Below are 57,671 nucleotides of genomic sequence, written 5' to 3'. Positions count from 1 at the left end.
CCTCCCCCGGCCGCCACGCGCTGACGCCCGGGCCGGTGCGCAGCACGACGCCCGCGAGGTCGGAGCCGATGACGTGGTACGGCAGGTCGTGCCGCTTGCCCAGCGGCGACCGGCGGCCGTAGCGCTCCAGGAAGGCGAAGGTCGGCACCGGCTCGAAGATCGAGGACCACACGGTGTTGTAGTTCACCGAGGACGCCATGACCGCGACGAGCGCCTCACCAGGACCCAACGCCGGCACCGCCACCTCGTCCAGGTGGATCGACTTGCGCGGGTCCTTGTCGACCGACGCCATTCCCTCGAACATGTCGGCTTCGCTCTTGTGCAGCGTCGCCGCCCGGTAGCTCTCCGGCAGGCGGAGCGCGGCGAAGTCTCCGGCAGTCGCCTGACCGGAGGTGATGGCGTCAACGATTTCCTTCACTGGATGCCTCTTCGGTCGGTCAGAACGATGGTCGGACAGGTCGAACGGATCAGGCGGGCCGGACGGTTCAGGCGCCGCCCGCGCCGCGCTCGCGCAGGTAGTCCGCCAGCGCGGGCACCGTGTCCAGGGCGGACAGGTCGTCGTCCATCTCGACGACGACCCCGTAGCGGCTCTCGACGGCCTGGATCAGCCGGACGAAGCCCAGCGACGTCAGGCCGAGCAGCCCGAGCGGCTCGGGCTCCTCCGCCAACGCCTCCGCGGCGCTGATCTGGCCGTCGCTGGCCTCGACGACCAGCTCGGCCAGCTCACGGTGGAGTTCGGGGTGCGGTTGCGAGTGCAGTTCCTGGGCGGTCACTCGGGCTCCTCCTGTCGCAGTTCGTCGACGGCGCTGACCACCCCGTCGATGGTCGGGGTGTCGAAGAAGGCGTCGAAGGGCACCTCGACGCCCAGGCGCTCCCGGATGCGGGCGATGATCTGCATGATCGTCAACGAGTGCCCGCCGAGGTCGAAGAGGGTGACGCCGGGGGCGAAGTCGTCCACCCGCAGCACTTCCGCCCAGATGCCGGTCACGACAGCGGTCAGGTCCGCGTCCTCCCCGGCCGCCGGGCCGCCACCCTCGACGGCGGCACCTGGCGCGGCAACGACGCCCGGCTCGGCAGCGGCGCCCGGCGCGGGCAGGGCGGCCCGGTCGAGCTTGCCGTTGAAGGTGCGGGGCAGCTCGTCCAGCAGGCGGAAGTCCCGCGGGATCATGTACCGCGGCAGGCGGTCGGCGACGTAGGCCCGTACCGCCGCGACGTCGCCGGAGGCGTCCGCCCCAACCGTGGCGACGAGATACGCCGCCAGCTCCCCGTCCCGTACCGCCACCGCCGCCTGCGCGACGCCGGGCGCATCCAGCAGCGTCCGCTCGATCTCGCCCAGCTCGATCCGGTGCCCGCGCAGCTTGATCTGGTCGTCGGCCCTGCCGAGGAAGTCGAACTGCCCGTCGGCGCCCAGCCGCACCAGGTCGCCGCTGCGGTAGAGGCGCCGGCCGGCCGGGTCGGTCACGAAGCGCTCGGCGGTCAGTTCCGGCCGCCCCCGGTAGCCGCGGGCCAGCCCGGCGCCGCCGATGCACAGCTCCCCCGGTACCCCGGCCGGAACCGGGCGCAGCCGGGCGTCCAGGACCTGCAGCGTGGTGTTGGCGAGCGGACCCCCGATGGTCACCCGGTCCGGGTCGGCCGGGATCTCGGCCGCGGTGGACCAGACGGTGGTCTCGGTCGGCCCGTAGACGTTGACCATGCGGTCGACGAGCGGGCGCAGCCGCCGCGCCAGCGGGAGCGGCAGCGCCTCGCCGCCGCACAGCGCGGTGACGGGGGCGCCGGTCCACCCGGCGTCGAGCAGCAGCTGCCAGCTGGACGGGGTGGCCTGGACGTGGGTGATCCCGGCGTCGGCGACGAGCCGGGCCAGCGCGGCGCCCTCGCGTACGGCCGCGTCGGCGGCGACCACGACCCGGCCGCCGGTGGTGAGCGGCGCGAACAGTTCGAGGCCGCTGATGTCGAAGGACAGGGTGGTCAGGTTGAGCCAGCGGTCGGCGGGGTCGGAGCCGACCAGCTCGCCGATGGCGGCGACGATGTTGGCCAGCGCGGCGTGGCCGACCTCGACGCCCTTGGGGCGGCCGGTGGAGCCCGAGGTGTAGATGACGTACGCGAGGCCGTCCGGGTCGGTGGCGGCGGGCGGCGTCTCGGGCTCGGCGGCGAAGGCGGCCAGACCGTCGAGTGCCAGCAGCTCGACGGACTGCTCGCCGAGCCCGGCCATGGCCTCGGCGTGGCCGAGTACCAGCTTGGTCCCGGCATCGGCGGCGATGAATCCGAGCCGCGCCGCCGGGGCTGTCGGGTCCAGCGGCAGGTAGGCGGCGCCGGCGGCGAGAACGCCGAGCAGGCCTGCGACGAGTTCGACGTTCCGGTGGGCGCAGAGCCCCACGACGTCGCCGGAGCCGACGCCGCGCCGCCGCAGCCCGTGGCCGATCCGGTGTGCGGCGGCGACCAGGTCGCGGTACGTGCGGCTGCCGCCGTCGCCGGACACCGCGACCGCGTCGGGGGCGGCGTAGGCGGCCGCCCTGACCAGGTCGAGCACGGTGGTGGCGGGGCGCGGCCGTGCGGTGTCGTTGATCCGTTCGAGCAGTGCCAGCTCCGCGGGCAGCAGCAGGTCCAGGTCGCCGAGCGGCCGGTCGGGCTCGGCGAGACCGGCGGCGAGCAGGGTGCGCAGGTGCCCGATGACCCGCTCGGCGTCGGCGGCCGGCAGCAGCCGGGTCGGTACGTGGACGCGCCCGGTCAGCCCGTCGGGGGTGTCGATGAAGTGCAGGTGCATCGCGGCGCGGACGGTCGCGGTGGCGAACAGCCGCTCGACCGGGGACGCGTCCTGGCCAGGCGAGTCGGTGCGGAGCCGTATGTAGCTGGTCGAGACGGGCGCCATGGCCAGGCGGGGCGGCAGCCCTGCCACGGCCCGGCCGAACGGCACCTCGCGGTGGCCGTAGACCTCGCGGGCCTCGGCCCGCACGTCGCGCACCAGCCGGCCGAACGGCCGCTCCAGGTCGGCGCCGAGCGTGACGGGCAGCTCGTTGACCCACATGCCCATCTCGCCCGCCGTCTCCGGGCGCCGGGTGGAGACGTCCACGGCGACCGAGCCCGCGGTGTTGCCGTACCGGGCGAGCAGCGCGTGCACGCCCGCGAGCAGCACCTCGAACCGGGTCGCCCCGAGCGCCGCCGCGCCCGCGGTCAGGGCGGCGTCCAGCTCCGCGTCCCAGGCGAGGTCGATGTGGGTGGCGTCCTCGGCGGCGGTGGGCGTGGCCGCGAGCCCGGGCAGCAGCACCTCGGCGGGCGGGGTGGGCCGGGCGGCCCAGAACTCGCGGGCCGCCGGCAGGACCGCGGCGACGCGCTCGGCCTGCGCCCGCGCGAACCCGGCGAAGCGGTCCAGCGATCCCGGCCCGAGCGGCTGCCCGGCCACCGCGGCGCCGAGGTCGGCGACGAGCATGTCCCGGCCGAGCCCGTCGAGTACCAGGTGGTGCGCGACGACCATCACGACCGTACGGCCGTCGTCGACCTTCAGTGCCGTGCAGCGGGCGAACGGACCGACCGGGCCTGCGGAGTCGGCGAAGTCGAATCCGGTGGCGAGTTCGGCGGCCAGGACGGTCCGCAGCTCGTCCGCGCCGACCTCGCGGTGGACGACCGGGGCCGCCTCGCCGGCGAGGAGCAGCGGTTCGCCCGCCGACTCGGCCACGGCCGCGGCGAGCAGCGGGTGCCGGTCGGTCAGCGCGGCCCACGCCTTGTCGAGCGCGGCGGGCTCCACCGCGTCGGGCGCGGTCACCACCGCGGGCACCAGATACGCCGCCGCGGCCCCGATGGCCCGCTCGGCGAACCACAGACCCTGCTGAGCGGGGGTCATCGGGATGCCGGTCACTGCTTCGGCCATGGACTCGCCGCCTCCTCTCCTGACGCTGCTGATGCACTGGACGTGGCTGAAGCGCTGGACGTGGCTGAAGTTCGGGAAGCCGCCGATGCAGCCGCGGGCTCCCGCGCGGGGTCGAAGAGCGCCCGCAGCCGGCTCTTGACGACCTTGCCGCCCGCGTTGCGCGGCAGTTCGTCGACGCGGACGATCCGGCTGGGCTGCTCGTGGCCGGCCAGCCGGGTGGCCAGGAAGCGGCGCACCTCGGCGAGCCGCAGCTCGCGGGTGGTGACGAGCGCGGCGGCGGGGGCCAGGCCGAGCACCGGGTCGGGCAGCCCGAAGACCGACGCCTCGACGATCTCGGGGTGCTCGTGCAGGGCCGCCTCGACGGCGATGGTGGAGACCTTGTCGGCGCCGCTCTTGATCACGTCGCTCTCGCGGTCGACGAGGAAGAGGTAGCCGTCGGCGTCGAGGTAGCCGATGTCGCCCATCCGGGTCCAGCCGGCCCTGAAGACCTGCGAGGTGGCGGAGTCGTCGTCGAGGTACGAGCGCGGGGCGCCCGCGCTGCGCATCCACACCTCGCCGGTCACCCCGGCGGGGCACGCCAGCCCGGCCTCGTCGCACACCCGCAGCGCGCCCCCGGCGACCGCGAGGCCGAGGGCCGCGGGGCGCTCCGGGCTGAAGATCATGCTGGTCTGGGTCGGCGCGGCCTCGGTCGAGGTGTAGTAGTTCACGATCGTGGCGGCCGGCAGCGCCGCCGCGAGCCCGGCGGCCACGGTCGGCGGCAGGGCGGCGGCGGTCGAGCCGAACAGCACGACGCTGGAGGTGTCGTGGCGGTCCAGCGCCCCCGAGGCCAGCAGTTCGATCGCCATCGCGGGGACGACGAAGACGCTTCCCACCGCCTGCTGCTCGATCAGCCGGGCGAAGTGCTCGGGGCCGAACCGCGCGGTCACCAGCATCCCGGCCTGCGCGGTGAGCGCGTTGAAGAGCATGGTCTGCCCGGCGTTGGTGCCGATCGGGAAGGCGTGCAGGAACTGCCGGGAGTGGGCCAGGGTGCGCAGCGGCGGGTTCAGCCGGGCGCCGTGGGTGAGGTTGGCGTGCGCCGCGACGACGCCCTTGGGCCGGCCGGTCGTCCCCGAGGTGTAGAGGATCTGCGCCGGATCGCCGGGCCGCGGCCCGTCCACGGGTGCCGCCGCGGGCAGGCCTTCGACGTCGCCGGGACCCCAGCGCAGCCGGACCCGGGCGGCGAAGCGCCCGGCGTCCTGCCCGTGCAGCAGGGCGGTGGCGCCGCTGTGCTCCAGCATGTACGCCACTTCGTCGGGCGCGGCCCTGGTGGACATCGGTACGGCGACCGCGCCGGCGGCGAGCACACCGGTGTACGAGCAGACGTAGGCGATCCAGTCCCGGGCGCCGTACAGCAGCCCGACCCGGTCGCCGGTGCGTACGCCGGCCGCCCGCAGCCCGGCGGCGACCGCCTGCGTCCTGGCCTGCCAGGTGCCCAGGTCGAGCGTGCCGCCGCCCTGGTGCACGGCGATGTGCGCGGGCTCGGCGTCCGCACGCGCGGCGAGCAGCCGCGGCACGGTCAGGGCCACCGGTGGAAGGCGTCGCGTGCTCATCGCACCCCCTGCTCGGCGGGCACGGCCCGTTCGGCCGCGCCCTCGTGTGCCCCGCCCGCCGCCACCCGCTCCCGTACGGCCTCCGCGCCCACCTCGTCGTCGGGCCGGGCGTCGGGGACCTCGTCGTCGAAGCGTGCCGTCCGCGGGAGCCGCATCGCCGTCAGTGCCACGGCCGCGATGGCGATCGCGAGCAGCAGGTAGAGCAGGGCGATGCCGCGGCCGGGGCCGACGCCGAGGACCCGGCCGAAGGAGCCGGACAGCGCCCCGCCGGGCTCCATCAGCGGCTGGAGCATGTGCGAGCCGATCGGCCCCAGCACCGCCCAGCCGATCGGCAGGGTGGACCAGGCGATCACGGTGTTGACGGCGAAGACCCGGCCGTGGAACCGCTGCGGGACCTTGACCTGCACGATCGTCGTGTAGACGCCGTTGAGCAGGACCAGCGCCAGCGACATGCCGAACGAGCCGGCCGCGATCACCCACACCGTGGGCCGCAGGCCCACCACGACGCAGAAGGCGGCCAGCAGCAGCGAGCAGCACAGCACCGTGTGGAGCCGCCGGTGCCGCGGCCCGCCCCACATGGTCATCGCCAGGCCGCCGAGGAGCGCCCCGACCCCGCCGGCGACCGAGACCTCGGCGACCTGGTGCAGGTCGGCGAACGCCAGGACCAGCGGTGTGATCATCAGGAACAGCGGCGACAGGAAGACGTTGAGGACCATGAAGTAGAGCAGCATGGACCGGAAGCCCCGGTGCCCCCAGGAGAAGCGGACGCCTTCGCGTATCTCGGTGCCCAGCGACTCCTTGCGGCGCCAGGCCAGCGTCCGCGGGAAGCGGACGAGCAGCACGATGGCGACGGCGACGGCGTAGCTGGCGACGTCGACGACGAGGATGCCGCCCAGCCCGATCACCGCGAGCAGCGCCACCGACAGCAGCGGCATCAGGGCGGTGGCGCCGCCGCCGACCATCTGGACGACACCGTTGGCGTGCCCCAGGTACTGCTTGGGGACCAGTTGCGGGATGGCCGAGCTGTAGGCGAGCCGCTGGAAGGTCAGCGCCACCGAGAGCATCGCGAGCAGCGGGTAGATGTGCCAGGTCTGCAGGGAGCCGGTCCACAGCAGGATGCCGAGCAGCAGCTGGGTGCCGCCGGCGCCGATGTCGCCGCAGAGCATGACGCGCCGTCTGCTGTGCCGGTCGACGATGGCCCCGGCGATCGGCATCGCCAGCAGGCTGGGCACGAGCCCGGTCACCGCCAGCAGTGCGAAGTTCAGCACGGACCCGGTCCGCTCCAGCACCCACAGCGGCAGGGCCACGTCGGTGAGGGTCGAGCCGAGCAGCGAGATGAGCTGGGCGAAGGCGACGACCAGGAAGCGGCCCATGCTGGGCTGCGGCCCGGTGGGCGCGACCGGGCGGGCCGAGCGGGACGTGCCGTGCAGCCACCAGGTGGCCCTTTCGCCGCGCGCGGGCCTGGCCAGCGGCTGCGTCCGCTCGGCCGTCACCGCGGGGTCGACGCCGGTGACGATCTCGGCGAGCTCGCCGGCCCGCCACTTGAGGTAGAAGTGCCCGGCCTCGTCGAGCACCACCAGGGCGGTGCGGTCGGTGAGGAAGTGCCATTCGGTGAAGCGCTCGGCGTGGAATTCGGTCGCCGGGTCCCGGTCGCCCACCACGCTGATGATCGGTGCGCGCAGCCGCTGCGTGCCGGAGTGCATCAGCTCGGTGTAGTACGCCTCCGCGTTGTCGGAGTCCTGGCGCATCGTGCGGATGAGGTGGCGGGCCTGGTCTGGTTCCAGGTCGTTCATGTCGACGCCGAGGCCGGTGAGCCAGTTGGTGTACAGCGTGTCGGAGCGCAGCGGCTCCATCCTGGCCGCCCTGGACAGCGCCGACCAGACGCGGTTGCGGGGGCGGGCGAAGGGGAAGATCGCGCCGATGTAGACGGCGTCGACCTCCCGGCCGCTGCGCTCCAGGCGGCGGGCGATCTCGATGATGAGCGCGGAGCCCACACCGCAGTGGCCGTAGAGCGCGAGCGGCCCCTCGGCCTTCGCCAGGATCTCCGTGCAGCAGCGTTCGGCGAGCTCCTCCAGGGGAAGTGCCGCCTCGTCCAGGCCGACGTCGTGGCCGGGGATGGCGATGGAGAACAGCCGGTGCCCGGCGGGCATGGCGTCGGCGAGCGGCTGGTAGACCACGGCGCTGCCGCCGCCGTAGGGCGCGCACACCAGGGTGCGCACCCGCTGCGCCGCCGGCAGGGGGCGGGTCAGCTCGTGCACCAGGTCGCGGGGGCCGCGCTGGTCGAGGGGTACGTCGACGAGTCCGGCGAGTTCGCGGACGGTGCGGTGCGCGAAGACGTCCATCACGGTGACGCCCGCGCCGACCGCCCGGCGCAGCGCCGCGACGACCTGGACGGCGAGCAGGGAGTGGCCGCCGAGGTCGAAGAAGTCGTCGTCGAGGCCGACCCGCGGCACCCCGAGCAGGCCGGTCCACAGGTCGGCGAGGAGGATCTCGGTGTCCGTGACGGGTTCCGCGTAGGCGGCCGCGACGGCGCGGACCCGCACGGGGGCGGGCAGCCGGCGGCGGTCCAGCTTGCCGTTGGTGCTCAGCGGCAGTTCCGGCAGCTCGTCGAAGGTGGCGGGCACCATGTAGTCGGGGAGCCGCCGCCGCAGGGCGGTGCGCAGCGCGGTGGCGTCGGGCGTGGCATCCGGCATGGCATCGGGCGTGGCATCGGGCGTGGTTCCGGCCACCAGGTACGCCGCCAGCCGCCGGTCGCCCGGGGTGTCCTCGCGTACGGCGACGGCCGCGTCGCGTACTCCCGGCTGCTCGCGCAGCGCGGCCTCGATCTCGCCGAGTTCGATGCGCAGGCCGCGCAGTTTGACCTGGCTGTCGATGCGCCCGAGGAATTCCAGCGTCCCGTCGGGGCGCCATCTGGCCAGGTCGCCGGTGCGGTAGCGGCGCTGCCCGTCGGGTCCGGCGGCGAACTTCTCCGCCGTCAGCTCGGGCCTGCGCAGATACCCGTGGGCGAGCCCGACCCCGGCCAGGTACAGCTCGCCGGGCACGCCCACCGGGAGCGGCCGGCCCTGCTCGTCGAGCACGTCGGCGCGCATGTTGTCGATGGGGGCGCCGATGGGCACCCGGGCGCGGCCGGCCAGTTCCCGGGCGGTGCAGCGGTGGGCGGTCACGTCGATGGCGGCCTCGGTCGGGCCGTACAGGTTGTGCAGTTCCGCGCCGGGCAGCGCGGCCAGGGTGCGCAGCGCCAGGTCGACGGGGAGTTCCTCGCCGCTGCAGATCACCCGCCGCAGGGTGCCGCAGCGCTCGCCGCCGTCCTCGGCGAGGAAGACGGCGAGCATGGACGGGACGAAGTGCGCGGTGGTGACGCCCTCGGCGGCGATCAGGTCGCGCAGGTATCCGGCGTCCTTGTGCCCGTCGGGGCGGGCCAGCACCAGCCTGGCCCCGGCCAGCAGCGGCCAGAAGAACTCCCAGACGGACACGTCGAATCCGGCGGGGGTCTTCTGCAGGACGGTGTCGGCCGCGGTCAGGCCGAAGCGGCGTTGCATCCAGTGCAGCCGGTTGACGACACCGCGGTGGCCGTTGACGGCTCCCTTGGGCTGCCCGGTCGATCCCGAGGTGTAGATGACGTACGCGGGGTCGCCGGGTCCTGCCGCGCCACCCCCGGGCTCGTCGGCTGCCTCGGCCAGGAGCGCGGGGTCGTCGAGGGCGAGCACCGGGCACGCGGCCGGCGGCAGGGCGTCGCAGGCCGTTCCCGAGGTCAGTACGGCGACGGGTTCCGCGTCGGCGAGCATGAAGGCGAGCCGGTCCGCGGGGTGGTCGGGGTCGAGCGGCAGGTACGCCGCGCCCGAGACGAGCACGCCGAGCAGGGCGGCGACGAGGTCGGGGCCGCGGTGCGCGCACACGGCGACGATCCGGCCGGGTCGCGCGCCCTCGCGGCGCAGCCGGCCTGCGACCCGGTGGGCGCGCTCGGCCAGTTCGCCGTACGTCAGGGTGCTGCCCTCGAAGCAGACCGCGGGCGCGTCGGGGGTGGCGGCGGCCCTGGCCAGCACCAGGCCGTGCAGGGTGGCGTCCTCGGGGAAGTCGGCGGCGGTGTCGTTCCAGGCGGCGGGCGCGGCGCCGGCGGCGGACGCGAAGAGCGCGCTCAGCGGCCGGTCCGGGTCGCGGGCGGCCTCGCCGGCGAAGCGCGCGAAGGTCCCGGCGATGCGCTGGACGGTGTCGCCGTCGAAGAGGTCGCGGTTGTAGATGAGGGCGCCGGACAGCGTGTCCCCGGCCATCAGGTCGAGTTCGAGGTCGAAGCGGGTCGCCACCACCTCGACGACGAAGGGCTCGACCTCGATCCCGGCGGCGGGCGGGCGCCCTGCGGCTGCCGCGGTGCGCATCGACAGGGCGGCCTGGAAGACCGCCGACCGTGAGGTGTCGCGGTCCACGTCCAGTTCGGTGACCAGCTGCTCGAACGGCAGCTCCTGGTGGGCGTAACCGTCCAGGACCGTGTCGCGGACGCGGGCGACCAGTTCGGCGAAGGTCGGGTCGCCGGCGGTGTCCACCCGGGTGATCAGCATGCTGACGAACATGCCGATCAGCGGTTCCAGCTCCGGGTGCGTACGGCCTGCCTGCGGTGAGCCGACGGCGAAGTCGTCCTGCCGGGCGTAGCGGGACAGCACCGCCGCGTAGGCGGCGAGCACCGCCATGTAGAGGGTCGCGCCCCGGTCGAGGGCCGACTGCCGCAGGGCCGCGGTCGACGCCTCGTCCAGGTGGACGCCGACCGGGGCGCCGCGGAAGCTGGGCCGCGCCGGCCGGGGCAGGTCGGTGGGCAGGTCCAGCGGGGGCAGCCCGGCGAGCCGGTCCCGCCAGTAGGCGACGTCGCGCTCCTGGGCGCCGTCGGCGAGCCGCCGCCCCTGGCTTTCGCGCTGCCAGAGCGCGTAGTCGCCGTACTGCCTGCGCAGCGGCGGGGCCTGCGGGCCGTCCGCGGCGAGCAGGGCGAGCAGTTCGCCGACGAGCAGTTCCGCCGACCAGCCGTCGCAGACGATGTGGTGCACCGTCAGGGCCAGTACCTGGTCGCCTGGTTCCAGGGTGTAGAGGGCCGCGCGCAGCAGCGGGCCGCGGGCCAGGTCGAACGGCTCGGCCAGGCGGGCGGTGACCGCCGCGCGCACCCAGGCCTCGCGGGCCGCCGGGTCCGCGCCGGCCGCGTCCGCCGTTTCCAGCGGGATCCGCACCGCCTCGTCGATGTGCAGTTCGGGCCGGCCGTCGTCGGTGGCCGCGAAGCGCATCCGCAGGCTCTCGTGCCGGGCCGCGACCGCGTCGAGCGCGGCGGCCAGCCCGGCCGCGTCCAGGCCGCCGCGCAGCCGCAGCACCACGGGGACGGTGTACGCGGCGGTGCCCGGCGCGTACTGCTCCATGAACCACAGCCGCTCCTGCGCCGGCGACAGCGGCACCGGGGTGCCGGCCGGCCGGGCCGGGATGACGTCGGCGGGGGCGGCGGCGGGAGCGGCGGCCTGCCGCAGCCGGGCGGCCAGCAGGGACTTCTTGGCGGCGGAGAGCTCTCCCGAGGTGGTGGTCATCGTGCCGCCGTCCGCGCGGCCAGCTCCGCCGCCGCCTCGTCGTCGGTCAGGGTCTCGATCTCCGCGAGCAGGGCGGCTTCGACGGCCAGCGCGAAGCCCTCCACGGTGGGCTGCTCGAACACCAGCCGGACCGGCAGGTCGAGCCCGACGGCCGCGCGCAGCCGGCCGATCGCCCGTACCGCGAGCAGCGAGTGCCCGCCGAGCACGAAGAAGTCGTCGAGGGCGCCCACCTGCCCGATCCCGAGCAGTTCGGCGAAGATCGCGGCGACCAGCTGCTCGGCGTCGGTACGCGGCGCCAGAAAGGCGGCCCGCACGTCGTCGCCTGCGGCGGGCGCGGGAAGCGCACCCAGGTCGACCTTGCCGTTCGCGGTCAGCGGCAGCGCGGGCAGCACCACGACGACGCCGGGCACCAGCAGCGCGGGCAGCCGCTCCGCGGCGTGGGCGCGTACGTCCTCCGCGGTGGCGGTGCCGGTGACGTAGCCGACCAGGGTCTGCGCGACGGCGGTGACCACGGCCTGGCCCACCCCCGGGTGCGCGGTCAGGACGGCCTCGACCTCGCCGGGCTCGATCCGTACGCCGCGGACCTTGAGCTGCCGGTCGAGCCGGCCGAGGAACTCCAGCACCGGTTCGTCCCGGCGCCAGCGCGCCCGGTCGCCGGTGCGGTACATCCGGCCGCCGCCGAACGGGTCGGGGCGGAACCGCTCGGCGGTCAGGTCGGGCCTGCCCAGGTAGCCGTCGGCCAGCCCGGCGCCGGCCAGGCACAGTTCGCCGACCGCGCCGCGCGGCACCAGCCGGCCCGCCGGGTCGAGCAGGTACGCGCGGACCCCGCCGATCGGGCGGCCGATGGGCGGCCTGCGGCCGTCCTGCCCGCCCGTCAGGTCGACCGCGGTGGCGATGACCGTCGCCTCGGTCGGCCCGTAGGTGTTGGCCAGCCTGATCCGGTCGCCGTGGCGGTCCCGCCAGCGGGCGACCGCGGCCGCGTCGACCTGCTCGCCGCCGAGGATCACCAGCCGCAGCGCGGCCGGCCAGTCGGGACCGAGGTCGAGCAGCGCCTGCCAGTACGCGGTGGGCAGGTCGAGCACGGTGATCGCCGGGTCGGCGGCCAGCACGTCCGGCAGCGACCGCGTCCCGCCGGGCAGCAGCACCAGGGTGCCGCCGGCCGCCAGGGTGGGCCAGACCTCCTCGGCGTGGGTGTCGAAGCCCAGCTCCGCGAACTGCACCACCCGGTCGGCGGGCGTCAGTTCGTAGGCCCCGGTCATCCACGCCACGCGGTCCCGCAGCGCGGCCTGCCCGACCAGGACCGGCTTCGGGGTGCCCGTCGAGCCCGAGGTGAACAGGACGTACGCGGCGCCGGGCGCCCGCACGGGTGCCTGCGCGCCGGACCTGATCCCGTCGGCGGTGACGACCGCGGCGACCCCGGACTGCTCGACCATCACGTCCCGGCGGTGCCCGGGCAGTGCGGTGTCGAGCGGTACGTATCCGGCGCCGCTGCGCCAGGCCGCGAGCAGGGCGGCGATCTGGTCGGGGCCGCGCGGCACACCGACCCCCACCAGGTGCCCGGGCTCGACGCCCGCGGCACGCAGCGCGTCGGCGAGTTCGCCGGCCCGCTCCCACAGCTGCCGGTAGCTGACCTGCTCGGTGCCGCTGAGCAGCGCGACCGCGTCGGGCGCGGCGGCGACCGCCCGCTCGACGGCGGCGGCCGGCGTCGAGCCGCCGGGAAGGGCGGGGCCGGTACCGATCGCGAGCAGTTCGGCCTCGGCGGCCTTGTCGACCAGCGGCATCTGCCGTACGGGGGCGTCCAGGTCGGCGAGGACGGCGCGCAGCACGGCGGTGAAGCGGTCGGCCATCGCCTCGGCGGTGGCCGGGTCGAAGACGTCGGCTCCCGCGGTGAGCAGGATCTCCATCCTGGCCTGCCCGGACCGCGCGTTGATCGCGGTCGGGCTGATGAACACGTCCATCGCCACGTCGGTCAGGGTGCGCCGCGACCCGTCGCCGAAGCCCTCGGCCGTGACGCCCTCGAAGCCGTCGGCCCCGTCGAAGCCGGTCGCCGAGACGTCCATGGTGGAGTGCAGCGTCATGGTCGCCTGGAAGAAGGGGTTGTGGCTCGGGTCGCGGGCCAGCCCCAGGTCGGCGACGAGCTGCTCGAAGGGCACCTCCTGGTGCGCGAAGGCGCCCAGGCAGGCCGTACGGGTGCGGCGCACCAGGTCGCGTACGGTGACGTCGCCCGACAGGTCGGCGCGCAGGACCAGCATCCTGACGAAGTAGCCGAAGACCGACTCGGCCGCCACGTCGTCCCGGCCTGCCACCGCGGTGGCGACGCAGAGGTCCTCCTGCCCGCTGAGCTGGGACAGCGTCAGCTGGTAGGCCGTCATCAGCACCATGAACGGAGTGCAGCGCAGCTCCCGCGCGACCTGCTGCACCCGCGTCCAGGTGTCGTCGTCGAAGGCCCGCTCGGCGCACACCCCCGCCGAGGTGCGCCGCGCCGGGCGGGGCCGGTCGAGCGGCAGCTCCAGCGTGGGCGGCTGGTCCAGGGCCGCCCGCCAGTACGCCAGCGACGCCTCGTCGTCGCCCTGGCGGGCGCGGGCGTGGTCCAGGTAGCGCATGCCCGGCGGGGCGGGGTCGATGCCGCGGTAGGCGTCCGCGGCCTGCCGGTAGAGGAGGTTCAGCGACCAGCCGTCGCCGACGGTGTGGTGGGTGACCGCGCACAGGACGTGCTCGGTCGCACTCAGCCGCAGCAGGCCGATACGGATCAGATGCCCCGCGGCCAGGTCGAACGGCCGGACGATCAGCTCCTCGACGGCCCGCCGCGCCTCGTCCAGGTCCGCCACGTCCGCGCGGTGCACCGGTGTGGCCCGCGGCGCGAGCACCTCCTGCACCGGTTCGCCGTCGTACTCCGCGAACCGGGTGCGCAGGCTCTCGTGCCGGGCGATGACGGTGTCGAAGGCGCGGACCAGCCGGTCGGTGTCGAGGTCGCCGCGCAGCAGGACGGAGGCGGAGATGTTGTACGCGGCGTCCTGCGGGTCGAGCCGGTTGAGGAACCACAGCCGCCGCTGGGCGGCGGTCAGCGGACCGCGGTCATGCTCGGACATATACGGCTCCCGGTGTCCCGGCGTTCTCGGAGCGGCCGGCCGCCGTCAGGCGGTCGAGCAGCGGCAGCAGGCCGGGGGCCTGCCAGTCCTCGACGACGGCCACGGCCCCGGCCGCCTCGAACCGCCGCAGGTAGTCCGGGTCGTGGACGGTGGGGACGGCGACGACCCGGCTGCCCGCCGCGCGGGCGGCCAGCGCGCCGGTGACGGAGTCCTCGAAGACCAGCTGGCTCTGCGGCGGCACGCCGAGCAGGTCCGCGGTGGCGAGGTAGACGTCGGGCGCCGGCTTGAGCCGCGGCACGTCGCGTGCGGCCACCACCCGGGCCTCCCCGAACACCGCGAGCAGCCCGGCCCTGCGCAGGATGGCCAGCGCCGTCGCCCGCTCGGTCGCGGTGCCCACGGCCACCGGGACACCCACAGCGCACAGCCGGTCGAGGACCGCGCCGACCCCGGCCCGCGGGACGATCTCGTCGACGGCGCCGACGAGGTCGTCGAAGCACCGCTGCTTGGCGGCGACCGTCTCGGCGGGCGGCACCGCGGCCGGCGACAGCGCCGCGATCTCCTGCGCCACCTGGGGGTCGGGGCCGCCGATGAAGTGCGGCAGCCGGTGCATGGCCTGGTCGCGGGTGAGTACGACGCCGGCCTGCCGGGCGGCCGCCAGCCACGCTTCGTGGTGGAGGTTCTCCAGGTCGACCAGGGTGCCGTCGAGGTCGAAGGCCACGGCCGACACGGTTGCGGGCGCCGGTATCGAGGCGGACGCCGGCATCGGGGCGGACGCCGGTATCGGGGCGGTCATCGGGCGGCCCCCGCGGCGGGTTCGCGCCGCGCCAGCCGGACGACGGCCATCTCCGGGTCGTCGTAGGCGATCCCGGCCTCGTACCGGGGGGTGACCAGTGACAGGAAGTAGCCCAGGTCGTCGATCATGCCGATGCCGTCGCCCGCGTCCCTGCGCACCTGCTTGGACATCACCAGCAGCGCCGAGTCGGCGATCCGCAGGCTGTCCATGATCAGCGCCGACAGGTCGATGGGGGTGAGCATGCGCCACAGGTCGAGGTGCACCGCGCTGTCGAAGGAGCCGTCCGCGTACGGCGTGCGGACGCCGAACAGGTGCGGGTTGTCCGGTCCGAAGTCGGCGCCGTGGTCGATGGTCGCGGTCGCGCCGGCCGGCGCCGCAGCCGCGACGTCGAAGCCGATCCACAGGCTGCGCGCGGCGTCCGGCAGGCCGACGGCCTTGTGCACGCGGTCGGCGGCGACCCGGCCAGGGTGGTCGCGGAGGAATTCGCGGCAGTCTTCGTAGAAGGGCAGCGTCCTGGCGACCCGGCGGTGGTTGTCCGACGGGTGGGTGAAGAACTCGATGTCGTAGTGCCGGTACTTGTCGACCAGGTAGGGCAGGACCGGCTTGGTCTTCTCCCACTCCGTCGTCCAGTCCCTGAAGTGCGGTGCGTGGTAGCACAGGGCCGCGGGGTCGTAGCGGAAGCAGCTGCTGTCGCGGCCGAAGTGCCGGTAGATGCGGTAGGTGAAGTCGGTGTCCTCGTAACCCCACTGCACGAACGACTCGTCGAAGCCGCCGATCTGCTCGTACAGCGCGCGGGACAGCGAGAGGTTGTGCGTGAAACCGAACATCCAGCCGGTCCGCCGGTAGACGTCGAAGACGCCGGGGTCGCTCTGCGGCAGGTCGCGGTGGTCGCCCTCCATCGGCAGCAGGTCGCGCTCGTCCGGTGGCGCCTGGCGAAGCGCCGCGAAGGTTCCCCAGGTGGGTTCGATGCGGCGGCCGTAGACCACTTCGGGGCCGGTGTCGCCGGGCGCCCGCAGGTGCCGCTCGACCAGGTCGGGGGCGGCGAGCGAGTCGGCGTCCATCAGCAGCAGGCGGTCGCCCGTGGCCGCGGCGGCCCCGGAGTTGCGGGCGGCCGAGCGGCCGCGGTTTGCCTCGTGGCGTACGTAGCGCAGATTCAGGCCGGCCTCGTGGCGGCGTACCACCGCGTGCACGTCCTGCACGGAGGCGTCGTCGACCACGACCACCTCGAAGCGGTCCCGGCCGGCGCTCTGCCGGGCCAGCGACCCGAGGGTCAGATCCAGGCAGTCGGCCTGGTTGTAGGTGGGGATGATGACGGACAGCACGCTAGGCCCCCAGGCGAGCGTCGGTGGATGGCGCCGGGCCGGCGGCCGCGGCGAGCCCGCCCGGCCGGCCGCTGCCCTGCAGGATGACCGCCTGCCGCTCCCAGCCGGCGCGGGAGTCGGGGCGGGTCGGAGCGTCGTGGCACAGCACGTACCAGTGCGGCGTCATGGTCAGGTTTCCGTCGAGCCGGCCGAGCAGCGCGGTGTGCAGCTGCTCGGGTGTCGTCCGCGGTGCCGTCACCAGGTAGCCGACCAGCCGGGACGGGCCGTTTTCCGGGTGGTCGACGAAGACCTCGCAGGCGACGGTCTCCGGCAGGCCGGCGAGCATCGCGCGGACGGCGTCCAGGTCGATCCGGCAGTGATCGACCACTACCTTGTGCTCGGGTTCGGCGAGCGGGCCGACGCCCACCAGCTCGGCGACCCGGTCGCGCGTGAGGTCACCGGTCTCGAACAGCTCGATCAGTACGATTTCCAGCCCGGCCAGCAGCTTGCGGGCGCTCGCCGCGTCCAGCAACCGGCTGTCGCTGAACAGCTCGATGACCGCGCGCGAACGCAGCGCCTTGACGTGGAAGTACAGCTTCAGCTGCTCCTTGTCGCGGCCTTCGAGGTCGGACAGCTGGGTGGACTCGGTCAGCTCGCGCAGTTCGGCGGCTCCCAGTGCGGGCGGCAGCCCCGCGGTGCCGGGCTCGGGCGCCACGTTCACGGTGCTCAGCAGGCCGACGGCGACCCCGCGCGCGGACGTCGTCTCGGCCACCAGCCGGGCGACGTCCCTCGGGTCGCTCTGGCCGCGCAGGTACGCCAGCGCCGACGCCTGGTGCGCGGCCTTGACGGTACGGGCCAGCGAGTCGGCGTCCAGCCGGACCAGGGCGGGGGCGCCCTGGTAGAAGGTCCCCACAGAGGCGGAGTCCGCGGCGGTGAAGCGGTTGCCCGCGGCGAGGACCAGCGGCACGGCGTCGGTGCCGGTCCTGATGCCGATGGCTGTCGACAGCGCAGCCAGGACGGCTGCGGCCGGGCTGACCCGCAGCCGCACCGCGACCGCCCGCGCGGCCGCGGCCAGCGCCGTCGACTGGAGCCCGACGCCGGGGAAGAGCGGGGTCTCCCCCGCCGTCGGCAGGTTGGGGAAGGCGGTCTGCGGTGCGCTCTCCAGCATCCGGCGCCAGTACGCCAGCGACGCGTCGTTGGCCTTGCGGGCCGGGGCCGACCCCTCGTACGCGGCCCGGGCGCGCGACTGCCAGCCGGCCGATGCCGGCTTCGCGTGCCCGTCCCGCAGCAGGTCCAGGAACTCGCCGCGCAGCACCGTGCATCCCCAGGCGTCGACCGCGAGGTGCGAGAACACGAACACGACCTGCCGCGGCCGGCCTTCGGCGACGATGACGCTCGCCCTTAGTGGCCACTCACTACCGTGCGCGAACGGCTGGTGCCACAGCCGCTGCTCGTCCTGCTCGGCGATCCTGCGGACCCGGCCGGGAACGGTCCCGACGATCTCCACCGGCAGTTCACCCGCCCCGTCGCACAGCTGCCGGGGCTCGCCGTCCGCCCCGACGGGGAAGCGGGTGCGCAGCACCTCGTGGCGCGCGACCAGGGCGTGCAGTGCGCCGAGCACCCGTTCGCGGGTGACGTCGGGCTGAAGGTGAACCCGCAGCCGGAGGCTGATGTAGTGGTTGTCGGGCGCCAGCGCCTCCAGGATGTCCCAGACGAAGCGCTGGCCCCACGTCAGCTCGGCGCTTCCGCCGTCCAGGCCGGCGAACTCCAGCGGCAGCGCCTCACGCGTCAGCGCGGGAGCCGCGGCGGCGGCCGGTGCGCGGCCCGTCATGACGCATCGGGCGTCGGTTCCGCGCTGTCGCGGGTGAAGAGCATGAACCAGTCGCCGACGCCGACCAGGTCGCGGACGTCCGGGTCGGCGACGGTCTGCTCGCGTGCCGCCAGCACGTAGCCGTGCCGTTCGAGCACCGGGCCGAAGTCCAGGCGGAGGTAGTCGTTCTCCAGGCTCAGCAGTTTGTCGCCCTCGTTGGGCACGATCATCAGGGCGGGCACGTCGTTGCGCGCCAGCAGCCCGATCCACGCCTCGATCGCGGACAGCGGCATCTCGGAGAAGCTGTGGATGTTGACCGCCAGGTCGGGCCGCCCCGCCGCGAGCCCGGCCTCCATCTCGTCGAGCCGCAGGACGGTCGCCTTGTGGTCGGCCTTGCGGTAGCGAAGGTAGTGATCACTCAGGAACGTCGACTCCGGTATCGCGTCGACGCACAGGTACCGCGACAGGCCCGGCACGCACTCCACCATGCGGTGCGCGAGCCGGCCGTAGCCGGCGCCGACGTCGACGACGGTGAAGTCGGTCCTGGACAGCAACCCCCAGTGCCGGTCGAGGAAGTACATCTCGTTGACCGAGTCGAGCAGGTCCCTGCTCGCCGTCGGCAGCTCCTCGAAGTCGAACGTCCAGCAGCCGAAGGCGCCGTCCTCCGCGGTCCGCTCCAGGAGCTTGTGGCTGTCGAGGGCTCGGACGTACTGCGCGAGGAGGAAGAACTTCAGCCGGGCGTTGTCGCCGACCTGGCGCAGCTGCCACACGTACGCGTTGTCGCCGCGGAAGTACTTGAGGTTCAGGTCGCGCAGGCGGCGGCTGCGCCGCCAGAAACTGCCCGGCTTGAAGGGGGAGTCCAGCCGGCGGTAGGCGGCGCGCAGCTCCTGGAGGTCGGGGTCGCGGTCGTCGAGGACGGCGGCGAGCCCGGGCGGCAGCGGCCGGGTGTCGTCGTGGCGCCCGTGGCCCGCGTGGATGCGGAAGCTGCTCAGTTCGGTGGAGGTCCGCGTCAGGGTCAGCCCGAACAGGCCGACGAGGTAGCGGACGGTCAGGAAGATCCTGGAGGTGTAGTGGTTCACTGCGCTCACCCGTCGACAGCGGCTCGGTAGCGGCAGGCGTCGCCGCCGCCCAGGACACGGACGGCCATGTGGCCGAGCGCCACGTGCAGGTCCTCGGTGAGGCCGTAGTCCGCCTGCCCGAAGACGACGTACCGGTCCGTCAGCGGTGCCAGCTCGCCGGGGTCGCCGATCGCGGCCAGCACCGTCATGCCGAGGTCGCGGGCGACCTCGGCGGCCCGCACCAGGTTCGGCGAGCGCGCGCTGACGCTGAGCAGCAGCAGGACGTCGCCCGGCCTGGCCCAGCCCGGCAGCTGGCGGGAGAAGATCTCGTCGTAGGAGTAGTCGTTGGCTATCGCCGTGACCCGGGCGATGTTCTCGGTCAGGGCCACGGCCTGAGGCGCGGTGCCGCCCGGCGCGGCCGAGGCGGCCATGAGGTCGCTGGCGATGTGGATGGCGGCGGTGCTGCTGCCGCCGTTCCCGGCCACGAGGACCCGGCGGCCCTCCCGCATCGCAAGGACCAGCGCCTCCAGCACGGCGGCCATCGAGCCGGCCTCCATCTGGGCGAGCGCGAGGGTCAGGTCGTCGACGTAGCTCTTGACCACGGCCTCGGCCTCCGCCGACACCGACCCCGGCTCCTGCCCCGGCCCCGCCTGCGGGATCGACACCGGCCCCGTGCCCGGATCGACACCGCCCCCCATGGGAGCGCTCCCATCAAGCATCCGCTTCCCCGTTCGCAGATCCTCACTCACTGAAGAATCGGGATCCTGTCAGGGGATATGGCGCACCGTCAACCCGCTTTGGGAGCAAGATTTTACGGATCCTTGGGAGCATTTCACGCGCCGGAAACCGCCCCTTTGCAGGTCAGACCACATGGCCGGAAAGAAGGACACAGGCGGCCCCGACCAGGTGGGACGAACCCCGGGGTTCGTGTCCGCACGGATCGGGAACGGCGCCGGCCGTGCCCCGCGGACCACTCCCGGACGCCGGATCCGCTACCCTGTTCCACGTCGGGAGCCTGGCTCTGCGCCCCCCGGCCCCAGTAGCTCAGGGGATAGAGCACGGCTCTCCTAAAGCCGGTGTCGCAGGTTCGAATCCTGCCTGGGGCACACAATTTCTCCGTTGCCGCGTCCGCCGCCCCCAGGGCGGCCCGCAGGCCGACGCGTACGGCGGATCGGCGCAGTCAGGCGCGGAGCGCGTACAGCGGGAAGAGGTGCGGGGCGTGGCTCGCAGGGCAGGTCGCAGGCCGCCGCCGTCACCGCTGCCGCAGCACGCCGGGGTGGACCCCGTACGGCTGCGGCTTCCCGGGGACGGGGCCGAGCGCTGGGCGACCGTACGGGAGCATCTGCTCGGGCGGTACGGTCCCGCGGTCGGCGCAGAACGGGTGGAGGCGATGCTCGCCGAGGGGCGCTTCGTGACCGCGGACGGGCCGGTCGGCCCGGCGACGCCGTACGAGCCGGGCGGCTGGGTCTGGTTCCATCGCGACCGCGAGCCCGAGGCGGAGGTGCCGTACGAGGTCGGCATCGTCCACCGCGACGAGCGGATCGTGATCGCCGACAAGCCGCACTTCCTCGCCACCACCCCGCGCGGCCGGCACATCACGCAGACCGCGCTGAGCCGGCTGCGGCACCACCTCGACCTGCCGCTGCTCGCCCCCGCCCACCGCCTGGACCGGCTGACCGCCGGCCTGGTGCTCTTCGTCGTACGGCCCGAGGACCGCGGCGCCTACCAGACGCTCTTCCGCGACCGCCAGGTCCGCAAGGAGTACGAGGGCGTGGCCCGGCACGACCCGGCGGTGCCGCTGCCGCGGACCGTGCGCAGCCGGATCGTCAAGGAGCGCGGGCGGATGGCGGCCGAGGAACGGACGGACGGCCCGCCGAACGCGGAGAGCAGCATCGACCTGCTCGACCACCGCGACGGCCTCGGCCGCTACCTGCTGCTGCCCGCGACCGGTCGCACCCACCAGCTGCGGCTGCACATGAGCGGCCTGGGGCTGCCGCTGCTGCACGACCCCCTCTACCCGCTGCAGTTGCCGGAGGCGGCCGCTGACGACTGGTCACAGCCGCTCCAGCTGCTGGCCAGGGCATTGGAGTTCACCGACCCGCTGACCGGGCGGGCGATGCGCTTCGAGAGCCGGCTGCGTCTTGCCGCCTGGGCCGGCGACGAGGCCTGAGGGGTGGTCAGGCACCCGGGGAGACGGGGGTGTCCGGGTCGGCGGCGCGCAGCAGGGCGAAGAAGGCGCCCTCCGGGTCCCTGAGCAGGGCGAGCCGGCCGACGCCCGCCATGTCGGTGCCCGGCATGAGCACCGCGCCGCCGCGCGCCGCGGCCTTGGCGACCGTCCCGTCCACGTCGGCGACCGAGAAATACGGCTGCCAGTAGCTGGTGCCCTCGGGGAGCATGTCCGTGCCGAGCTGCATGATGCCGGAGTGCGAGCCCTGCCGGCCGCCACCGGACCGGGACGCCACCGCGTAGGAGCCGGCGTCGCCGGGCAGCGGCATGTCCTCGAAGTCCCAGTCGAAGACGGCGCCGTAGAACTGCTTGGCCTTCGCCGCATCCGTCGTGTAGAGCTCCGTCCAGCACAGGCCGCCGTCGCCGACCCTGTCGAGCCCGGGGTTCGTCCCCGGCTCCCAGACGGCGAACTCCGAGCCGCCCGGGTCGGAGTAGCCGGCCAGCCTGCCCTGGTCGGCGACGGCCATCGGCGGGAAGCGGACGCCGCCGCCGGCCTGCTCGACGGCCTTGGTCGTCGCGTCGGCGTCGGGCGTGTGGAAGTAGACCGTCCAGGCGGGCTGGGCCTGCTCGTCCTGGAGCGGGCCGATCGCGGCGACGGTCTCCCCGCCCAGCTGGAACATCCCGTAGCCCCCCATCTCCGGCCCCGCAGGCTGGAACCCCCAGCCGAACAGGTCACCGTAGAAGGCGGCTGCCGCCGTGACGTCGCGGCTTCCCAGGTCCACCCAGTTGGGCGTACCGGGCACGTAGTCATTGGTGAGCATGCTGGAGACCTCCGTGGGCCGAGTGATCGGTGGGGCGATCGATCTGCCGGATTTGGACGCTGTGTCCTCTCTCACACTCAGCATGGCATCAGCCGCCGACAATCCGCGTTCCCACGCTCGGCCGGGGCGCGTTGGGCTGGTCAGAGGGGTCGTCGGCGGGCGTCGAGGGGGTTGGCTGACCGTGGCGGGGCCGGTACGGGCGGTGGCCAATGGATTCGAGGATTGTCAGTGCCCCCGTCTAGGGTGGTTCACATGTACGGGGGAACTCTCGATCAGGCGAACGCCGCTCTGCGCGCATATGTGCAGGAGCACGGCGACCGGCCCTGGACGGCCGAGGAACTGGCGGAGTTGGCGCGGTTGCGCGCCCGCTGGACCGCTGCCGCGCGCGGCAGCGGTGTCGGGATACGCGCGGTCTCAGGGCCGGTCACGGGCGCCGCGGTCGTGACGGCGGCTTAGCTTTCCCCGGGCGGGACGGACGGTCCGTCAGACGCTTGCGCGGACTGCCGCGTGCGGGGGGCGTACGGCGTCGGTGCCGGGCGCGGGTTCCGCGGTGTCGTCACCCAGGGCGGTGATCCGGTTCGCGGCGTCGACATGGACGACGGCCGGCCGCAGGGCGCGGGCCTCCGCGTCGTCGACCTGGGCGTAGCTGATCAGGATCACCAGGTCGCCCGGGTGCACGAGGTGGGCCGCGGCACCGTTGATGCCGATCACGCCGGAGCCGCGCTCGCCCTCGATGACGTACGTCTCCAGGCGGGAGCCGTTGGTGATGTCGACGATGTGGACCAGCTCGCCCGGCAGCAGGTCGGCGGCGTCCATCAGGTCGGCGTCGACGGTCACGGACCCGACGTAGTGCAGATCCGCCTGGGTCACGGTGGCGCGGTGGATCTTGGACTTGAACATGGTGCGCAGCACGGTGCCGCCTCCTGGTACCTGAGCTGGTCGCGTCCCCGCCCGGGGTACGCGCCGACCCGACCAGGGTAGAGCCCCCGCTCGGCCCTCCGCCGGGGGGGTGGCGCCGGTAGTGCCCAATCTCTCACCTGCAGGGCGCCCTGCAGGGGCGCGGGGTACGGCGCGAGCAACCTTGCGGCCGGCCGGTGGTCCGTCACTGACGGCAACCGCCCGTTCGGGCCGCCCGCGCAGTCCCGGCGTCCCGGCGTCCCGCAGGGTCTAAGCCGCGGCGGGGAGTCGGCGGTAGAGGTCGGCCAGTGCGGCGTTCAGGCGGTGGAGGTGGGGCGGGGACGCGGCGGCGGGCGGCTGGGGAGGCTCGGCGTCCGGACGGTGTCCCAGCCGGCGCCGTACTTGGCCGAGGTTGCGCGCGGCCAGCACCAGTTGCGGGCGGGCGGCGGCGAGGTCTGCCGGGGGCGCGACGGCCAGCGCCCGCGCCTCGCCGACGCACACCGCCACGGTGTCCGCCCAGTCCGCCGCGTGCGGCGTACCGCGGCCGAACAGGGTGCGGTGCGCCCGCGCCGAGGCCGCCGCGTCGCCGAGGTCGCGCGCCGCGCGGTCCAGCGCCCGGGCGAGTTCCCGCAGCACGACCGGCTCCGGGTGGGGCTCGCGCGCCGCGGTGAGCAGGTCCTGGAGGATCTGCAGGGCGCGGGCCGCCCTGCCCCGCATCACCGTCTCCGTGCGGAGCGGCAGCACGAAGTACGCGGCCAGGATTCCGCACGCGGAACCGGCCAGGATGCCCTCGGGCCGCTGCAGGAGCAGGGCGGTGCCCTGCTCGCCGTTCAGCGAGTAGAGGACCGCCAGCAGGCTGGTCACGCAGAACGCCCACACCGCGTAGCTCACGTCGCGCAGCCACACGCCGACGAAGAGGTAGCAGAAGATCACCGCGACGGCAGCCGCAGGTACGCCCGCCACCACGTGGGCGGCGAGCGTGCCGGTCACCGCGCCGATGAAGGCCCCGGCCACGCGCAGCCCGCTGCGATGGACGACGTCGCCGCGGGCGCGGGCGGCGGCGCACACGACGAAGGCCGTGATCACGGTCCACGTCCAGTGCTGGGGGAAGAGGAGGTGGCCGACGGCGAAAGCCAGGGCCATGGCGACGGTCAGTTGCGCGCTGAGCCTGGTGTGCGGCTGCAGCCCCTTGCGGGCCGGAGGCCGCGGCGGTTCCGCCGCGGGACGCGCCCGGGCGTGGATGCCCCGCACGGCCGCGGCCGCCGCCTCGACCTCGGCCAGAGCCCTGCCAAGAGCGTCCGACGGCGCCCCGCCCCCCGCTGCCACCGCCGAAGGCACCGCGCCCCCGGCCGCCGGGAGCACGGCAACGCCCGGCCCACCGCCGCCCGCCGCCGCCGACAGCGCGGACACCTCCCGCGTACCGGACGCAGCACCCCGCGCAGCCGGCAAAGGCAAAGGCAAAGGAGCATCCCCGGCGGCAAGGACTTCCGCATGCAGAACTGCCGCGGACAGGGGCGCGGAAAGGGCGGCCGGGGAAAGGGACGCGGCGGACAGGCGGTCCTCCGAGGTCAGGGCCGCACGGTGGAGTGCCCGGGTGACACGGGCGTGCCGGGGCGTGCCCGGGGCGAGGGTACGCAGGCGGCGGGCGGCGAGGACCAGGTCGCGGGCTGCGGCGGCGGCCTCCCGGGTGGGACGGGTGGGGAGTGCGGCCTGGGAGAGCAGGACGCAGCAGACCGCCGTGGCCCCGGCCACCGCGCTCCACACCGGCCCGGCGGCCTGGGCGGCGCTCGGCGGTATCGGCACCACCAGCACCGCGATGAGCGGGGTGAGCGCCAGCCGCCCGAGCCTGCGTACATTGCCGCCGAAACGCAGCAGATAGCGTGAGGCGCCGACCGCGGCGACGTACATTGCCGCGCCCCACCACGCGTGGTGCAGCATGAAGCGCCCCGCGTATCCGGCCGCCAGGCCGATCGCGGGGACGTACAGCAGAGCGGAGAGCCGATGACCGAGGCTGGTCTCGTGCAGAGTGCGGGACACCATGACGGCGACGACGGTCGCGATGACGACGATCCCGCCGGGCAGGTCCGCTGCCGCGCACATTGCCGCGGCGGCCAGCAGCGCAGCGAGCGCCGCCAGGATCGTGCGCACGGCGACCCGCAGCCGGACCCGTCCGGGGTCGAGCAGTCGCAACCGGTCCCGTACGGGCTGTCCCAATCCCCTCACCATCCCCTACGCCTGGCGTACGAACGCGCCGAACCACTAGCCACGCCTTGACGCCAAAAGCATCCCCATCCCCCGAAGATAGTACGCCGAGCTTACGAAAATGGCCGCCATGTTCCCTCCCCCGCCCCAGGACCCCGCTGCCGTACTGCGCCGCGCGGTGAACCGGCTCAGCCGCCGGATGCGCGCCGAGCGGCCGCAGGACGGCCTGCCCAGCGGGCGCCTCGGCGCGCTCGCGCACCTGTACCGCTCGGGTCCGTCCACGCCCGGCGCCATGGCCGCGGCCCTGCACGTGCAGCCGCAGTCGCTGACCCGGACGCTGGCCGCACTGGCCGGCGACGGGATGGTGAGCAGGACCAGGGACGCGGCTGACGGGCGGCAGTACGTCGTCGAGCTGACCGAGCGCGGTTTCGCGGCAATGTCCCGCGACGTACGCCAGGGCGACGCATGGCTGCAGGAGCGGATGGACACCGAACTCAACGACACCGAGCGCGAAGTGCTCCGCCTGGCCGCGGCGCTGCTGGACCGGCTGGCTGCGGACGAGTGACGCGGCCGCGCCGCACCGGGCGCCATACCCCCGGGGGGTGATCGGCAAAATACCCCTAGGGGGTATATGCTGGCGGGAGAGGGAACGGAACGAGCCGTCCCCGAACACGCCACGAGGAGCAGGACCATGAGCGATGTCGTCTACTCGGTGTCCGGAATGAGCTGCGGCCACTGCGAGTCCGCCGTCACCCGCGAGGTCACCGCGATCCCCGGCGTCACCTCTGTCAAGGCGGTCGCCTCCACCGGTCTGCTGACCATCGGCTCCGCGCAGCCGGTGGACGACGACACGGTCCGCGCCGCGGTCGACGAGGCGGGCTACGAGCTGGTCGGGCGGGCCTGACCACACACGGCGAGGGGGCGGCGAGGGGAGCGGACGGGCGATGAGCGGCATGGACGTACGGCACAGGGACGGCGGCACGCAGCCGGTCGGCCAGTGGGTCGAGCTGGAGATCGGCGGCATGACGTGCGCGTCCTGCGCCGCCAGGATCGAGAAGAAGCTCAACCGCATGGACGGCGTCACCGCCAGCGTCAACTACGCGACCGAGAAGGCGAAGGTCGGCTACGGCGGCGGTGTCGCGGTAGCCGACCTGATCGCGACGGTCGAGGCCACCGGTTACACCGCCGCGCTCCCCCCGCCGCCCGCCGACGACCCCGCGCAGGACGCCGCCGCGGCGCCCGCGGCAACCGCGGCCGACGCCGAACTGACCACGCTGCGGCAGCGATTGGCCACCGCGGTCGTGCTGGCCGTCCCGGTGATCCTGCTCGCGATGGTGCCCGCCCTGCAGTTCGACAACTGGCAGTGGCTGTCGCTGGCCCTGGCCTGGCCGGTCGTCGTCTACGCCGGGTGGCCCTTCCACCGCGCCGCCTGGACGAATCTCCGGCATGGCGCCGCGACCATGGACACCCTGGTGTCGGTCGGCACGCTGGCCGCCTTCGGCTGGTCGCTGTGGGCGCTCTTCTTCGGCGACGCCGGGACGACCGGCATGACGGACTCCTTCCGGCTGACCGTGTCCCGCACGCAGGGCGGCGGCGAGATCTACCTGGAGGCGGCCGCCGGGGTCACCGCCTTCCTCCTGGCAGGCCGCTACTTCGAGGCGCGCGCCAAGCGCCGGGCCGGCGCCGCGCTGCGCGCGCTGCTCGAACTCGGCGCCAAGGACGTGGCAGTTCTGCGCCCCGCCGGCGGAACCGGCGACGGGTCCGGCACCGAGGTGCGCATCCCGATCGGCCGGCTGGCGGTCGGGATGCGCTTCGTCGTACGGCCGGGCGAGAAGATCGCCACCGACGGCCTGGTGGTGGACGGCACGTCGGCCGTCGACGCGTCGATGCTCACCGGCGAGTCCGTGCCGGTCGAGGTCGGCCCCGGCGACCGGGTCACCGGCGCCACGGTCAACGCGGGCGGCAGGCTCGTCGTCGAGGCCACCAGGATCGGCGCCGACACCCAACTCGCCCGGATGGCACGGCTGGTGGCCGACGCGCAGAACGGCAAGGCGGCCGCGCAGCGGCTCGCCGACCGGATCTCGGCGGTCTTCGTGCCCGCCGTCATCGTGCTCGCCCTGGGCACCCTGGCGGCCTGGCTGGCGCTCGGCGAGGGCGCGGAGGCCGCCTTCACCGCGGCGGTCGCCGTCCTGATCATCGCCTGCCCGTGCGCGCTGGGCCTCGCCACGCCCACCGCGCTCATGGTCGGCACCGGGCGCGGCGCCCAGCTCGGCATCCTCATCAAGGGACCCGAGGTGCTGGAGTCGACCCGGGCGGTGGACACGGTCGTGCTCGACAAGACCGGCACGGTCACCACCGGTTCGATGACGCTGACCGGTGTGCTGCTCGCGGACGGCGTCGCGGAACGGGACGCACTGCGGCTGGCGGGCGCCCTGGAGCACGCCTCGGAGCACCCCGTCGCGCGGGCCGTCGCCGCAGGCGCCGCGCACCGCGTCGGCGCGCTGCCCTCCGCCGAGGACTTCGCCAACCTGCCGGGCCTCGGCGTCGAGGGCGTCGTGGACGGCCACGCGGTGCTCGTCGGGCGCGAGCAGCTGCTGCGCGAGAGGTCGCAGCCGCTGCCGCCCGAGCTGGTACGCGCCAAGGCCGCCGCGGAGGCCGCCGGCGGCACGGCGGTGGCCGTCGGCTGGGACGGCCGCGCCAGGGCCGTCCTGGTCGTCGCCGACGCCGTCAAGCCGGACAGCGCGGAGGCCGTACGGCGGCTGCGCGCGCTCGGGCTGCGGCCGGTGCTGCTCACCGGGGACAACGCGGCCGTCGCCGCGGCGGTGGCCGCGGAAGTGGGCATCGCCGCGGATGACGTCCACGCCGAAGTCCTTCCCGAGGACAAGGTCGCCGTCGTCCGGCGGCTGCAGGCCGAGGGCCGCACGGTCGCCATGGTCGGCGACGGCGTCAACGACGCGGCCGCACTCGCGCAGGCCGACCTGGGGCTCGCGATGGGTACGGGCACGGACGCGGCGATCGAGGCGGGCGATCTCACGCTCGTACGGGGGGACCTGCGGGTCGCCGCGGACGCGATCCGGCTGGCGCGGCGGACGCTGACGACGATCAAGGCGAACCTGTTCTGGGCGTTCGCATACAACGTCGCGGCCTTGCCGCTGGCCGCGGCCGGACTGCTCAACCCGATGATCGCGGGGGCCGCGATGGCTTTCTCCTCGGTCTTCGTCGTCGGCAACAGCCTGCGGCTGCGGAGGTTCTCGCCCCTGGCCCGGTAGGCCGGTGCGTGCGCTGCCAGGATGGGCGCATGGCACAGGTGCGGCGGTTCTCCACGCAGGCGCGGCGGGCGCGGGCGGCGGCGCGGCTCATGGCACGGGCGGGCGGGGTCGCGGACGTGGTCGACCGGCTGGTCGCCGTCCATGCGACGGATCCGGCCACGGTCTACCTCGCGGTCGCCGCGCGGCTCGCATACCGCGGCGACGCGATCCAGGCCGTGGAGCGGGAGCTGTACGCCCGGCCCGCGCGGCTCACCCGGATGCTGGCGATGCGCCGGACCATGTTCGTGGTCCGGCGCGCGTTCGCACCCGAGGTGTACGCCGCCGCCGGACACCGCATCGCCGTCAAGCAGCGCAAGGACCTGCTCGGCTATCTCGCGGACGGCGGCGGCTGGGACGCCGCGTGGCTCGACGAGGTCGAGGCCGAGGTCGTCGCCACGCTGGCCGCGCACCCGGAGAGCAGCGGCGCCCAACTGTCCCGGCTCGTACCGCGGCTGCGCGAACAGGTCGTCGTCGCCCGCGGCAAGCCGTACGAGGCGACGCAGAACGTCGCGAGCCGGATCATCCGCACGATGGCCGCGGAGGGCCGGATCGAGCGGTGCACCCCGATGGGCTCCTGGACCAGCGGGGCGTTCCGCTGGGCAATTGCCGAGCCGCTCCCCGAGGTGCCCGCGGAACCCGCCAGGGCCGCCCTCGCGAAGGCCTGGCTGGGGGCGTACGGACCCGGCACGGAGGCCGACCTCAAGTGGTGGACGGGCTGGACTCTCGGCGAGACCCGCAAGGCGCTGGGGGCGGTCGGGGCCAAGGCGGTCGTCCTGGACGACGGCGCCACCGCATACGTCCTCCCGGGCGACGCCGAGCCCACCACCCCTGCCGGGCCGCCCACGGTCCGCCTGCTGCCCGCGCTCGACCCGGCGCCGATGGGGTGGCGGGGGCGTGGCTGGTTCCTGCCGCCGGAGCACGCCGCGCTCTTCGACGGGACCGGGAACATCGGCCCCACCGTCTGGTGGGGCGGCGAGGTCATCGGCGGCTGGGCTCAGCGCGCCGACGGTTCCGTGGTCTGGCGCCTCCTCACCGACCGCGGCGCCGCGGCCACGGCAGAAATCGCCGCCGAGGCCGCCGCGCTCACCACCCTGCTGGCCGCCGCCCGCGTCACCCCGCGCTTCCGCACCCCTCTCGAACGCGAGCTCATCGCCTGAGGCTTGCCCCGCAATGAACTTCAGTGAGGATCCGACTGGACCTCGGTCAGTCGATGCCTTCGACGATGCGGAAGTCGCGCTCGACGCCGTCGGAGAGGGCGACCAGCGCCTCCTGGTAGGCCGCGCTCTCGCGCGCCGCGACGGCCTGTTCGAAGCTGTCGAACTCGATCAGAACGGTACGTTCGGCGATTCCGGCGTCGTATGCGGCGACCCGACCGCCACGGGCGAAGGTTCGACCGCCCCCGGCCTTGACGGCCGGAGCGGCCAGCTTGTTGTAGGCGGCCAGCTTCTCAGGGTCTGAAATGGTGCGGTAGACGCTGACCCAGTAGCCCTTGGGCATGGAACCTCCAGTGTGGGGATGAGTGCATCTGACGTACGGGTTGGTCTCGGACGAGCGTCGGCGGGCGAGAGCGAGGCTTGTCAGCGTCGTGATCGCCATGGCGCGGATGCCGACCAGCGCCGCGGTGGCGGGTCGGGGCGGAACGTAGTCACCGTGTGGGGAACCGGGCACCCCAGGGTTCCTCTTCCAGGAGGAGCCCGTTGGCCAGACAGCTGATGGTTCGGTACCAGCCGATCAGTACGAGCAGTTCAAGTAATTGAGTCTCCTCGTAGTACATGCGCAGAGCGTCCCAGGCGGACTGTGTGAGCTGGGTCGTGTCGTTCAGTTCGTCAACCGCGTGGAGCAGTGCCGTGTGGCGTGGCGACCATGGAGCACTGACTGCTGCGTCGGGTTGGGTAGTCGCCCGGAGTTGTTCCAGGCTGAGTCCGGCCTGCGGCGCCAGGGTCGCGGCGTGGACGCCCCATTCATAAGCGCAGGCGGATCGCGCGGCCACGCGGGCGATGACGATCTCCCGGTCTATAGCGGGGAGGAGTCCATGGCCCAGCAGTCCGGCGCCGAGGGCGAACATGCGTGAGGCCAAGTCCGGGTTGCGGTGCAGTACGCGGAACAGCGCGAGTGGCTCGTGCGGCACGCCCGGCGGCATCCATCGGCGGAGCGCCCGGTCGACGTCGGCGGTGTAGGGCGGGGTGAGCGGTTCGATGCGCGGCATCGCGGCACCTCCTGCTTCGATTTTCGAATCACTATGATGCTTCGATAACCGAAGCGCAAGGAGTGAGTATGGAAGCCAGCGCGCCACGTCCGGGTGTGCCAGTGCGGGGGTCCGAATCGGGTCGTCCAGTGATGGCCGCACTCGACCTGCTCGGACGGCGTTGGACGATGCGGATCCTGTGGGAACTGAGTCAAGCTCCGACCGGCTTCCGTGAATTGCAGCGCCGGTGCGAGCGCATGTCCTCCAGCGTGCTCAGTACCCGGATCGAGGAACTGTCCGGCGCCCGCCTGCTCGCCCTGGACGGCGATGGCTACCGCCTCACCCAGCTCGGCCAGGACCTTGTCGAGGCGCTGAGCCCGCTGGACGCCTGGAGTCGACGTTGGGCCGAGGAAACGGGACCCGCGGCGGCAGGAGGGCTGGAATGACCATCGCGTGTCTGGTCTGATCACGGCAGCGGCGCCGTCCTGGATAGTTCCCTCCAACGGGCCGAGCCCGCGCCAGTTCGGCGAGTTGGCGACCTCAGTGCGACGTCAGGTGGTTGACCCTTCACGCCGGGGTCGGCCATAGGGCCTACCGCTGGACACAACCTCGCCCTCGCCGGATAGGCCGACGGGACCCAACCGCCAACTGCCCCGCCCACACTCACCCGGAGATCATTTGCGGGACAAGCCTTGGCGCAGCTTGCCCTCTGCGCAGAGGGTGACTGTTCGTCAGGGGGCGCGTGGGGGTACCCCCGGGCGAGGCTCCGGGGGAGAACGGAGCGCCCAGCGCAGAGACGGGGGAAGGTCCCGGGGCCCGGGGGGAGGGCAGCCCCGGAGGGCTGCCCCCAGGACGTCAGAAGTGCGTGAGCTTCGACGTGAAGGACGGCGACGCCAGGTCGGACTGGAGGATTGCGGGTACGGACACCCGCGCAGACCCCGTCCCCATGGTGAGGGTGCCCACCACGGCCCCCGCCTTCGCACTGTGCGGCAGCCCGTCCGCCGGCGGCGTGAGGGTGATGGTCGAGCGCAGCCCGCCCCAGCCCGCCGCGGTGAGGTCGGCCGCGGCCACGACCGGCGTCGAACCGCCGAGCCCGTCGCGCACCTCCCCGACGACCTCGCCCTTCTTCACCACCGTCGCGGACGTCAGTCCGCCCTGCACGGACTCGATGAGTTGCTGGCTGCGCGTGAGCGCGGCCTGCAGGGTGTCGTTGACGGTGGTGCCGCCGCGCTGCTGGAGGACGACGCCGAGGATCAACTGCTCCTTGCCGCCGGCCTTCTTGTTCGCCGCCCACATCAGGGCGCCGCCCGCGGGCGTGCTCGAACCGGTCTTGATGCCGATGACGCCGGGATTGACCAGGTCGTTGTTGTTGTTGAAGATCCGGCCGACGCCGGGCACCACGACGTTGGGCAGCGCGACGACCGAGCGGAAGACCTCGTTCTTCATCGCCTCGCGGGCCAGCTTGAGCTGGTCGACCGCGGTGCTGACGGTGGTCTCCTCGAAGCCGCTCGCGCCGGTGTACGTGGTCTTGGTCATACCGAGCGCGGCGGCGGCCGCGGTCATCTTGGTGACGAAGGCCTCCTGCGTACCGGCGTCCCAACGGGCCAGCAGCCGGGCGATGTTGTTGCCCGAGGGGACCAGCAGGAGCTGGAGCATCTGGCGTTCGGTGAACTTCTGGTTGGCCGTCACGTGCGCGGTCGACTCGTCGGCGGACCCGGACTCGGCGGCCGCCTGCTGGTCGACCGTGATCGTCGGACCGTTCTGCTTGCCGGTGAGCGGGTGGTCGCGCAGCACCACGTAGGCCGTCATGACCTTGGTGAGGCTGGCGATCGGCACCGGGTCCTGGGCGCCGTGCACGCCGAGCGAGCCGAGTCCCTCGACCTCGACGACGGACTGGCTGCCCTTGCCGGTGGGCCACGGCATCGACGCGGGCAGCGGGGCGCCGGCGAAGGCGTACGAGGACGCGCTGGTCAGCTGCAGGCTGGTGGCGGGCAGCGGGCGTACGGCCTGGACGACGACGAAGACCACCGCGAGCAGCACGACCAGCGGCGTCCAGATCTTGAACCGCCGGACGACGCTGCGCACCACGGTCTGCCGGGGCGGCGGGGTGTTGGTGAGGTGGGCCAGCAGCTTGAGCGGCGTGGACCCGGTGTGGCCGGAGCCGTGCGGCAGCAGCTGCGGCACGGGCATGACCCGCGTGCCCTCGGGACCGCTGGGGTCGTCGTCCTCGTCGGGGGTGGCGGCGGGGGGCAGCGGTGCGGCGGACGGGGGCGCGGAGGGCGTGGAGGCGGCCCAGGCGGGCGTGGCACCGGCCGCGGGGCGTCCGGTGCGTCCGACGGGCCGTTCGGCCGGGAGATCGGACACCAGGGGCCGCAGCAGGGACTTCCGTACCGCGGCCCGGTGCACACCGGTGTCCTCGGGGCCGGCTTCCGGCTCCCCGGCGGCGGCACCGCCGGATTCCGCTCCGGCCGGGGAGTCAGCCGGAGCGTCCGCCGGTTCGTCCGCCGGTTCGCCCGCGGAGGCAGCCTCGGCAGCGGCCGCCGGAGGGTCGGCAGGAACGTCCGCGGCGGCGTCCTGGGGCGCGTCCTCGGGCTCGTCCTCGGGCTCGTCCTCGGAAACCCCGTCGGCAGCGTCCTCGGGCGCGTCATCGGGCGCCTCATCCGACGCGGCCTCCGACGCCTCATCCGTGCCGGAATCCTCGCCGGAAGCCGGCGCGGAAAACTCACCCTCCCGGCCGCCCGCCGTCCGGGCACCCTCTTCCGCCACCGGAGTGCGCCCCGGCGCGTCCTCGGGCACATCCTCGGGAGCGCTCTCCGGCGCATCCTCCGGCTCGGAGTCAGCGCCGACCCCGGCTTCCCGAGTTGAAGGTTCACTCACCTCAGCCGCATCGGCGGCCTCGTCCGCCCCTTCAGCCCCATCCGCCGGATCACGATTTGGTTCCGTTTTCCGGGGCTCCGCGGCCGGTTCCCCCAGGCCCCGCGGGGCGTCGGTCGTAGCAGCATCGGTGATCATGTCCACGACCACCACATCACCGGGCGCATCTGTCCCAGTACTTTCGGTGGAGGTCTCCGAGGGTTGCGAACGGGCTTCCGCGCCCGGCAGATCGGCCGATTCCGCGGCGTCCGGCTGGACTCCGTCGGCGGGTGCGCCATCGGGCCGTACCGGCACAGCGTCCGCCACAGCGACCTCGCGCACCTCAACCGGCGTACGGAACACCACCAGTCGTGGGTCCGCGACCTTAGACGCGGCCACCTCCCCCGACGTCCCGTGCTGCTGCTCCCTGCCGGGGGACTCGCCCGCCACGCAGACCTCCTCCACACATCGTGCGGGGCGCCCGATGGCACCCCTAGCCGTCCTGACCCACACTTGCAATAGTCCCGCGACAGGCCCGCAGGCCGTCTGCGACACCACCACCGCCCCCGTAGACGAGAACGACATACCAGTCGGTTCCCGCCGATATGGAGGAGGCGCTCTCGACAGGCCGGTGTGAGAGGCGTCACCCTGTCATTCATCCACGCGGGGAGGCATGGATGGGCAAGAGCCGCAGAACAATTCCGGAAGAGCTGTTGCTGCTCGCCCTGGACCCGACGACCGGGACCACGGCGCAGCCGCAATCACTCGACCTCGGCCTCGCCGGAGCACAGCTCGTCGAGCTGGCTCTGGCCGGACGGATAGCCCCTGACGGGGATCGTATCGCCGTGGTGCATCCACGGCCGACCGGAGATCCGACACTGGACTCCGCTCTGGAACTGCTGCGCCGTCGCGGCAGCCCGGTGCGGGCGGTCCACTGGATCGGCGGGCCCCGACTGGGGCTGCGCCAGACGTATCTCGTGCACCTGGAGCGGTGCGGCATGGTGCATGCCGTGCCGGGTCAGATGTGCGGGGTACTGCCGACCACTCGGTATCAGGCGACCGACAGCGCGGTCAGCAGGGAGATCAGATCCCGGCTGGACAGTGCGATCCGCACCGGCGTTCCGCCGGACCCGCGGACCGCGGCGCTCGCCGCGCTCGCCCATTCCGTGGGCCTCGGCAAGCATCTGTACCCGGGCAACGAAGGCCGGTCGTCACGATCGCGCCTGCGGGACCTGATCAGGTACGACCCGATGGGCGGACTCGTCGCGCACGCCGTCATGGACGTGCAGAACGGCGTGGCCGCACAGCCCAAGCGGCCACCCGCCCAGGCACAGCGCGCGGTGGGACACGGCACGATGGCCAGGGCTGGTGCCCGTTGACGTCGAGTGCGTCCGAGCACACTGAGCACCGAGCACACCGGCGGCGTCCCGACGTCGCCGGGCACGTGAGCACACGGCAGTACGCGAGCACAGCAGAAAGCACGCAACTGAGCACTCGGCAATGAGCAACGCGTAACACGCAACGCGCAACGCATTGCAATGCGCAATCGCAACCCGTAACGACGCAGGACGGGAGGCGGTGTCCGTCGGCAGGGACGGGACACCGCGGACTCGCTTCCGTCCGCAGCGAGATCCCCTCCGGGAGCCGCTGTGCCGCGCGGGGTGGCGGGCGCCGGACAGATGTCCGGACCCGGTGCCCCGCGCGGCACGTTTTTTCCCGCCCCCCCCGGGGCGCACAGGGACGCTCCGCGCGCCCCGGCGCACGGACCGGGCAAGCTTGTTACGACCATTCGCCAGCGCGGTGATGACCGCTAGTGGCAGGCTGCTGACCATCAGTACGGATCAGCGTGGAGGTGCAGTTCCTGTGGTGGCCAACGTCAACCCCACCGTCAGACGCCGCCGTCTGGGTTCGGAGCTGCGCAAGCTCCGTGAGGAGAAGGGGATGACGGCCGAGGAGGTCGCGGCCCGGCTCCTGGTCTCCCAGTCCAAGATCAGCCGTCTGGAGAACGGCCGCCGCAGCATCAGCCAGCGCGACGTCCGCGATCTGTGCGGGGTGTACGGCGTCGAGGACGTCCGTATCGTCGAGTCGCTGATGCAGATGGCCAAGGAGTCCCGCCAGCAGGGCTGGTGGCACGCCTTCGGCGACATCCCTTACAGCGTCTACATCGGACTGGAGACCGAGGCGGCGAGCCTGCGGGTCTTCGAGCCCCAGGTGGTGCCCGGCCTGTTGCAGACCCCGGGGTATGCCTCGGCGATGATCGCCGGCAATCTGCCGGAGGCGACACCCGAGCAGGTCGAGAAGCGGGTCAGCGTGCGGATGCGCCGGCAGGAACGAATCACCGACCCCGACGGGCCGCTGCGGCTGTGGGCGGTGGTGGACGAGGCGGCACTGTGCCGCAAGGTCGGCGACGCGCAGATCATGCGCGAACAGCTCGATCGCCTGCTGGAGTTGAGTCATCTGCCGCATGTCACGGTTCAGGTGCTGCCGTTCGAGGCGGGCGCGCACCCGGGACTGAGCGGGCAGTTCGCGGTGCTGGAGTTCACCGACGCCACCGACGCGACGGTCGTCTATCTGGAGGGCGTGAACAGCGACCTGTATCTGGAGAAGGACACCGATGTGCAGGCGTACAGCGTGATGTACGAGCACCTGCGGGCGCAGGCCCTGAGCGCCGAGGCCACCCGGCAGTTCATCGGCGACGCGGCGCTGCGGTACACATGAGGCAGCCGCGCTGAACCGGTGCTGATGCGGTGCCAGACGGGGACGCCCCGGGTGAAGGCGGTCAAAATACTCTATCGCACAGCCAACTGGCAACGGTTGCATTGAATATGCCACCTGGTCGGGTGAAGAGCCCACCCTGTCAGTGATGTTGGCTAGTAGCGTCGAGCGCAGTCAGGTAGTGGTGTACACCTCATCTCCACGGCTCGATGCCTTGCGGAGTACACCCCCGCCGCCGTCACCAGCACAGACCGGAGCAGAGATGGCAATCAAGCTGGGCAGTACCCCCGCGTGGCGGAAGTCCTCGCGGTCCACCGGAAACGGTGCCTGCGTAGAAGTGAAGTCCCCCGCTGTCGCGGCGGTCGTGGTCCGCGACTCCAAGGACCCGCAGGGTCCGGTGCTCACCTTCTCCCCCGAGGCGTGGTCGTCCTTCGTCTCCGACGTGGACCACGGTACGTTCGACCTGCGCTGATCCGCAGGCCACGCCGGTTCCGACCGCAGCACCGCAACATCGCAGCACCTCAACACCGCAGCACCGCAACAGCCCTCTCGACCGGCCGCCGTCCTGGCCGAGAGGGCTCGCTGTGTTTCCGGCCGCCGACCGGATCGTGAAAAGTGCCTGGACAGTACAACGATTCTTCGTAGGCTGCAGCACATGACGACGACCGCCGCAGCCGCTGCCGCAGCACCGCCCGCACTCGCCGCCCGCGCACGCGAGGTCGCCGCCTCGCCGGTCCGGGAGATCCTGGCGCTGACCGCGCGGCCCGAGGTGATCTCCTTCGCCGGCGGGCTGCCCGCGCCCGAGCTCTTCGACGCGGCGGGCCTCAGGGCGGCGTACGACCGCGTGCTGGCCGAGCGGCCCCGCACGGTGCTGCAGTACTCGACGACCGAGGGCGATCCCGCCCTGCGGGCCGCGGTGGCCGCCCGGCTGACCGGGCGGGGGCTCGCCACCGACGCCGACGACCTTGTGGTGACGGGCGGTTCGCAGCAGGGCCTCGCGCTGCTGGCGACCGTGCTGCTGGAGCCGGGCGACGTGGTGCTGGTGGAGAGCCCGACGTATCTGGCGGCCCTGCAGTGCTTCGGCTTCGCGGGCGCCCGGGTGGTGCCGGTGCCGACCGACGAGGACGGGGTGCTGCCGGACGCGCTGGAGGAGCTGGTGCTGCGCGAGCGGCCCAAGCTGCTCTACCTGATACCCGACTTCCAGAACCCGACCGGTCGCACACTGCCCGCGGAACGCCGCCGCGCGGTCGCCGAGGTGGCCGGCCGGCACGGGCTGTGGATCGCCGAGGACGACCCGTACGGGGAGCTGCGCTTCGAAGGCGACCGGCTGCCGTGGATCAGCTCCCACGAGGCCGCCGCGGACCGTACGGCGCTGCTGGGCAGCTTCTCGAAGGTGATGGCGCCCGGGATGCGGCTGGGCTGGCTGCGGGCGCCCGCAGCGCTGCGGCGGCCCTGCGTGATCGCCAAGCAGGCGGCGGATCTGCACACCTCGACGGTGGACCAGGCGGCCGCCGCCCGCTACCTCGCCGACAACGACCTGGACGCGCATCTGGACCGGGTGCGTACGGCCTACCGGGCACGCCGCGACGCGCTGCTCGCGGGGCTGCCCGCCGTGCTGCCGGCCGGCAGCACCTGGAACAGGCCCGAGGGCGGGATGTTCGTCTGGGTGCGGCTGCCCGCGGGCCAGGACGCCACCGCGCTGCTGCGCACCGCGATCACGCACAACGTCGCCTATGTGCCGGGCGCCCCCTTCTACGCCGCCGAGCCGGACCCCGCGACGCTGCGGATGTCCTTCACCACGCACACGCCCGAGGAGATCTCCGAGGGGCTGCGCCGCCTCGCACTGTCCTTCGGCTGACGGTCCGCCAGCTCGCCGCGCCCTCCCCTCCGTGCCGTACGGGACCCGCTCCCGTACGGCCGCTTCGTCATGCCCGCTTCCGCACCAACCGTGCAGCCGGCGTACATTCCCGCGTTCCCGCGCCCAGCGAAGTGCCCGCTCATGGTGGGTTGGCTGTCGTGATCATCACAATGCCGCGGACAGTAAAGAGCAAGTAAAATCGTTCGGCTTTCTGACCTGGATTCAGACTCTTGAACGCTGGAGCCCTTGACCCGCCGTCAGAACCAGGGGTTCAATCCCGGAAGTCCCCACTCCCGCACGGGGGCGACCCGCCCGGACGAGCGCAACAGCGAAGTGCGTTCCCGTTCACAAGGCGGACCCCCTGGAGGGGACAATGAACAGTCTCGACTGGACCGTGCTGGTCGCCTACTTCGGCGTCATGGTCGCGATCGGCGTGTGGTCGCACAAACGCGTCGACACCGTCAGCGACTACTTCACGGCGGGCGGCAGGATGCCGTGGTGGCTGTCCGGCATCTCGCACCACATGTCGGGCTACAGCGCGGTCATGTTCACCGGTTACGCGGGCATCTCCTACAAGTACGGGATCACCTCGTACGTCACCTGGGCGCTGCCCATTGCCATCGGGGTCGCCATCGGCGCCAAGCTCTTCGCCCCGCGGCTGAACCGGGTGCGGTCCCGGCTGCACGTCTCCTCACCGCTGGAATACCTCAAGAACCGCTACAACCTGACCACGCAGCAGGCGCTCGCCTGGTCCGGAGTCCTGCTCAAGATCGTCGACGTCGGCGCCAAGTGGGCGGCGATCGCCACCCTGCTGTCGGTCTTCACCGGCGTCACCATCACCCAGGGCATCGTCATCACCGGCTCGATCACCGCCGTCTACTGCACCGTCGGCGGGCTGTGGGCCGACGCGCTCACCGAACTCGGCCAGTTCGTCATCCAGCTGGCGGCCGGCCTGGCGATGCTGGTCGCCGCGCTGAACAAGATCGGCGGCGTCAGCGGCATCTGGAACGTCTGGGACGAGCCCGCGCTGCGCCACCACGGCCACCCCACCGCCGGTCCTTACACCACCGTCTTCCTGATCGCGTACCTCTTCATCAAGACCTTCGAGTACAACGGCGGCATGTGGAACCAGGCCCAGCGGTACATGGCCACGGGTTCCGCCAAGGAGGCCACCCGCGGCGCCATGCTCTCCTCGGCGCTGTGGTTCGTATGGCCCGTCGTGCTCTTCTTCCCGATGTGGATCTCCCCGCTCCTGGTGCACGCCAAGAAGCCGGACGGCTCCGACTCCTACGGGCTGCTCGCCGAACAGCTGCTGCCGCACGGGCTGCTCGGCCTGGTCGTGGTCGGCTTCTTCTCGCACACCATGGCCATGTGCTCCTCCGACGCCAACGCCATCTCGGCGGTCGTCACGCGGGACATTGCGCCCGCCTTCTCCCAGCAGGCCCGCGACTGGACCACCCGCGTCGGCCTGATCGCCGCCCGTGTCACGACGCTGGCCTTCCTCGGCCTGTCCATGGCCGTCGCGACGCAGGTCAACTCGCCGACGTTCAAGGACATCATCACCGTCGTGATCAAGTGGGTCGCCGGCCTCATGGGACCGATCGCGATCCCCTTCATGCTCGGCCTGCTCCCCCGCTTCCGCCGCTCCGGCCCCACCGCGGCGCTCACCAGCTGGGCGCTCGGCCTGCTGGCCTTCTACCTGCTCAACTACCCCATCAACGACGCGATCTCCGGCGGCGTCAACCTCGAGTACCAGATCTCGCTGCCGCTCGCGGTCTCGCTGGTGCTGTACATCGCCATCGGCTGGATCAAGCCGGAGGACACGCCGGAGCGGGACGCCCTCCTCGCGAAGATCAACTCCGACGGCGACGACTCCGTGGCCCTTCCCGAGCCGAAGGGTTCCGACGACGAGACGCTGCGGCCTGCGGCCAGCACGGAATAGCCCACCGAGCCGGCGCGGGCAGTCAGCCGCGCCCTTCCCCGCGCCCATGACGGCTCGCCCACTTCCCCGACAGGGCGAGCGCCGCTCCGGGGCGCGGGGAATGCGGGCCGGGGGGCACCCCGGGAGGAGCTACGCGGCGGGGTAGCGGTCGAGCCACGCGGGGCTGGCGCCCGAGGGGCCGTGCAGGGCGGGCGCCTGCGTCATCTCCATGGCGAAGTCGTCCGCGAGCTGGAGGATCGTGGCGCGGCCCTCCAGCTCCGCGATCCACGCCGGCGGCAACGCCGTCTCGCCGTGCTGGACCCCCAGCAGATTCCCGCAGATCGACCCGGTGGAGTCGCTGTCGCCCGAGTGGTTGACCGCGAGCAGCAGCCCGTGGCGTACGTCTTCGGCGACCAGAGCGCAGTAAACGCCGATCGCCAGCGACTCCTCCGCGGTCCAGCCCTCCCCCAGCGCCTCCACGCGCTGCGGCGACGGCATTCCCTGCCGTACGGCGCCCAGCGCGCTCTGCAGCGCGTCCGTGGTCTCCTGGTGGCCGGGGCGGGCGCCGAGCAGCGCCAGGGCGTGCTGGACGGAGCCGTCCAGCGCCTCGCCGCGCGCGAGCCCGTGGATGATGACGGCGAACGCGCCGGCGGCGAGCTGCCCCGTGGGGTGGCCGTGGGTCTGCGCGGCGCACTCCACCGCGAGCTGGAAGACCAGTTGCGGCTCCCACCCGACCAGCAGCCCGAACGGCGCCGAGCGCATCACCGTGCCGCACCCCTTGGAGCCGGGGTTCTTCGGCTCCTCCAGGGTGCCCATGCGGTCGTCGGACAGGCCGCTGAGGCACGCGTTGCCGGGCGCCCTGCGCGCGTAGAGCCACTCCTCGCGGGCCAGCCAGCCGGCGTCCTTGCGGCGCTCGTCGGGTCCCCACTCGCTCTGCGTGGTCGCCCAGCGGCGGTACGCGCGGTGGATGTCGGTGGGCGGGTGCCAGACGCCGGTGTCCCGGCGCACCTGCGCGCGTATCAGGCCCTCGACGGTGAACAGCGTCATCTGCGTGTCGTCGGTGACCGCGCCGCGCCGCCCGTAGGCGGTGACATAGTCGGTGACACCGTCGGGTCCGTGGTTGCCCTGGATCGCGTCGAGGGACTCGAACTCGATCCCCGCGCCGAGCGCGTCACCGATGGCCCCGCCGAGCAAGCAGCCACGGACGCGGCTGCGGAAGTCCTGCTGCTGCGCGCGTCCCCAGACAGCGGTCAAAGCGGTCCCCTTCGATCTTCCCCCGATCCGAACCCGTTCTGCGCCTGCACGATAGCCGACGTCGCCAGAAGCGGAAGGGGTGCACGAGGTAGGTGAGGGTTGTCCCGGAAGGCCCGCGTCCGGGGAGATGGCGCCATATCTCCCGGAGCGCGCTCCGGCGCACGGCAGCACCCCGACACGCCCTCCGGGGGCGGGGAGCCACCCGACGGGCCCGCCACCGGGCGCCCCGGTCAGAGCGTGGCGCGGAGCCGGGCGAGGAGGGGTGCCATCGCGCCGTGAGGCGCCGCCGGAGCCGCGTCGAGGGCGGCGAGGTCCCGGGCGAGGACCGCCCGCACCGCCCACGGCGTGGACACGGCGAGCAGCGCCGCAAGGTGGACGCCCGCGTCGTCCCACCGCCCGAGCCCGCACGCCACCATCGTCCGCCAGACCTCGGGCGCGATCCCGTCCGGCTCCCCGGCCGCGCGCAGTGCGAGCCATCGCGGGCGTGCGGCGGGGAAGCCGTCCGCGAGGGCGGAGAGCAGCGCCCGCTCCAGCGCGGCCCCGCCGTGCCCGGGGGCCAGGGCGTCGGCCTGGTCGAGCGCGGCGGCCGCGTCCGCGTACCGGCCCTCCTCCCGGTGGCAGACGGCCAGCGTCAGCAGGTCGTCGAGGGTGCGCGGCCCGGCCTCTTCGAGTGCGGCCCGCGCGGCGGCGACGTCGCCGGTGAGCACGAGCAGTTGGGCCCGCCTGCCGTGGAACCACGGCGGGACGGGGCCGAGTTCGGCTAGCCGTCCGAGGTCGTCGAGGGCGGCGGCGGGCCGCCCGAGCCACACGTGGATGCGCGCGCGGGCGATCAGCGCGTCGTCCGCGCCGGGTTCGAGTGCGAGCAGCCGCTCGAAGGCGTCGGCGGCCTCCGGCAGCCGGCCGGCGTCGACGAGGGCGAGCGCGCGCTCCTTGGCGGCGCCCGGATTCGCCGGGTCCTGCGCGCAGGCCCGGTCCGCTGCCGCGAGCGCGTACTGAGGGCGGCCGGCCAGCCGCAGCAGCCGGGCGCAGTGGGTGAGGGTGTCGATGTCGGCCGCACCGCCGTGCTCGACGGCCCGGGTGAAGGAGTCGGCGGCGTCGGCGTACTGTCCGAGCGCTTCGAGGGCGAGCCCGCGCCCGGTGAGCACCCAGGGGGCGGCGTCGGGCCGCCGGGACAAGGACGCGTCGAAGTCTGCAAGCGCTTCCCGGTTGTTGCCGAGCCGCTGGCGGACGAGGCCGCGCAGGGCGAGGGTGTCGGCGTCGGGCGCCGCCGCGGCGATGCACTCCTCGACGTCGGCCAGGGCCTCGGCGGGGCGGTCGAGGTGCAGCAGCGCCATGGCCCGGAAGACGAGGGCCGCCCCGGCTCCCGCGGGGTCGTCGGCTACCGCGGTGTCCAACTCGGCCATGGCCTCGGCGATCCGGCCCGCCTGCAGCAGCGCGCCGCCGCGCTGGGCGCGTACGGTCGACGCCTTCGGGTCCGCGGGGTCGGCGGCGAGCGCGCGGGCGTAGTCGGCGGCGGCTTCCGCGGGCCGGCCCAACGTCCAGTGGGTGGCGCCGCGTTCCGAATACAGCAGGAATGTACCGAGCCCGAGTCTTTCCGCCCGGTCGTAGTCGGCGAGCCCCGCCGCCTGCCGCCCGGCCTGCCGCTGCGTCCATGCCCTGATGGCGTACGCGATCGCCCGCCGCTCCCGGTCGAGCCCGCCCCGCTCAAGAATCATCGAGAGCACTCCGACGGCCCGCTCGGCGTCCGCGGCGAACCCGCGCTCCATTACCGCGCCTTCGCCCATTCCCGCGCTTTCGCCCATTGCGGCACCCTCGCCCATTGCGGCGCCCTCGCCGGACCCGCCAACGCCTCGGCCCATTGCCGCGCCCTGGCCGGGCAGGCCGTTCCCGCGACCCATTGCCGCGTCCTCACCGGCCGCGCCGGATCCCCCGCCAGGCAGCGCCGTTTCTGGTCGGCGCGCCGGCGGGACGGTGGCTCGTGGCGCAAGCTGCGGGGGTGGCGTGGCGCCGTAGACCGCGGTCAGGGACCGCGACCACTGCGCGGGTTCCGGCACGTCCGCGTCCGTGGACGCGGCGGTGAGCATGCGCAGCCAGCGGCGGGCCGAGTCCGGTCCTGCCGTGCAGGCGCGGGCGACGTGGAGGAGGGTGTCGGGGAGCGCCGCGCGGGGGTCGGCGCACAGCAGGTGGTAGCTCTCGTGCAGGCGGTAGTCGCGCCAGGTCGCGTCGGCCCACAGGTCGCCGCCGCTCCTGCCGCGCCCCGCGCGCTCGCACCAGGACCCGTACGCCGCCGCGAGGCGCTCGTGCCGGTCGCGCCAGCGCTGCGGGGAGCGGGTGCGGAGCAGCCTGAGCATCTGGCCGCGGACGATGTCGTGGTAGCGGGCCTGCCCGCCGGCCTCGTCGACGAAGGGCAGGCCGCGCAGCCAGTCGTAGCGGTCGGCGGCCGCGGGGACGTCGTCGCCGACCGCTACGCGGTAGACGTCCTCGTCGAGCTGCAGCGGGAGCGCCGCGGCAAGGACGGCGTCGCGGGCCGCGGGGTCGCGTTCCCATGCCAGGAAGCGCTCCACGGCGGTGTCCGCCGGGTCGCCGACCGCTTCGGGGCCGCTGGGCCGGGTCGCGGCCAGGGTGCTGACCAGCAGCGGGAGGCGGTCGGTCAGCCGCAGCACCACCTCGACGACGGCCTCGTCCGTGACGCCCTTGGCGGCGAGCAGCTGCCGCGCCTCCGCCTCGCTGAGGGGGCCGAGCGGCAGCGGCGTGACGAGGTCCAGGTAGTCGGCCCAGCCGACCGGGTCGAGGGCGCCCTGCCCGGCGAGGGTGACGACGACGTTGGCGGGCAGCGCACCGTACCGTCCGTGGACGAACAGCTCGCGCAGCCAGCCGTCGAGTGCGGGGCCGGTGCGCTCGTACGTGTCGAAGAAGAGGGCGAGCCAGCGGGCGCCGGACGCGGCCGCGGCGAGGTCGGCGGTGAAGACCGGGCTCAGGACGGCGACCGGGTCGAGGAGCAGCTGGAGGTCCTGCCCGTTGCGGAAGCGGCTGCTGCCGGCCGCGCGTAACCGGTCGACGCCCTCCGCCACCCGCCCGGGGTCGACGGCGCCCGTCACCAGGGACAGGCCCGGCACCAGTCCGAGCCCGGCAAGTCCCGCCTGGGCGACGACGGTGCTGCCCGCGGAGGGCGACGCGGCTCCTGCCGCACCCACGGCGTCGGCCTCGTAGCGGCGCTGCCGGTAGGTGGAATAGAGCCGGTCGAAGGCCTTGAGCGGGCGGTCCTGCCCCGCCAGGCCGGCGGCGACCGCGGCCATGGCGGCGGGCACGGTCATGGCGGCGGGCACGGTCATGGCGTCCTCGTCCGCGGTGGCGGTGAGTGCGCCGCGGGCGCGGGCCTCCTGCGCGAACCGGGCCAGCAGGGTCGACTTCCCGACGCCTCCGGGGCCGTGGACGTGGAAGAGGAAGTGGTGCGTCTCGTCGCCGGGGTCGGTGTCGAGATTGCCGAGCAGGACGGCCAGTTCGTCGCGGCGGCCGACGAAGGCGCCGCCGCGACGCCGCCGCCGCATCCCGTCCTGCAGTGAGACCTGCTCGCCGGCCACGCCCTGTCCGCTCCCGTCAGCGCTCGCCCTGCCTCCGCCGCCCGTTCAGTCCCCCAGCACCGGCAGCAGCTCGGGAAGGTGGCCGTCGGAGGCGAGGCCGGCCGCGATGCGCTCGGCGGGCACCTCACCGTACAGCGTGGTGCGCTGCCGGGCGGGGCGCCCGGCCGCCTCCGCGATGGCGACCAGGTCGCGGATGGACCGGTAGGAGCCGTAACCGGAGCCCGCCATACGGGAGATGGTCTCCTCCATCAGCGTGCCGCCGAGGTCGTTGGCACCCGAACGGAGCATTTCGGCCGCGCCCTCCGCGCCGAGTTTCACCCAGCTGGTCTGGATGTTGGTGATGTGCGGGTGCAGCAGCAGGCGGGCCATCGCGGTGACGGCCCGGTTGTCGCGGGCGGTCGGCCCTGGGCGGGCGATCCCGGCCAGGTAGACGGGCGCGTTGGTGTGGATGAAGGGCAGCGTCACGAACTCGGTGAAGCCGCCGGTGCGCTGCTGGATCTCGGCGAGCAGCCGCAGGTGGCCGAGCCAGTGGTGCGGCTGGTCGACGTGGCCGTACATCATGGTGGACGACGAGCGGATGCCCAGCTCGTGGGCGGTGCTGACGACCTCGATCCAGGTCGCGGTGGGCAGCTTGCCCTTGGTCAGGACCCAGCGCACCTCGTCGTCGAGGATCTCCGCCGCGGTGCCGGGGATCGAGTCGAGGCCCGCCTCCTTGGCGGCGGTCAGCCAGTCGCGGATCGACAGCCCGGTGCGCGTGGCGCCGTTGACGACCTCCATCGGCGAGAAGGCGTGCATGTGCATGCCGGGGACACGGGCCTTGACCGCCCGAGCGATGTCGAAGTAGGCGCTGCCCGGCAGGTCGGGGTGGATGCCGCCCTGCATGCACACCTCGGTCGCGCCGACCTCCCACGCCTGCTGGACCCGGTCGGCGACCTGGTCGAGCGAGAGGGTGTACGCGTCGGCGTCGGTGCGGCGCTGCGCGAAGGCGCAGAAGCGGCAGCCGGTGTAGCAGACGTTGGTGAAGTTGATGTTGCGCGTCACGATGTACGTGACCTCGTCGCCGACGACGTCCCTGCGCAGGTCGTCCGCGATCCGGCACAGGGCGTCCAGGGCGGGGCCGTCGGCGTGCAGCAGGGCGAGCGCTTCGGCGTCGGTGAGCTTCGTCGGGTCGTCCGCGGCAACGGACAGCGCCTTGCGGACGTCGGCGTCCACCCGGTCGGGCACCATGCCGGGCGCGGCCTGCTCGCGCAGTTCGGCCCAGTCGCCGTAGACGTCGTCGAAGTCGTCCCTGCGGTCGGCGGTGCGGCCTTCGGTGTCGATCGTGCGGTGCAGGTCGGTGCGCCCGCCTGCCGCGGGGAAGGCCTCGTCGGGCTCCTGCCAGGGCCGGCCCTCGACGACGGCGTCCTCCCGCGCCAGCCCGGTGTCCGGGTCGGCGAGCGCCCGCACGTGCGGGACCAGGCGCGGGTCGAGCCAGGGCTCGCCGCGCTGCACGAACTCCGGGTAGATGGTGAGCCTTTCGCGCAGCGTGAAGCCGGCCTGCGCGGTACGGGCGGCCAGGTCGTCGATCTGCGGCCAGGGGCGCTCGGGGTTGACGTGGTCGGGGGTCAGCGGCGAGACGCCGCCCCAGTCGTCGATGCCCGCCGCGATGAAGCGGTCGTACTCGCCGTCCACGAGGTTCGGCGGCGCCTGGATGCGGGCCGCGGGGCCGAGCACCACCCTTGCCACGGCGATCGCCGCGGCCAGCTCCTCCAGCTCCGCGTCGGGCATGCCGCGCATCGCGGTGTCCGGCTTGGCCCGGAAGTTCTGGATGATCACTTCCTGGATGCCGTGGTAGCGGCGGGCGGTGCGGCGGATCGCGAACAGCGACTCGGCGCGCTCCTCGTACGTCTCCCCGATGCCGATCAGGATGCCGGTCGTGAACGGCACGTTGGAGCGGCCGGCGTCCTCCAGGACCCGCAGCCGCACCGCGGGCTCCTTGTCGGGCGAACCGAAGTGCGGGCCGCCGCGCTCGGACCACAGCCGGGTCGCGGTCGTCTCCAGCATCATGCCCATGGACGGCGCGACCGGCTTGAGCCGCTGCAGGTCCGTCCACGACAGCACCCCGGGGTTGAGGTGCGGCAGCAGCCCGGTCTCCTCCAGCACCCGCACCGACATGGCGCGCACGTACGCGAGCGTGTCGTCGTAGCCGTGCGCGTCCAGCCACTCGCGCGCTTCGGGCCAGCGGTCCTCCGGGCGGTCGCCGAGCGTGAACAACGCTTCCTTGCAGCCCATAGCGGCGCCGCGCCGGGCGATGTCCAGCACCTCGTCAGGGGAGAGGTACAGGCCGTGGCCCTCCCGGCGCAGTTTGCCGGGCACCGTGACGAAGGTGCAGTAGTGGCAGGTGTCCCTGCACAGCCGCGTCAGCGGTATGAACACCTTCCGCGAGTACGTGATGACGCCGGGCCTTCCCGCCGCCTCCAGCCCGGCGTCCCGCACCCTGGCCGCGGTCGCGGCCAGCCTGTCCAGGTCGCCGCCGCGGGCTTGCAGCAGCACGGCGGCCTCGCCCGTGTCGAGGGCGACACCTTCCGCCGCGCGGTGCAGGGCGCGGCGCATGGCGTTGGCGGTGGGCGGCTCCAAGGTCATCCCCCGAGCATAGGTCGCCCCTGCGACAGACGTCCTCCGACGGGCGGGCGGGTCACCGCCACCTCAAAAGGGCATAGCCGCCCGTAGGGGACAACCGGCCGGCGGTGGGGGGTTTAGGCGACGGTGCACCTGCCCACAAGGTGGGGGTTACTTCGGCGTCACCCGCCGGGGTAAACGTGACCGCTATGGACCGACGCGACGTACTCAAACTCTCCGCACTGGCCGGCACGACCACCGTGCTTACGCTGGCCCCCGTGAACTTCGCCGCAGCTTCCGACCCCTCCGGTTCCGCCGGCTCCGCGGGCCCTGCGTCAGGTCAGGACCTGACGAGGACCGTCACCGGCCACCTCCCCACCGGAGTGGCCGACTTCGTGTACCTGCCCGTCGAGGTGCCGCGCGGGGTGCGGCAGATCGCGGTGTCGTACAGCTACGACCGGCCCGCCGTGCCGGCCGGCACCCTCGGCAACGCGTGCGACATCGGCATCTTCGACCAGCACGGCACCGCCCTGGGCGGGCGCGGCTTCCGCGGCTGGTCGGGGGGCGCGCGCACCGAGTTCGCGATCAGCGCGGAGGAGGCCACCCCCGGTTATCTGGCCGGGCCGGTCGAGGCGGGCACCTGGTACGTCGTCCTCGGGCCGTACACCGTGGCGCCGCAGGGCCTGGACTACACGGTGACCGTCACCCTGACGCCCGGCGAGCAGGGCCGCACCCCGAAGCCGGACTACCCGCCGGAGCAGGTCGCCGGCCGCGGCCGCGGCTGGTACCGCGGCGACTGCCACCTGCACACCGTGCACTCCGACGGCAAGCGCACCCTGGAGCAGCTGGCCGCGCTGGCCCGGGCGGCGAAGCTGGACTTCATCAACTCCAGCGACCACAACACCAGCGCCGCGCACCCCTTCCTCGGCCCGCTGGCCGGCGACGACCTGCTGATCCTCACCGGCGAGGAGGTGACCACCCGCAACGGCCACTACCTGGCGATCGGCCTGGACGGCGGCGAGTTCGTCGACTGGCGCTACCGGGCGCGCGACGAGGCCTTCGACTCCTTCGCCCGGCAGATCCGCCGCGCGGGCGGCATCGTGGTGCCGGCCCACCCGTACGGCACGAGCCTGGCCAGCCAGTGGAAGTTCGGCTACGACAACGTCGACGCCATCGAGGTCTGGAACGGCCCCTGGACCACCGACGACGAGCTCTCCCTGCTGACCTGGGACAACCTGCTGACCGGCGCGGTCCGCCGCGGCGACGGCCACTGGGTGCCCGCGATGGGCAACTCCGACGCCCACCGCGACCCCGACGTCGTCGGCCTCCCGCAGACCGTCGTGCTGGCCGACGGCCTCAACCGCCGCGCCCTGCAGGCGGGTATCAGGGCCGGCCACTCCTGGATCGCGGAGAACGCCGCCGTCCAGCTGTCCTTCACCGCATCGGGGCCGCACGGCGAGCACGCGGGCATCGGCGACCGGCTGCCGGTCGCGCCCGACGCCGAGGTGACGGTGACCCTGACCGTCTCCGGCGTCCCCGCGGACTCGCTGCTGCGCCTGGTCTCCGACGAGGGCCAGGTCTTCGCCTCCGCGCTTCCCGCGTCGGGAACGGTCAGCTGGCAGACCACCGCCTCACTGGCCGCCTACGTCCGCGCCGAGGTCCGCCACCCCGCCCCGGCGGGCACCCCGGCCGGCATCCCCGGCCCCGCCGCGGCAATCACCAACCCGATCTGGCTCGGCCGCGAGTAGCCCCGCGAACACCCGCGCCCGGCACCGCCGCCATGTGGCAGTGTCGGGCACGGGGCGCGCGCAGGCGGCGGGCGCCGACGGATCGAGGTCGGTGCGCGTGCCGGAAGCAGCCAAAGCCCGTGACATGTCGCGGCGTTCCCGGTTGACCACCCATGGAGCCGTCTCCACGGCACTGGCCCTGCACAGCGACCGCGCCCTGCGGGACGCCGTCGAGGCGGCGGCGCCGCTCGGCTCCGGCATCGGCGGCAGCACCGCGCTGCTCGACGTCGGCGGCACCGAGGTGTTCGTGAAGCTGGTGACGCTCACCGAGCGGGAGACACGCCCGGAATCCGCCCGGTCCACTGCCAACATCCACGGTGTCCCCGCCATCTGCCACTACGGCTTCGGCAGCAGCCCGGGCTTCGGGGCGTGGCGCGAACTCGCCGTGCACACCATGACCACGGACTGGGTACTCGCGGGACATTGCGCCGGATTCCCGCTGATGTACCACTGGCGGGTGCTGCCCGGCACCGCGCCTGCCGCTGTCCCCGCGGAACTCGCCGACGTGGACAGCGTCGTGGCCTACTGGGGCGGCGACGAGGCGGTCCGCCGGCTGATCGGGGAGCGCGGCGGGGCGACGGCGAGTCTCGCGCTCTTCCTGGAGTACATCCCGGAGAACCTGAAGGACTGGCTGCCGCCGCGGTTGGCGGCCGGCGGCCGTACCGCCGACCGGGCCTGCACCATGGTGGCGCGCGAGCTGGCCGCTCTCACCTCGTTCATGAACTCCCGCGGGCTGCTCCACTTCGACGCCCACTTCGGCAACATCCTCACCGACGGCCGGCGCCTGTACGCCACCGACTTCGGCCTCGCCCTGTCCTCGCGCTTCGAACTGGCCGAGGAAGAAGCCGCCTTCTTCGCGCGCCACCAGGCCTACGACCGCGGCTACACCGTCACCTCGCTGGTCCACCGGCTGATCGCCGCGCTGTACGAGCCGCGCGAGGCGGAGCACGACGCGCTCCTGCGCGCCTTCGCCGCCGGCGCCCGCCCCACGGGCATCCCGGCGCAGCCCGCGGCGTTCATCGCCCGGCACGCCCCGCTGGCCGCGGTGCTGACCGACTTCCGCCGCACGCTGCAGCAGGACGCCCGGACGCCGTACCCGGTGGAGTCGGTACGGCGCCTGGAGGGCGGCTGACCCGTGCGGCTCGCGGTCTCAGGCAGGGCGCAGGCGGGTCGCGTCGGGCCAGGACATGCGGAATTTGGACGGTGTGCCGTTCAGGCAGGCCGGGTCGCCCGCCGGGGCGCCGACGAGGGTCGTCCCGACGTGGGCGGCGCCCAGCGCCTTGTAGAACGCCTGGGCGGGCGTGTTCTGCTCCAGCACCCACAGGTACAGCGCCGGGGACTGCGCGCCGGCGACGGCCTCCTGCGCGGCGCGGGTGAGCAGGGCGCGGCCCACTCCCGTACGCTGCCGGGCCGACGTCACGTGCAGGTTGTCGACCAGGGTGCCCCACTCGGGATCCTCGTCGAGGACGACGTGGACGAAGCCGAGCACCTCCGTGCCGTCCTCGGCCAGCAGCGTGCGCGTGCCCTCGGGCGCGGCAAGGCGCCCCGACCAGACGGCCAGCCGGTCGGTGAGGACATCGCCGTCGAGATAGGCGTCGGAGTACGCCCCGCGGTAGTGGCGCCGCCAACTGTCGGCGTGCAGCCGCGCCACCGCCGCCGCATCGCCGGGTCCTGCCGTACGGAACTGCGCTGCCATGCCGCTCCCCCTGCTTGCTCGCCTGCCGGATCCGCCCCGCAGTCAACAGCACCGCTGAGCAGGGCGGCGAGCGGATTTCGCCGGCTCGGCACCAGGTGGGATCCGCGGCCCGCCCGATGTCAGCCGGTCACCCGGACCGGCAGCAGGATGCGCCACACGGCCTCCTCCAGGCCGTGCACCGCCGCGATCCAGCCGACGTTCTCCTCGTCCGTGCCGAGCCGCACGGCCTGCGCGAGTTCGGTCATCACCTCGGCCAGGTCGCCGTGGCACATTGCCGCTTCGAGCCGGCCGCCCGCCGGGCCGTCGTCGTGGTAGCAGTGGTACGCGGGGGCGCCGCGCAGGACGCCGACCGGGCGCCACTGTGTGGCCAGCCGCCACACCGGTTCCCCGCCGACGCGTACGCCGTCCGCCTCGACGACCTGCGTGCGGTTGCGGTCGACGTCGAGCGCGTGCCAGCCGTCGGTACCGGTGAGGACCAGGTCGGGGGCGCAGCGCTGGACGGCGCGCGGCACCGTGTGGATGGCGCCGGGGGTCGTCAGCACCAGCGGGACCGCGGCCATGCCCGCGTAAAGGCAGCCGAAGAAGGCGCCCGCAAGGTCGGGGCCCTCCGGATAGACGAGCAGCACGCGGCTGCCGGGGCTGAGCAATGTGCCGAGCCGTGCGGCGATCGCCCGGGCACGCCGGTCGAGTTCGGCGAAGCTGCAGCCCGCGGTGCCCACCGCCGCGCCCGCCCGGCCCTCGAAGGGCAGCTCGGGAACCATGGTCGGGTGCCGCTCCGCGCGCCGGCGCAGCAGCGGCCCGGGCAGCCGGCCGCCGTCCCCGGCGACGGGCCACGCACCGCCGCCGCCACCGCCGCCGGTCCGCGACCTGCGCGGCTTGCTGTGTTTTCCGCCGCTCATAGCAGCGGTCTCCCGCGGCCCGGCATATTGCGGCGCGTACGTCGTACCCGGCGGCTGCGCTGCGTGCAGCCGCCGTACGGACTCGCGCTGCGGCCGCCCGAACCAGCCGGACTGCCCGCCCAGCGAGCCGTCGAGCGCACCCGTACCGTCGAGCGCCCGGGCCGCGTAGGCCGTGTCGGGTGGGCCGCCGCCCGGCCCGTACGACCCCGCTCCGCGGCCGTCGGCCGCGTGCCGACCCGGCGCATCAGGTGCGCCGGTACCCCGTACCACCGTCGGGCGCGGGCCACCCGCGATATCCGCACACTTCGCACACATCGCGGCTCAGCTACCCGTCCTGTCGCGCAAAGCCCCACGCCTCGATCCATCCCCACACACCACAACCTCCGCGCACGCACAGACGGAATATCAAATTCGGCCCAACTTCTGCCGTTGGGCCGGTTAGGAACCCGCATGGGGTGACCTGGGGCGGCCCGACACGGCAAACTGACACGGACGGGGCTGAACGCACTGCTCCGCCGACGAGTGCCGTGCGGACAACTGTTCCGTTCGGCGATGAATGATTGATATACGCGCGGAGAGCCGACCCGGCCCGGCAATGTCGTGACCGGTGCGGCTCTCGCAGGCGGTTCAGGGGGCAGGGATGGGAAGCGGGACGGAACCGGGCGGCGGCCTGCGGTTCGCGGTCCTCGGACCGGTGCGCGCCTGGCGCGACGACGAGCCGATCGCCACCGGCGCACCCCAGCAGCGCGCGCTGCTGGCCGTGCTGCTGCTCCGCGGCGGACGTACGGCGACCGCGTCGGAACTGCTCGACGCCCTGTGGGGCGAGAAGCCGCCCAACACCGCGCTCGCCGCCCTGCGTTCGTACGCCTTCCGGCTGCGCAAGGCGCTCGGCTCGCAGACCCTGGTCACCGAGTCGGGCGGCTACGCGATCCAGATCCCGGTCGAGGCGCTGGACTCCACCCTGGTCGAGCAGCTGGCCGCGGAGGCGGAGAAGGTGCGCCAGGCCGACCCGGCGCAGGCCCGCGACCTGATGGTCAGCGCCCTGGACCTGTGGGAGGGCGAGCCGCTGGCCGGCCTGTCAGGACCCTTCGCCGAGACCCAGCGGGTCCGGCTCGCGGAATGGCACCTGAGCCTGATCGAGGTGCGGCTCGAACTCGACCTGGAGATCGGCGCCCACGCCGAGGCCGTCTCCGAGCTGACCGCGATCACCGCGGAGCACCCGCTGCGCGAACGGCTGCGCGCCCTGCTGATGCTGGCCCTCTACCGCAGCGGACGGCAGGCCGAGGCCCTCGGCGTCTACGCCGACACGCGGCGGCTGCTCGCCGACGAGCTGGGCATCGACCCGTCCGCCGAGCTGAGCGAGCTGCACCAGCGCATCCTGGAGGCGGACACCGCCCTCGCCCCGCCGCAGGGGGCCGCCGCACCGGGCGCACCGGAGATCCTGCGGCCCGCGCAGCTGCCCGCCACCGTCTCGGACTTCACCGGTCGCGCCGCCTTCGTCCGCGAGCTGGGCGAGCAGCTGGCCGGGGCGTCGCAGGGCAGCGGCGTGATGGCGGTCTCCGCCGTCGCGGGCATCGGCGGCGTCGGCAAGACCACGCTGGCCGTACAGGTCGCGCACGAGGCCCGCGAGGAGTTCCCCGACGGGCAGCTCTACGTCGACCTGCAGGGCACCGGGCCGCGGCCGGCGGAACCCGAGGCCGTCCTGGGCTCGTTCCTGCGCGCCCTGGGCCTGCCCGACGCGGCGATCCCCGAGTCTCTGGCCGACCGCGCCGCCCTCTACCGCTCCACCCTCGACGGCCGCCGCGTCCTCGCGCTGCTCGACAACGCCTACGACGCCGCGCAGATACGCCAGTTGCTGCCCGGCACCCCCGGCTGCGCCGCGCTGGTCACCAGCCGGGTGCGGATGGTCGACCTGGCGGGCGCGCATCTGGTCGACCTCGACGTGATGTCGCCCGAGGAGTCGCTGCTGCTGTTCACCCGTATCGTCGGCGAGGAGCGGGTCAACAGCGAGCGGCAGGCCGCCCTCGACGTCGTCGCCGCCTGCGGCTTCCTGCCGCTCGCGATCCGTATCGCCGCCTCGCGGCTGGCCGCCCGCCGCACCTGGACGGTGTCCGTCCTGGCCAACAAGCTCGCCGACCACCGGCGCAGGCTGGACGAGCTGCGGGCCGGCGACCTCGCGGTGAAGGCCACCTTCGCCCTCGGCTACGACCACCTCTCCCCCGCGCAGGCCCGCGCCTTCCGGCTGCTCTCGCTGCCCGAGGGTCCCGACATCTCGCTGGACGCCGCGGCGGCCGTGCTCGACCTGGACCGCTACCACACCGAGGAACTGCTCGAAGCGCTGGTCGACATCAGCCTCATCGAGTCGGCCGCGCCGGCCCGCTACCGCTTCCACGACCTGCTGCGGCTCTACGCCCGCGAGCGCGCCGAGGCCGACGAGACGGCCGAGGACCGCTGCGCGACGCTGTCCCGGCTGCTGGACTTCTCGCTGGCCTCCGCGGTGTCCGCGTACGCGCTGGAGAACCCCGGCGACCGGATCATGGACCACCTGACCCCGACCAGTCACCCGGGCCTGGCCTTCGGCACCAGGGAGGAGTCCCTGGAGTGGCTGTTCTCCGAGGCCCAGGGGCTGCTGGCGACCGTGCAGCAGGCCGCCGGCGGCGGCTGCGAGAGCTTCCTGCGCCGCGCCGTCGACGTGCTGCTGGCCACCCAGGACCTGATGGAGTCCGGCGTCTACGCCCGGCAGTACGAGCAGGCCGTACGCGCCCTGGTGGTCACCGCGCAGGACTGCGGCGACACCCTGGTCGAGGGCCGCGCCCGCTTCTGGCTGGGGCAGCAGCTGCGGCTGTCCGGCAGGTTCGAGGCGGCGGAGGACGAGGCCAAGCGCGCGATGCTGCTGGGCCTGGCCGCCGAGGACCCGATGACGTGCAGCTACGCCCCGAACCTGCGGGGTTCGCTGGCCCACGTCGACCATCGCTTCGCCGAGAGCGCCGACTACCACACCACCGCGCTCGAAGCCTTCAGGGCGGACGGCAACAAGCACGGCGAGGCGTCGGCGCTGAGCAACCTGGCGCGCGCGCAGCAGAACCTCGGCGACACCGAGGCCGCGACGGCCACCGCGGAGCGGGTCGTGGCGATCCACCGGGAGCTGGGCGCCGGCTTCCGGCTGGGCAACGGGCTGTACACCATGGGCGTCACGCTCACCGCCGCCGACCGCCTCGACGAGGCGCTCGACTGCCTCACCGAGGCGCTGGACATCTTCCTCGCCGTCCGGCAGCAGTTCTGGGAGGGCATGACGCTCTTCCGGCTGGCGCAGGTCCACCTGGCCGCCAAGCGGTGGCGGCAGTCCGCCTCCCACGTCGAGCAGGCGCTGGCCATCCTGCGGGAGACCGGCGGCGAGTGGCGGATGGCCAACGCGCTGACCGTGCTGGGCCTGGCACTTGACGGAATGGGCCAGGAGATCCGCGCGCACGCCTGCTGGCACGACGCGCTGGCGATCTTCACCCAGCTGGGCTCACCGGAGGCCGCCGACGTGCGCCGCCTGCTCGGCGACGAGGACCACGACGAGCCGCGGACGTCGTTCGCCGTCTAGCAGATCGACCCTTTATCGCTCAACTGATGCCGTTTATCAGTTGATTATCGCGGGGTGCCAGGATTCCATCACTGCACGAGCTGCCCGCTCGGTGGTGCACGGGGGTCGCTGCCGGGCGGGCGTCACGACGGTACGTCCCCACACGCACAGCACACAGGAGAGCACGATGAGCGCAGACCAGCCGAAGACGCCGAAGGCTCCGACGCACGACGGCGGAACTGTCGACCCGGACAACGTGTACACCGACAGCACCCCGGAGACGGCCGCCGAGCCGTCCACCGCTCCGGGCACCGTGAAGCCGACCAACGTCTACACCGACGGCACGCGCCAGTAACCACTGAGGCGCCCATTGAGACGTCCGCTGACGGGAGCGGTCGCACGGGGGAACCGGGGGGGAACCGGGGGAACCGGGGGGGAATACGGGGGACCAGGGGGGCAGCCCGGGAGGGGGAATCGTCCGCGGATCAGGGCCGCGGACGAACGCCCCGGGCTCGCAGGAGCAGACTGACCGCAGCTCGGAGGGGACGCTGCGGTCAGTCTGCTCTTTGCCGTGCCGACCCTGCTGTGCTGACCCCGCTGTGCTGACTCCGCTGTGCCGCCTGGCGTGGCAAACCCGATGCACCCGGCGTAACCTCGGGGCCCGAGGGGGCTGAGTACGCGGAAGAGAGCGGTGCCGCCGGATGCTCCGCAACATCCCCGGCTCGCGCTCCTCGCGCTCATCGGAGCGGTGTCCGCCGTCCGGATCCCCTTCCGTTTCCGGCAGGGCGGGCGCCACGGGTCCGGCAGCACGGGTGGACGGCCTCGTCACCGGGGCCGGTGCCACGCCCGCGGCCGCGGCCCTGCTCGGCTCCCTCTTCGCTCTCCTGGGCTACGCCCTGCGGGACGACGCCCCGGTCCCCTTCGTCGCGTCGAGCGCGTACACGCAGCGGTCCTTGGAGCAGGCGTAGACCACGCCGTCCGCGCTGACCGGCGAGCCGGTGATCTCGCCGCCGGTCTCCAGCCTCCAGCGCAACTGCCCGCCCTGCGCGTCCACCGTGTAGAGGCAGTGGTCCTTGGACCCGAAGTGCACCCGGCCGTCGGCGACGGCGGGCGACCCGACGACCTCGCCCTGCGCCGCGAACCTCCACCGCGGGGTGCCGTCGGACGCGTCCAGGGTGTAGAGCGCGCTGCCCGCGCCCAGATGCACCGCGCCGGCCGCCACCACGACCGGCTCCACGGACTGCCGCGGCTCGGTGGCGATCCGCCACCGCTCCCGCCCGCCGGCCGGGTCGAGCGCGTAGACCGTACCGAGGTGGTCGGCGACGTAGACCCCGCCGCCCGAGGACCCGGAGGCCGCCACGTACGCGGGCGGCGCGAAGATCACCGCGGGGGCGTCGAAACGCCAGCGCTCGGTGCCGCTGCGGGCATCGAGCGCGAGCACCCGGGTGCCCGCCGTCAGGTAGACGACGCCGTCCTCGACCACCGGCCTGGTCGGCATCGCACCGGCCGCGCCCGGCTCACCGACCGGGTACGACCACATCTCCGCCCCGGTCAGCGCGTCCACCGCGTGCAGCTGCCCGCCGCCCTGGTAGTACACGGCCCGGCCGACGACGGTCGGGCCCGAGTCCGGCGACTCGAACTCCGTCTGCGCCCCGCCCCGCTCCCACCGCAGCATCCCGCGGCCCGCGTCCCACGCCTGGACCCCGCCGCCCCGGGTGCCGGTGACGACGGTGCCGGCGTCGGTGCGTACCGCGTAGACCCAGCCGTCGATGGGCGTACGCCACCGGTCGCTGCCGTCCGCCGCGTCCAGCGCGAACAGGCTCGGCCCGTCGGAGGCGTGGATACGCCCGCCGGCCACCGCCATCGTCCAGGCCACGTCCCGGGTCTTGAACTCGCGCCGCCCGCTGGCCACATCCAGCGCGTGCACCTCGAAGGACGTGACGTACAGCAGCCCGCCGGCCACCACCGGGGTGCCCCACACGTCGTTCGACATCCGGAAGCGCCAGGGCCGCCACTCCGCGGACGGTGCCGGCGCCGTCGTGCCCTGCGCGGGGACCGCGGCCTGCGCCGGGTCGCCCGCCCGGTGCGCCCCGGCTCTGCGGCGGACCCATTCGGTGCCGGGCGCGGCCCCGCTCACCGCCTTGTGCTCGGCGGCGTCCGCGACCCGCAGGCCAGGACCGATCGGCGCGGACCCGGCGAGCTGCACCGGCTCTGCCGCACCGTGCCGGCTGTGGTTGCCGTCGGTGCCCGGCGCGTGCGCGGGGACCGGCGGCGGCTGCGCGGGGCGCGGCGGCAGCCGGTCGGGCTC

The 57,671-nt window shown here is 73.7% G+C and carries 39 protein-coding genes and 1 tRNA gene (1 of these 40 running past the window's edge); 17 read left to right on the top strand and 23 right to left on the bottom strand.

Annotated elements, in window-relative coordinates; translation table 11 throughout:
* From ccrA to NFU81_RS39550, 11 genes are all read right to left on the bottom strand, one after another.
* Positions 1-418, bottom strand: partial view of a crotonyl-CoA carboxylase/reductase gene (gene ccrA, locus NFU81_RS39600; protein WP_251501916.1) — the 5' end (the start) only. It extends 929 nt beyond the left edge of the window; the window shows 418 of its 1,347 coding nt (coding positions 1-418); its start codon is at positions 416-418; its stop codon lies off the left edge, out of view.
* A 67-nt stretch (positions 419-485) separates the two neighbouring features.
* The gene (locus NFU81_RS39595) at positions 486-773 is read right to left on the bottom strand and encodes a phosphopantetheine-binding protein (protein ID WP_251501913.1); all 288 of its coding nucleotides are present in this window, start codon (positions 771-773) and stop codon (positions 486-488) included.
* Positions 770-3,862 (bottom strand): non-ribosomal peptide synthetase, encoded by a 3,093-nt coding sequence (locus tag NFU81_RS39590; protein ID WP_251501910.1) that lies wholly within the window; start codon positions 3,860-3,862, stop codon positions 770-772. Before NFU81_RS39590 ends, NFU81_RS39595 begins: the two co-directional genes overlap by 4 nt.
* The gene (locus NFU81_RS39585) at positions 3,847-5,451 is read right to left on the bottom strand and encodes a class I adenylate-forming enzyme family protein (RefSeq protein WP_251501908.1); all 1,605 of its coding nucleotides are present in this window, start codon (positions 5,449-5,451) and stop codon (positions 3,847-3,849) included. The genes NFU81_RS39590 and NFU81_RS39585 overlap by 16 nt, the downstream gene beginning before the upstream one ends.
* Positions 5,448-11,003, bottom strand: coding sequence for a non-ribosomal peptide synthetase/MFS transporter (locus NFU81_RS39580; RefSeq protein ID WP_251501905.1), 5,556 nt, complete (start codon positions 11,001-11,003; stop codon positions 5,448-5,450). Before NFU81_RS39580 ends, NFU81_RS39585 begins: the two co-directional genes overlap by 4 nt.
* Positions 11,000-14,092 (bottom strand): condensation domain-containing protein, encoded by a 3,093-nt coding sequence (locus NFU81_RS39575; RefSeq protein ID WP_251501903.1) that lies wholly within the window; start codon positions 14,090-14,092, stop codon positions 11,000-11,002. The genes NFU81_RS39580 and NFU81_RS39575 overlap by 4 nt, the downstream gene beginning before the upstream one ends.
* Positions 14,079-14,885 carry an HAD family hydrolase gene (locus NFU81_RS39570; protein WP_251501899.1) on the bottom strand — a complete coding sequence of 269 codons (807 nt, stop codon included), beginning with the start codon at positions 14,883-14,885 and terminating at the stop codon, positions 14,079-14,081. The genes NFU81_RS39575 and NFU81_RS39570 overlap by 14 nt, the downstream gene beginning before the upstream one ends.
* Positions 14,882-16,207, bottom strand: coding sequence for a glycosyltransferase family 2 protein (locus NFU81_RS39565; RefSeq protein ID WP_251501898.1), 1,326 nt, complete (start codon positions 16,205-16,207; stop codon positions 14,882-14,884). The genes NFU81_RS39570 and NFU81_RS39565 overlap by 4 nt, the downstream gene beginning before the upstream one ends.
* 1 nt (position 16,208) lies before the next feature.
* On the bottom strand, positions 16,209-18,017 hold the full coding sequence (locus tag NFU81_RS39560; protein WP_251501895.1) for a condensation domain-containing protein: 1,809 nt from the start codon (positions 18,015-18,017) through the stop codon (positions 16,209-16,211).
* Positions 18,014-19,084: a putative sugar O-methyltransferase gene (locus NFU81_RS39555; protein WP_251501893.1), complete on the bottom strand. Its 1,071-nt coding sequence runs from the start codon at positions 19,082-19,084 to the stop codon at positions 18,014-18,016. The genes NFU81_RS39560 and NFU81_RS39555 overlap by 4 nt, the downstream gene beginning before the upstream one ends.
* Entirely contained in the window at positions 19,081-19,752 is a 672-nt protein-coding gene (locus NFU81_RS39550) for a D-sedoheptulose-7-phosphate isomerase (RefSeq protein WP_251501890.1), read from the bottom strand. The genes NFU81_RS39555 and NFU81_RS39550 overlap by 4 nt, the downstream gene beginning before the upstream one ends.
* 335 nt (positions 19,753-20,087) lie before the next feature.
* Between NFU81_RS39550 and NFU81_RS39545 the strand changes: the two genes are divergently transcribed.
* Both NFU81_RS39545 and NFU81_RS39540 read left to right on the top strand, forming a co-directional pair.
* Positions 20,088-20,160: transfer RNA gene (locus NFU81_RS39545), tRNA-Arg, on the top strand.
* Positions 20,161-20,273: 113 nt separating this feature from the next.
* A complete protein-coding gene (locus tag NFU81_RS39540; protein WP_251501888.1) occupies positions 20,274-21,224 on the top strand; it encodes a pseudouridine synthase in 951 nt (316 codons plus the stop codon).
* A 7-nt stretch (positions 21,225-21,231) separates the two neighbouring features.
* Here NFU81_RS39540 and NFU81_RS39535 read toward each other — a convergent pair whose 3' ends face one another.
* The gene (locus NFU81_RS39535) at positions 21,232-22,041 is read right to left on the bottom strand and encodes a VOC family protein (RefSeq protein WP_251501886.1); all 810 of its coding nucleotides are present in this window, start codon (positions 22,039-22,041) and stop codon (positions 21,232-21,234) included.
* A gap of 252 nt (positions 22,042-22,293) precedes the next feature.
* Here NFU81_RS39535 and NFU81_RS39530 point away from each other — a divergent pair, with 252 nt between their 5' ends.
* Entirely contained in the window at positions 22,294-22,497 is a 204-nt protein-coding gene (locus NFU81_RS39530; RefSeq protein ID WP_251501883.1) for a hypothetical protein, read from the top strand.
* Between the two features lie 27 nt (positions 22,498-22,524).
* Here NFU81_RS39530 and panD read toward each other — a convergent pair whose 3' ends face one another.
* Both panD and NFU81_RS39520 read right to left on the bottom strand, forming a co-directional pair.
* A complete protein-coding gene (gene panD, locus NFU81_RS39525) occupies positions 22,525-22,953 on the bottom strand; it encodes an aspartate 1-decarboxylase (RefSeq protein WP_251501880.1) in 429 nt (142 codons plus the stop codon).
* Positions 22,954-23,208: 255 nt separating this feature from the next.
* On the bottom strand, positions 23,209-25,152 hold the full coding sequence (locus tag NFU81_RS39520; RefSeq protein WP_251501878.1) for an FUSC family protein: 1,944 nt from the start codon (positions 25,150-25,152) through the stop codon (positions 23,209-23,211).
* Between the two features lie 109 nt (positions 25,153-25,261).
* Here NFU81_RS39520 and NFU81_RS39515 point away from each other — a divergent pair, with 109 nt between their 5' ends.
* The 4 genes from NFU81_RS39515 (at position 25,262) to NFU81_RS39500 (ending at position 29,605) form a co-directional block, all read left to right on the top strand.
* The gene (locus NFU81_RS39515; RefSeq protein WP_251501874.1) at positions 25,262-25,705 is read left to right on the top strand and encodes a MarR family winged helix-turn-helix transcriptional regulator; all 444 of its coding nucleotides are present in this window, start codon (positions 25,262-25,264) and stop codon (positions 25,703-25,705) included.
* 126 nt (positions 25,706-25,831) lie between these two features.
* On the top strand, positions 25,832-26,044 hold the full coding sequence (locus tag NFU81_RS39510; RefSeq protein WP_251501873.1) for a heavy-metal-associated domain-containing protein: 213 nt from the start codon (positions 25,832-25,834) through the stop codon (positions 26,042-26,044).
* Between the two features lie 40 nt (positions 26,045-26,084).
* Positions 26,085-28,409: a heavy metal translocating P-type ATPase gene (locus NFU81_RS39505; protein ID WP_251501869.1), complete on the top strand. Its 2,325-nt coding sequence runs from the start codon at positions 26,085-26,087 to the stop codon at positions 28,407-28,409.
* A gap of 29 nt (positions 28,410-28,438) precedes the next feature.
* The gene (locus NFU81_RS39500) at positions 28,439-29,605 is read left to right on the top strand and encodes a winged helix DNA-binding domain-containing protein (RefSeq protein ID WP_251501867.1); all 1,167 of its coding nucleotides are present in this window, start codon (positions 28,439-28,441) and stop codon (positions 29,603-29,605) included.
* A 46-nt stretch (positions 29,606-29,651) separates the two neighbouring features.
* Here the strand turns inward: NFU81_RS39500 and NFU81_RS39495 are convergent, their stop codons facing one another.
* Both NFU81_RS39495 and NFU81_RS39490 read right to left on the bottom strand, forming a co-directional pair.
* Entirely contained in the window at positions 29,652-29,945 is a 294-nt protein-coding gene (locus NFU81_RS39495) for a DUF1330 domain-containing protein (protein WP_251501864.1), read from the bottom strand.
* Between the two features lie 148 nt (positions 29,946-30,093).
* Complete coding sequence (locus NFU81_RS39490; protein ID WP_251501862.1) at positions 30,094-30,654, bottom strand: carboxymuconolactone decarboxylase family protein; 561 nt, start codon at positions 30,652-30,654, stop codon at positions 30,094-30,096.
* Positions 30,655-30,722: 68 nt separating this feature from the next.
* Between NFU81_RS39490 and NFU81_RS39485 the strand changes: the two genes are divergently transcribed.
* A complete protein-coding gene (locus NFU81_RS39485; protein ID WP_251501859.1) occupies positions 30,723-31,079 on the top strand; it encodes a winged helix-turn-helix transcriptional regulator in 357 nt (118 codons plus the stop codon).
* Positions 31,080-31,488: 409 nt separating this feature from the next.
* Here NFU81_RS39485 and NFU81_RS39480 read toward each other — a convergent pair whose 3' ends face one another.
* The gene (locus NFU81_RS39480; protein WP_251501856.1) at positions 31,489-33,399 is read right to left on the bottom strand and encodes a D-alanyl-D-alanine carboxypeptidase family protein; all 1,911 of its coding nucleotides are present in this window, start codon (positions 33,397-33,399) and stop codon (positions 31,489-31,491) included.
* 764 nt (positions 33,400-34,163) lie between these two features.
* Here NFU81_RS39480 and NFU81_RS39475 point away from each other — a divergent pair.
* The 5 genes from NFU81_RS39475 to NFU81_RS39455 all read left to right on the top strand — a co-directional run bounded on the left by NFU81_RS39475 (position 34,164) and on the right by NFU81_RS39455 (position 40,001).
* Positions 34,164-34,865 (top strand): GOLPH3/VPS74 family protein, encoded by a 702-nt coding sequence (locus tag NFU81_RS39475; RefSeq protein WP_251501853.1) that lies wholly within the window; start codon positions 34,164-34,166, stop codon positions 34,863-34,865.
* A gap of 484 nt (positions 34,866-35,349) precedes the next feature.
* Positions 35,350-36,204, top strand: a complete 855-nt coding sequence (locus tag NFU81_RS39470; protein ID WP_251501823.1) for a helix-turn-helix domain-containing protein — start codon at positions 35,350-35,352, stop codon at positions 36,202-36,204.
* Between the two features lie 259 nt (positions 36,205-36,463).
* A complete protein-coding gene (locus tag NFU81_RS39465) occupies positions 36,464-36,673 on the top strand; it encodes a DUF397 domain-containing protein (protein ID WP_251501820.1) in 210 nt (69 codons plus the stop codon).
* A 183-nt stretch (positions 36,674-36,856) separates the two neighbouring features.
* Entirely contained in the window at positions 36,857-38,059 is a 1,203-nt protein-coding gene (locus tag NFU81_RS39460) for an aminotransferase-like domain-containing protein (protein ID WP_251501817.1), read from the top strand.
* Positions 38,060-38,432: 373 nt separating this feature from the next.
* Positions 38,433-40,001 carry a sodium:solute symporter family protein gene (locus NFU81_RS39455; RefSeq protein WP_251501814.1) on the top strand — a complete coding sequence of 523 codons (1,569 nt, stop codon included), beginning with the start codon at positions 38,433-38,435 and terminating at the stop codon, positions 39,999-40,001.
* A gap of 129 nt (positions 40,002-40,130) precedes the next feature.
* Here NFU81_RS39455 and NFU81_RS39450 read toward each other — a convergent pair whose 3' ends face one another.
* The 3 genes from NFU81_RS39450 to NFU81_RS39440 form a co-directional block, all read right to left on the bottom strand.
* Positions 40,131-41,234, bottom strand: coding sequence for an ADP-ribosylglycohydrolase family protein (locus tag NFU81_RS39450; protein WP_251501811.1), 1,104 nt, complete (start codon positions 41,232-41,234; stop codon positions 40,131-40,133).
* Between the two features lie 230 nt (positions 41,235-41,464).
* The gene (locus tag NFU81_RS39445) at positions 41,465-44,815 is read right to left on the bottom strand and encodes a tetratricopeptide repeat protein (RefSeq protein ID WP_251501808.1); all 3,351 of its coding nucleotides are present in this window, start codon (positions 44,813-44,815) and stop codon (positions 41,465-41,467) included.
* Between the two features lie 45 nt (positions 44,816-44,860).
* The gene (locus NFU81_RS39440; RefSeq protein WP_251501805.1) at positions 44,861-47,437 is read right to left on the bottom strand and encodes a bifunctional FO biosynthesis protein CofGH; all 2,577 of its coding nucleotides are present in this window, start codon (positions 47,435-47,437) and stop codon (positions 44,861-44,863) included.
* Between the two features lie 185 nt (positions 47,438-47,622).
* Here NFU81_RS39440 and NFU81_RS39435 point away from each other — a divergent pair, with 185 nt between their 5' ends.
* Positions 47,623-49,161, top strand: coding sequence for a CehA/McbA family metallohydrolase (locus NFU81_RS39435; protein WP_251501802.1), 1,539 nt, complete (start codon positions 47,623-47,625; stop codon positions 49,159-49,161).
* Positions 49,162-49,285: 124 nt separating this feature from the next.
* Positions 49,286-50,332, top strand: a complete 1,047-nt coding sequence (locus tag NFU81_RS39430; RefSeq protein ID WP_251501799.1) for a BUD32 family EKC/KEOPS complex subunit — start codon at positions 49,286-49,288, stop codon at positions 50,330-50,332.
* 18 nt (positions 50,333-50,350) lie between these two features.
* Here the strand turns inward: NFU81_RS39430 and NFU81_RS39425 are convergent, their stop codons facing one another.
* Together NFU81_RS39425 and NFU81_RS39420 are read right to left on the bottom strand one after the other, a co-directional pair.
* Positions 50,351-50,896 (bottom strand): GNAT family N-acetyltransferase, encoded by a 546-nt coding sequence (locus tag NFU81_RS39425; RefSeq protein ID WP_251501796.1) that lies wholly within the window; start codon positions 50,894-50,896, stop codon positions 50,351-50,353.
* A gap of 119 nt (positions 50,897-51,015) precedes the next feature.
* Positions 51,016-52,065, bottom strand: coding sequence for an AMP-binding protein (locus NFU81_RS39420; protein WP_251501793.1), 1,050 nt, complete (start codon positions 52,063-52,065; stop codon positions 51,016-51,018).
* Between the two features lie 370 nt (positions 52,066-52,435).
* On the opposite strand from NFU81_RS39420, the gene afsR reads away from it, so the two are divergent.
* Both afsR and NFU81_RS39410 read left to right on the top strand, forming a co-directional pair.
* A complete protein-coding gene (afsR, locus tag NFU81_RS39415; protein WP_251501790.1) occupies positions 52,436-55,384 on the top strand; it encodes an SARP-family global regulator AfsR in 2,949 nt (982 codons plus the stop codon).
* A 166-nt stretch (positions 55,385-55,550) separates the two neighbouring features.
* Positions 55,551-55,718 carry a hypothetical protein gene (locus tag NFU81_RS39410; RefSeq protein WP_251501787.1) on the top strand — a complete coding sequence of 56 codons (168 nt, stop codon included), beginning with the start codon at positions 55,551-55,553 and terminating at the stop codon, positions 55,716-55,718.
* A gap of 534 nt (positions 55,719-56,252) precedes the next feature.
* Here the strand turns inward: NFU81_RS39410 and NFU81_RS39405 are convergent.
* Positions 56,253-57,671, bottom strand: a 1,419-nt coding sequence (locus NFU81_RS39405) for an outer membrane protein assembly factor BamB family protein (RefSeq protein ID WP_251501784.1), incomplete at its 5' end; no start/stop codon positions are given.

The sequence above is a fragment of the Actinacidiphila cocklensis genome (assembly GCF_907177275.1).
Taxonomy (GTDB): Bacteria; Actinomycetota; Actinomycetes; order Streptomycetales; family Streptomycetaceae; genus Actinacidiphila; species Actinacidiphila cocklensis.
Note: the sequence above shows the minus strand (reverse complement) of the source record. Positions and strands in the feature narration are given on the sequence as shown.

Coding starts and splice junctions, on each gene's coding strand:
- NFU81_RS39490 (WP_251501862.1), bottom strand. CDS start 30,654: ATGCCGCGCATCGAACCGCTCACCCCGCCCTACACCGCCGACGTCGAC.
- NFU81_RS39435 (WP_251501802.1), top strand. CDS start 47,623: ATGGACCGACGCGACGTACTCAAACTCTCCGCACTGGCCGGCACGACC.
- NFU81_RS39475 (WP_251501853.1), top strand. CDS start 34,164: ATGGGCAAGAGCCGCAGAACAATTCCGGAAGAGCTGTTGCTGCTCGCC.
- NFU81_RS39515 (WP_251501874.1), top strand. CDS start 25,262: ATGGCCGCCATGTTCCCTCCCCCGCCCCAGGACCCCGCTGCCGTACTG.
- NFU81_RS39550 (WP_251501890.1), bottom strand. CDS start 19,752: ATGGGGGGCGGTGTCGATCCGGGCACGGGGCCGGTGTCGATCCCGCAG.
- NFU81_RS39425 (WP_251501796.1), bottom strand. CDS start 50,896: ATGGCAGCGCAGTTCCGTACGGCAGGACCCGGCGATGCGGCGGCGGTG.
- NFU81_RS39485 (WP_251501859.1), top strand. CDS start 30,723: ATGGAAGCCAGCGCGCCACGTCCGGGTGTGCCAGTGCGGGGGTCCGAA.
- NFU81_RS39495 (WP_251501864.1), bottom strand. CDS start 29,945: ATGCCCAAGGGCTACTGGGTCAGCGTCTACCGCACCATTTCAGACCCT.
- NFU81_RS39440 (WP_251501805.1), bottom strand. CDS start 47,437: ATGACCTTGGAGCCGCCCACCGCCAACGCCATGCGCCGCGCCCTGCAC.
- NFU81_RS39430 (WP_251501799.1), top strand. CDS start 49,286: ATGTCGCGGCGTTCCCGGTTGACCACCCATGGAGCCGTCTCCACGGCA.
- NFU81_RS39460 (WP_251501817.1), top strand. CDS start 36,857: ATGACGACGACCGCCGCAGCCGCTGCCGCAGCACCGCCCGCACTCGCC.
- NFU81_RS39455 (WP_251501814.1), top strand. CDS start 38,433: ATGAACAGTCTCGACTGGACCGTGCTGGTCGCCTACTTCGGCGTCATG.
- NFU81_RS39410 (WP_251501787.1), top strand. CDS start 55,551: ATGAGCGCAGACCAGCCGAAGACGCCGAAGGCTCCGACGCACGACGGC.
- NFU81_RS39590 (WP_251501910.1), bottom strand. CDS start 3,862: ATGGCCGAAGCAGTGACCGGCATCCCGATGACCCCCGCTCAGCAGGGT.
- NFU81_RS39510 (WP_251501873.1), top strand. CDS start 25,832: ATGAGCGATGTCGTCTACTCGGTGTCCGGAATGAGCTGCGGCCACTGC.
- NFU81_RS39535 (WP_251501886.1), bottom strand. CDS start 22,041: ATGCTCACCAATGACTACGTGCCCGGTACGCCCAACTGGGTGGACCTG.
- afsR (WP_251501790.1), top strand. CDS start 52,436: ATGGGAAGCGGGACGGAACCGGGCGGCGGCCTGCGGTTCGCGGTCCTC.
- NFU81_RS39580 (WP_251501905.1), bottom strand. CDS start 11,003: ATGACCACCACCTCGGGAGAGCTCTCCGCCGCCAAGAAGTCCCTGCTG.
- NFU81_RS39560 (WP_251501895.1), bottom strand. CDS start 18,017: ATGACGGGCCGCGCACCGGCCGCCGCCGCGGCTCCCGCGCTGACGCGT.
- NFU81_RS39575 (WP_251501903.1), bottom strand. CDS start 14,092: ATGTCCGAGCATGACCGCGGTCCGCTGACCGCCGCCCAGCGGCGGCTG.
- NFU81_RS39530 (WP_251501883.1), top strand. CDS start 22,294: ATGTACGGGGGAACTCTCGATCAGGCGAACGCCGCTCTGCGCGCATAT.
- NFU81_RS39570 (WP_251501899.1), bottom strand. CDS start 14,885: ATGACCGCCCCGATACCGGCGTCCGCCCCGATGCCGGCGTCCGCCTCG.
- NFU81_RS39505 (WP_251501869.1), top strand. CDS start 26,085: ATGAGCGGCATGGACGTACGGCACAGGGACGGCGGCACGCAGCCGGTC.
- NFU81_RS39465 (WP_251501820.1), top strand. CDS start 36,464: ATGGCAATCAAGCTGGGCAGTACCCCCGCGTGGCGGAAGTCCTCGCGG.
- NFU81_RS39585 (WP_251501908.1), bottom strand. CDS start 5,451: ATGAGCACGCGACGCCTTCCACCGGTGGCCCTGACCGTGCCGCGGCTG.
- NFU81_RS39500 (WP_251501867.1), top strand. CDS start 28,439: ATGGCACAGGTGCGGCGGTTCTCCACGCAGGCGCGGCGGGCGCGGGCG.